Annotated in this window: 29 protein-coding genes, 1 tRNA gene and 1 pseudogene; 18 read left to right on the top strand and 13 right to left on the bottom strand. The window is 50.0% G+C overall.

Translation table 11 applies throughout. The features are described 5' to 3' along the window. The first annotated feature begins 218 nt into the window (after positions 1-218). Complete coding sequence (locus tag OEM52_01565) at positions 219-1,535, top strand: 4-hydroxybutyrate CoA-transferase (GenBank protein ID MDK9698825.1); 1,317 nt, start codon at positions 219-221, stop codon at positions 1,533-1,535. 370 nt (positions 1,536-1,905) lie between these two features. Further along, positions 1,906-3,183, top strand: coding sequence for a fumarylacetoacetase (gene fahA, locus OEM52_01560; protein ID MDK9698824.1), 1,278 nt, complete (start codon positions 1,906-1,908; stop codon positions 3,181-3,183). Positions 3,184-3,409: 226 nt separating this feature from the next. Here the strand turns inward: fahA and OEM52_01555 are convergent, their stop codons facing one another. Continuing rightward, complete coding sequence (locus OEM52_01555) at positions 3,410-5,119, bottom strand: carboxypeptidase regulatory-like domain-containing protein (GenBank protein MDK9698823.1); 1,710 nt, start codon at positions 5,117-5,119, stop codon at positions 3,410-3,412. Positions 5,120-5,587: 468 nt separating this feature from the next. On the opposite strand from OEM52_01555, the gene OEM52_01550 reads away from it, so the two are divergent. From OEM52_01550 to groL, 6 genes are all read left to right on the top strand, one after another. Next, positions 5,588-6,028: an Hsp20/alpha crystallin family protein gene (locus OEM52_01550; protein MDK9698822.1), complete on the top strand. Its 441-nt coding sequence runs from the start codon at positions 5,588-5,590 to the stop codon at positions 6,026-6,028. A gap of 99 nt (positions 6,029-6,127) precedes the next feature. Then, complete coding sequence (locus tag OEM52_01545) at positions 6,128-6,637, top strand: hypothetical protein (protein MDK9698821.1); 510 nt, start codon at positions 6,128-6,130, stop codon at positions 6,635-6,637. Between the two features lie 126 nt (positions 6,638-6,763). After that, the gene (locus OEM52_01540) at positions 6,764-7,078 is read left to right on the top strand and encodes a hypothetical protein (GenBank protein MDK9698820.1); all 315 of its coding nucleotides are present in this window, start codon (positions 6,764-6,766) and stop codon (positions 7,076-7,078) included. 15 nt (positions 7,079-7,093) lie between these two features. Beyond that, positions 7,094-8,743 carry a hypothetical protein gene (locus OEM52_01535; protein ID MDK9698819.1) on the top strand — a complete coding sequence of 550 codons (1,650 nt, stop codon included), beginning with the start codon at positions 7,094-7,096 and terminating at the stop codon, positions 8,741-8,743. Between the two features lie 93 nt (positions 8,744-8,836). Continuing rightward, a complete protein-coding gene (locus tag OEM52_01530) occupies positions 8,837-9,139 on the top strand; it encodes a co-chaperone GroES (GenBank protein MDK9698818.1) in 303 nt (100 codons plus the stop codon). 135 nt (positions 9,140-9,274) lie between these two features. Next, complete coding sequence (gene groL, locus OEM52_01525; GenBank protein MDK9698817.1) at positions 9,275-10,909, top strand: chaperonin GroEL; 1,635 nt, start codon at positions 9,275-9,277, stop codon at positions 10,907-10,909. A gap of 219 nt (positions 10,910-11,128) precedes the next feature. On the opposite strand, the gene hisS is transcribed toward groL, so the two are convergent. The 10 genes and pseudogenes from hisS to OEM52_01475 all read right to left on the bottom strand — a co-directional run bounded on the left by hisS (position 11,129) and on the right by OEM52_01475 (position 21,981). Continuing rightward, a complete protein-coding gene (hisS, locus tag OEM52_01520; GenBank protein ID MDK9698816.1) occupies positions 11,129-12,634 on the bottom strand; it encodes a histidine--tRNA ligase in 1,506 nt (501 codons plus the stop codon). Positions 12,635-12,739: 105 nt separating this feature from the next. Continuing rightward, positions 12,740-12,813, bottom strand: a tRNA-His gene (locus OEM52_01515). Between the two features lie 164 nt (positions 12,814-12,977). Further along, positions 12,978-13,751, bottom strand: coding sequence for a hypothetical protein (locus OEM52_01510; GenBank protein ID MDK9698815.1), 774 nt, complete (start codon positions 13,749-13,751; stop codon positions 12,978-12,980). A gap of 54 nt (positions 13,752-13,805) precedes the next feature. Then, positions 13,806-14,966 carry a hypothetical protein gene (locus OEM52_01505; protein ID MDK9698814.1) on the bottom strand — a complete coding sequence of 387 codons (1,161 nt, stop codon included), beginning with the start codon at positions 14,964-14,966 and terminating at the stop codon, positions 13,806-13,808. Next, positions 14,963-16,747 carry a HAMP domain-containing histidine kinase gene (locus OEM52_01500; protein MDK9698813.1) on the bottom strand — a complete coding sequence of 595 codons (1,785 nt, stop codon included), beginning with the start codon at positions 16,745-16,747 and terminating at the stop codon, positions 14,963-14,965. The genes OEM52_01505 and OEM52_01500 overlap by 4 nt, the downstream gene beginning before the upstream one ends. A 48-nt stretch (positions 16,748-16,795) precedes the next feature. Then, positions 16,796-17,488: a hypothetical protein gene (locus OEM52_01495; GenBank protein ID MDK9698812.1), complete on the bottom strand. Its 693-nt coding sequence runs from the start codon at positions 17,486-17,488 to the stop codon at positions 16,796-16,798. Positions 17,489-17,643: 155 nt separating this feature from the next. Continuing rightward, the gene (gene pstA / locus OEM52_01490) at positions 17,644-18,540 is read right to left on the bottom strand and encodes a phosphate ABC transporter permease PstA (GenBank protein MDK9698811.1); all 897 of its coding nucleotides are present in this window, start codon (positions 18,538-18,540) and stop codon (positions 17,644-17,646) included. Next, positions 18,540-19,607: pseudogene (gene pstC / locus OEM52_01485) on the bottom strand (phosphate ABC transporter permease subunit PstC). The gene pstA and the pseudogene pstC overlap by 1 nt, the downstream one beginning before the upstream one ends. A 135-nt stretch (positions 19,608-19,742) precedes the next feature. After that, entirely contained in the window at positions 19,743-20,570 is an 828-nt protein-coding gene (locus OEM52_01480; GenBank protein MDK9698810.1) for a phosphate ABC transporter substrate-binding protein, read from the bottom strand. A 97-nt stretch (positions 20,571-20,667) separates the two neighbouring features. Continuing rightward, positions 20,668-21,981 (bottom strand): OprO/OprP family phosphate-selective porin, encoded by a 1,314-nt coding sequence (locus tag OEM52_01475; protein MDK9698809.1) that lies wholly within the window; start codon positions 21,979-21,981, stop codon positions 20,668-20,670. Positions 21,982-22,723: 742 nt separating this feature from the next. Here OEM52_01475 and OEM52_01470 point away from each other — a divergent pair. The 5 genes from OEM52_01470 to OEM52_01450 all read left to right on the top strand — a co-directional run bounded on the left by OEM52_01470 (position 22,724) and on the right by OEM52_01450 (position 30,516). After that, entirely contained in the window at positions 22,724-24,229 is a 1,506-nt protein-coding gene (locus OEM52_01470; protein MDK9698808.1) for a multiheme c-type cytochrome, read from the top strand. 112 nt (positions 24,230-24,341) lie between these two features. Continuing rightward, positions 24,342-28,082 (top strand): hypothetical protein, encoded by a 3,741-nt coding sequence (locus OEM52_01465; protein ID MDK9698807.1) that lies wholly within the window; start codon positions 24,342-24,344, stop codon positions 28,080-28,082. 304 nt (positions 28,083-28,386) lie between these two features. Beyond that, positions 28,387-28,695 carry an EthD family reductase gene (locus OEM52_01460; protein MDK9698806.1) on the top strand — a complete coding sequence of 103 codons (309 nt, stop codon included), beginning with the start codon at positions 28,387-28,389 and terminating at the stop codon, positions 28,693-28,695. Beyond that, positions 28,692-29,657, top strand: coding sequence for an enoyl-CoA hydratase/isomerase family protein (locus tag OEM52_01455; GenBank protein ID MDK9698805.1), 966 nt, complete (start codon positions 28,692-28,694; stop codon positions 29,655-29,657). Before OEM52_01460 ends, OEM52_01455 begins: the two co-directional genes overlap by 4 nt. An 85-nt stretch (positions 29,658-29,742) precedes the next feature. After that, entirely contained in the window at positions 29,743-30,516 is a 774-nt protein-coding gene (locus tag OEM52_01450; GenBank protein MDK9698804.1) for an enoyl-CoA hydratase-related protein, read from the top strand. A 119-nt stretch (positions 30,517-30,635) separates the two neighbouring features. Here the strand turns inward: OEM52_01450 and OEM52_01445 are convergent, their stop codons facing one another. Further along, the gene (locus OEM52_01445) at positions 30,636-31,481 is read right to left on the bottom strand and encodes a TrmB family transcriptional regulator (GenBank protein MDK9698803.1); all 846 of its coding nucleotides are present in this window, start codon (positions 31,479-31,481) and stop codon (positions 30,636-30,638) included. Positions 31,482-31,720: 239 nt separating this feature from the next. Between OEM52_01445 and OEM52_01440 the strand changes: the two genes are divergently transcribed. Then, positions 31,721-35,281: a T9SS type A sorting domain-containing protein gene (locus OEM52_01440; GenBank protein ID MDK9698802.1), complete on the top strand. Its 3,561-nt coding sequence runs from the start codon at positions 31,721-31,723 to the stop codon at positions 35,279-35,281. Positions 35,282-35,468: 187 nt separating this feature from the next. Here OEM52_01440 and OEM52_01435 read toward each other — a convergent pair whose 3' ends face one another. Next, positions 35,469-35,780: a DUF3467 domain-containing protein gene (locus OEM52_01435; GenBank protein ID MDK9698801.1), complete on the bottom strand. Its 312-nt coding sequence runs from the start codon at positions 35,778-35,780 to the stop codon at positions 35,469-35,471. A gap of 158 nt (positions 35,781-35,938) precedes the next feature. Between OEM52_01435 and polA the strand changes: the two genes are divergently transcribed. From polA to OEM52_01415, 4 genes are all read left to right on the top strand, one after another. Further along, entirely contained in the window at positions 35,939-38,728 is a 2,790-nt protein-coding gene (gene polA, locus OEM52_01430; GenBank protein ID MDK9698800.1) for a DNA polymerase I, read from the top strand. Between the two features lie 208 nt (positions 38,729-38,936). Further along, entirely contained in the window at positions 38,937-39,311 is a 375-nt protein-coding gene (locus OEM52_01425) for a hypothetical protein (protein ID MDK9698799.1), read from the top strand. Between the two features lie 95 nt (positions 39,312-39,406). Continuing rightward, the gene (locus tag OEM52_01420) at positions 39,407-40,900 is read left to right on the top strand and encodes a T9SS type A sorting domain-containing protein (GenBank protein ID MDK9698798.1); all 1,494 of its coding nucleotides are present in this window, start codon (positions 39,407-39,409) and stop codon (positions 40,898-40,900) included. Positions 40,901-41,062: 162 nt separating this feature from the next. Further along, on the top strand, positions 41,063-42,677 hold a 1,615-nt coding region (locus OEM52_01415), incomplete at its 3' end, for a TonB-dependent receptor (GenBank protein ID MDK9698797.1).

Here is a 42,677-nt window from a genome sequence, read left to right as displayed (position 1 = left end):
GGTCTGATTTTAGTTATTACCAATCATCCTATTTTAGTTTTTTTGTGCCGTTTTATTTGATAAGCGTACTCTATGAGTTATTTTCTTACAAGTTGGGATTACGGAATTTATCATCCTTTTTGCTCTTTGTTGCGCGAAAACCAGAAATCTGATTGATTTCGATGGAATGTTTATACCACAAGTCTACGAACAACCGACACCCTTCATAGGAAACAGACATGCGCTGGCTCGAAGCATACAACAAGAAAAAGCAGACCGCCGAAGAAGCGGTGCAACTCATCAAAAGCGGTAACCGCGTTTACCTCCATCCCGGCTGTGCCGTCCCCGAAGTATTGGTGAATGCAATGGTTGCCCGGAAAGATGAGCTGTTCGACGTTGAAGTCGTTCACATCCTCAACATGGGACAGGCGCGGTACGCCGCCCCGGAGATGGAAGGACACTTCCGCCACAATGCCCTCTTCATTGGAACCAATGTCCGGCAGGCGGTAAATGAAGGGCGGGCTGATTGGACACCGGTCTTTCTTTCCGAGATTCCGGAATTGTTTCGTAATGGTATTCTACCAATCGATGTTGCGATGGTGCAACTCTCGCCGCCCGATGAACACGGCTTCTGTTCGTATGGATTAGGGGTTGAGACCACCAAATCGGCGGCAGAGCACGCGAAGATTGTCATTGCCCAGATTAATCCCCGGATGCCGCGAGCGCTGGGTGACTGCTTTATCCATATCAACAAACTGACGGCGATTGTCGAAGTCGATGTTCCCCTTTTCGAGCTGCCACAGTTTCAACCCGATCCGAATAACGCAGAGTTTCGCATTGCACAGCAGGTAGGGGAACATATCTCAACGTTGATTGAAGACGGCGCGACGCTGCAAATGGGCATCGGCATGATTCCCGACGCCGTACTCAATTTCTTGGGTAGTAAGCGAGACCTCGGTATTCATACGGAGATGTTCTCCGATGGCGTTGTGGAACTGGTCGAGCGCGGTATTATCAACAATGAAAAGAAAACATTGCACCGGGGTAAAATTGTTGCCAGTTTCGTGTTAGGAAGTAAACGAACCTACGATTTCCTCGACAACAATCCGCTTTGTGAATTCCACCCATCGGATTATGTGAATGATGTTTTTATCGTGTCGCAGAATGAGAAGATGACGGCGATTAATTCAGCAGTCGAAGTCGATCTCACCGGGCAGGTGTGTTCGGATAGTATCGGTTTCCGGCTCTTCAGCGGGTTTGGCGGACAAGTCGATTTTATTCGCGGGGCGGCCCGCTCCAAGCGTGGTAAACCGATTATCGCCCTACCGTCGATGACGGATAATGGAAAATTCTCGCGGATCTGCTCGCATCTGAAAGAAGGGGCCGGTGTCGTTACAAGCCGTGCCGACGTCCATTATGTCGTCACCGAGTATGGTATCGCCTCGCTCCACGGTAAAACGCTTCGGGAACGAGCACGTGCATTAATTAACATTGCCCACCCCAACTATCGCGAAGAATTGGAACGCTTCGCCTTCGGGAAGAAGTGGATAAAGTAGCAGAAAGTAGGTGTTAGGTTTTGGGTGTTAGGTGTTAGGTAAGGGCGCACAATTGTGCGCCCTTTCTTATTGGTTAACGGAGTTACAGTGTGCACATATCAATTTTCTCGTATTATCTTCTCGAATGGGTACCTGCAATTCTCCAGAATTGCGTAATTTTTTACAGGTCTGGAGACCTGTCGGTACCCAATAATTGTTACGGGCTTGGAAGCCCGTATCCACTAACTGTAGAGGCGCAAACGCTTGCGCCCGGTTTATTGTTGCGGATCGAAGCATTTCGACCCCTACGAAACAGGCGGGGATGCCTGTCGCTACCTATCACAGGTCTGGAGACCTGTCGGTACCCAAAAGAAAGAATTGAAAGAGAATCATGAATACCACCGATCCGACATTAAAATCGTTTCTTCCGGTTGCACCGGATTCCGATTTCCCGATTCAGAACCTCCCGTACGGCGTTGCCCGGAAAGCCGGATGCTGCGACGATGAGCGGTTTGTCGTCTCGATTGTCGGCGATACGGTGATCAATCTCGCCCGCTTGGAAGAGTACGGCTATTTCGATACGCCTGAATTGCTGGGGAAAACGATCTTCGCGCAACCGACGCTCAACGAATTCATGGCTTGCGGAAAAGCAGCGTGGCAAGAGGCGCGTGATACCTTGAGCCGGCTGCTGCGTGACGACTGCCCCACCCTCCGCGACAATCCCGATTTACGCGAAGCGGTGCTCTATCGGCTCGACGAAGTCGAAATGATGCTCCCAGTCGACATTGGCGATTACACCGACTTCTACTCCTCGCGCGAACATGCGACGAATGTCGGCATTATGTTCCGGGGCAAGGAAAACGCGTTGATGCCGAATTGGCTCCACCTGCCGGTTGGCTACCACGGGCGGGCGAGTTCGATTGTGGTGAGTGGGGAACCCATCGCTCGTCCACAAGGACAAACAAAAGGGGCGAATGATTCTATGCCGCAATTTGGGCCGACCAAACAACTCGATTTTGAATTGGAAATGGGATTTTTTATCGGGACGGGTAACAAGCTCGGCGAACCAATTCCTACTACGGAAGCGGAAGAAAAAATCTTCGGTTTTGTATTGGTGAACGATTGGAGTGCGCGAGACATTCAGGCGTGGGAGTATGTGCCACTTGGACCATTCCTTGCCAAGAATTTTGCGACGTCGATTTCCCCGTGGGTGGTGACGATGGAGGCGCTGGCGCCGTTCCGTTGTGAGGGGCCTCAGCAAGACCCGGAACCGTTACCGTATCTCCGCACCAATGGCAATTCCACCTTCGATATCACACTGGATGTATTGCTCCAGACTGCAACGATGAATGCCCCGGAGAAAATCGCGCAATCGAATTATAAACATCTCTATTGGAACGTCGCGCAACACATCGCGCACCATACGATTACCGGTTGCAACCTCCGCCCCGGCGATTTGCTTGCGTCCGGCACAATCAGCGGTCCGACGCCCGATGCGCGGGGTAGTATGTTGGAATTATCGTGGCGTGGCACTGAACCGTTAACGCTATCGAATGGCGAGCAACGGAGCTTTCTCCAGGATGGCGACACTCTTGCGATTCGCGGCTACTGCCAAGGGCAATCTTACCGGATTGGATTCGGGGAAGTGGTAGGGAAAGTAGTCGGGTAGAAACTCGTGTGAAAGGGCGTACCCTGTGTTTGCTCAATCCAAATTTTTATCGAAGTCAGTGCAAAGTTGTTGCTTTTATAGGCCTATTCACTATGAATTGAAAGCCGCCCTAACGATTCACATCACCAAACAGCCGGACATTTCTGCCCGGCTGTTGTGTTGTATGGATGGGTTGCGTGTCGCGCGTAACAATGTTGTGCGCTGTTACGCGACTCGCGATTGTACGTTAGTACTTCTTCGCCATTAGTAACGGTTGCTTGCCGTCGGGACCAGTCGGGGCTGCGGACTGCAGCGTATTGTGAACGGTGATTGCGCCAGTCGCACCATCGATATCACAGATGTACCAGTAACGCATACCAGATGATGGCGTCGTTGGAATAGTGAATTGTTGCAATAATCCACCATCGCCATAAATCATCGCAACTGCTCCACTGGCAGTAATGTCGGGCGAACCAGAGTAATTATGGATGTAATACTGATAGGTGCCGGTCAGGAATTGATAAATCGTAATCGTTTCCGGACCTTCGCCGCTGGTATCGTCGACATCGAGCCGAGCAAACGGCGATGCCGTAGAGTCGCCATGACTCCCGTAGTACACCGGCGTACTCACGCCTGGGACGCGCAGATAGCTATCGAGATCGCGCGGCGTGGTTGCCCACCGTAACACCAATCGCATCTGACCACTGCCTCCGGTGATTTCCGGCGAGAGCGTGAAGTTTTGCGTGTAGGTTTGTCCGGTGACTACCCGGATCAAGGTGGCATTGCTGCCATAGTAGCCGGTCTTTGCCGCACTGATGGCGCGGGTTCCCGCACTAACCGTTAAGGTGTATTGACCGCTTGCATTGGTAGTGGTCTGTTGACCGTTTTCGGCAGCGACGGTGGCACCGCTTATCGCATCACCAGAAACTGCATCGCGCACTTCACCAGTGACCGTACCTGGCCCGGCATTGGTTGGCGCTAAGAAGAAATTCTGGGTAATTGTCTGATTGGCGGTAATGAATACGGCGGCATAACTATCGAGATACCCGGTCTTCGTGATGGTGAAGAAACGCATTCCCGTCGTCAGTCCGGTAATCGTATAATCGCCATTCGCATCGGTCGTGGCAGCGCTTCCGCCATCGGGAGTAATTGTCACGCCAGATAGCGCCGTCGAATCATTTGAATTGAAAACCCGTCCAGTGATACTGCCCGTAGTGACGGTACCGCCGGTAAACGTCAACATCATCGGCGATATCACACCCGGAGCGATTTGTACGGTACGAGTTTCGGTAATGCCATTGTAGGTACCGGAGACCGTATAAGTGCCGTTCGTCAAACTCGAGAAATAGAAGAAACCGTAGGCATTGGTCGTATCGCGAACGGCGGTCGAATTCGGCAAAGCGGCGGTAATCGGGACATTCCCCAATGTCGCTCGTGCCGGATTGACACAGATCCCGGCAATCACACCCATCGATAAACCCTGCTTCCCATACAATTCCCAATTGAGATAAGAGGCATTCGCTTCGCTGGGCATTCCAACCACCAACACTTCATTGGTGTAATAAGTTGTTAGGTACACGGAATCGCCGACACTCATATCAGAACCAGTCGCAACGGTGTCCAAGTAGATTACCAATGTGCTGGGCGCGATCCAACGCGCATGTCCGGCATCGGCATAAGTGATACCGTTATCAACGCTGGAGTGGCGCCAAGTCGCATCGGAGCGAATAATCAATTGTCCATTATCGGAAGAAAGTCCCCCGGTATAGGCACTGGCGCCGATTTGGGTGGCGTCCAATTTCGCGAGCCAAGTACCGACCAACTCAGTGGGGAATCCCCCGGCGTTATTGTTGTTGTTGTTCTCTTCGGAATCACCATCGCAACCGACAACGAATGCCAAAGCTGCGATTGTCATTGCAGTGAGAAGAAATTTCCGGAAAAGACTGGCAGCGCTCATCGCTTATCCTTTCAGATGTAGAAGAATGCTTCGAACTCTCTTGTAGAGTTCGGGAAGTAGATAGTGAAAGATACGAACTTGGCAATTGATGCGAAAGGAGTTGTATCACATTATCACGTTGTTGTCGCCGACATTTTCCCAATCCTCTGAGTAACCAGTCAATCGTAGTACTTTGACTACTGACACTCTATGCCACAATGACATGCAAAATAAAGACAAAATGGCATGAAATAATGACAATCTGGCAATCGATACAACAGTTTGCGAGTTTATAGCTCCGATTCGGTTTGGAGAATACCTTGAAAACTCATACTTTAGCAGTCTGGCACGGCGATTGCTAATTCCTCCGGTGGGTCGCCACCGCCCTCAGTACCGATCCTGTTTCGGTGACGATCCCAATGGGTTCCTAAAAATATGCATGGGTGTCCATCAACCTAAGCGATCGGTGTTACACAAGGAGGAATGAAAATGACATTAGTTCGTTGGTTACCACGCCGTGATATGCTATCGGTGCAGCAGGAAATGAATCGTCTCTTTAACAACTTCTTTGGCGAGAGCCCGGCGGAAGACGTGGAAGCATTGTGGTCGCCCCGGATCGACGTCGTGGAAGACAAAGAGAATTATCGCGTACGGCTCGATTTGCCCGGCATCCGAAAAGAAGAAATCAAGATCACGCTGCGGGAAAATGTCTTGACCGTCAGCGGCGAGCGTACCGAAGAGGCGAAACAGGACGGCGATACCTATCACGTATTGGAACGCCGGTTCGGAAAATTCAGCCGGTCGTTAACGTTGCCGAGTAACGTCGATGCGAGCAAGATTGCTGCGAAGATGACCGATGGCGTATTGACGGTAACGTTGCCGAAAGCGGAAGAAGCGAAACCACGCGAAATCACCATCCAGACGAATTAAGAACAACGGCGGTAGGGGTGTGCATTCTGTGTGCGCCCCTGACTGCAATGACTATCGCAACCGTAGGGGCGTATTGCAATACGCCCATGGGAGCTTGTAATGGAACGACGATCCATTAGATTGCCCAATTACAACTACCAAGCTGGAACATTCTTTGTCACGATTTGTACATTTGAGCGACGAGAAACTTTTGGGGAAATACGAGATGCCGTTTTTTATCCAAATAGTATCGGAAAAATTGTTGAGCAAGAATGGTTGATTACTCTTTCCATGTGGAAAGAAATGGTGGCAGGAGCACATGTCGTTATGCCCAATCATTTTCACGCAGTTTTTGGAATCATGAGAGACACGACCGGTGAGCCCAATCGTCATTTCAAATCGCCAAAGGAAACGGTAGGCAGTATAGTTAGAGGGTTTAAAGGCGCAGTCACTCGAAAAGCAGCAATTAAAACGAATCGAGAAATAGATCAAATTTGGCAACGTAACTATTACGAACATGTCATTCGAAACGAAAAAGAGTATCGCGACACACTTATTTACATCGAGACAAATCCATTGAAATGGGAGTTTGATAATCATAACCCTGTTCGAAGTAGGATTGATGGGTAGCCCTTTTAATGTTTTGGGCGTATTGCAATACGCCCCTACGTTTGGTAAATGTTTGCGTTTTGGGCGTATTGCAATACGCCCCTACACCGGTTCTCGAGCGGTCGTTCAGATTAGGAAATAACGAAGATGCCGACGTACGTCTATGAATGCGAAACCGATCCTTCGCATACTTACGAAAAAATGCAGCGCTTCAGCGATGCGACGGATACCGTTTGTCCCACTTGCGGCGGTCCCGTACACCGGGTGATTACCGGTGGTGTCGGTCTCATCTTCAATGGTAAAGGATTCTACCAGACCGACTACAAAGGCGGCAATCCCAGTTTGAACGGTACAACCAAACCGGCAAAAGCGGAAGCGAAATCCGAGGCGTCGTCCGAGACGAGTTCCACCGACAGTAAACCAACCGGCGGTTGCGGCGCCGGCTGTTCGTGCCACCACTAACCAAGTGAGATTGCTATGACCGCGCTACCCAAGTGGGGATTTTTTATTGTTGGATTACTGTTGACAGGCATGACATCTATGCCTGTTTTTGCTGCTTCGAGTGAATACAAAAACGTCGCCTTCGATGTACAACTGGTTCCAGGAATCGGAATCGGCCCGATGCTTGCCCGTGGCGATAAACTATCGCACGACTATGCGCTACACATCATCGCTGGCAGCTCTGATCGGACGCGCGCTATCGAACTCGCAACGCTTTGGAATTGGGTACGGGAAGATGTGAAAGAAAAGCGTTCGAGTAACCGTTGGTTTCATATTGGTCCGATCCAAATCGCCGGGGCATTGAATGGTGTCGGCAATACGATGAATGGCACGCAACTCACGCTCGGGGCAAATGTTGTTGGCAGTACTGCGAATGGAATCCAAATCGCCGGTTTAGGAAACATGGTGCGTGGCTCGGTGAATGGAATTCAGTTGGGCGGATTGGCGAATATCTCCGGCGATGAAGTCAATGGCATTCAACTTAGCGGTCTGGCAAATGTAACTCGGCGCGACGTGAACGGTATTCAATTGAGCGGTCTTGGTAACATCTCTGGCGGCGAAGTCAGCGGTATTCAACTCAGTGGATTGGCAAATGTGGCGAATGGTTCGGTGAGCGGCGTTCAATTTTCCGGCGCACTTAGCGTCGTTAATGGCAGTACTTCCGGCGTGATCATGACTGGCGGCGCAACGCTTGCGCGAAGAGATATTTCCGGCGTGATTTTAAGCGGTGTTGCCAATGTTGCCGGAAATAGTGTCGAAGGGCTTCCTTTTACCGGCGGTTTCAATATTGTCCGCGATAATGTCGAAGGGCTGGGAGTTGCCGGGATTGCCAACATTGCCGGAGGTGATGTCGAAGGGTTATTAGGCGCTGGTGTGGTGAATGTTGCTCGCGACGATATGGAAGGTTTGCTCGTCACGTCCGGTTTTAATGTTGCTACGAAAATGGAAGGCCTCGCCGTTGCAGGAGTGGGCAATGTCACCCGCGACGATGCCGAGGGGCTTCATACAGCGGGCTTGTTTAACTACGCTCATAGCGATTTCGATGGGTTGCAAATCGCCGGACTATTGAACTATGCGAAGCACTTGAACGGCGGACAAATCGGTCTCGTGAATTATTCGCTCGATGCCGATGAACTACTGATTGGCGCAGTAAGCTATTCGCAACGGTTCGGTTTGCGATACGAAGCGATGATCGACGAAGCGCAATTCGCTACGGTGAATTTGCATTCCGGCAATAAGAAATGGTACAACCGACTCATCGTCGGCAGCCGCCTTGGCAACGATCAAGCGACGCTCCTCGGCGCTGGTTTCGGACGACGTTACCGATATGAAATAATCGATTGGGAATTCGGCGCATCGGTGAGCGCAGTGAATCTCGATAGTGATTTTCCACTCGGCAATTCTGATGGCATGCTATACAAATCGACGCTCACCGGAACGATCAAAGTGAGTGATAATATCGCAGTTGTGTTAGGACCATCACTCAATTTCTGGTTATCAAAAGCAAGCGATGGTTCTGAATTCGGTGGTTGGCCGATTTGGGAACGGAAGTCGTATTCGCAGTACCGGAATGTGTGGGTTGGCGGCGTATTTGGAATAAGATTTTTTCAGAACGGTTTTGAATAGTTTTTCAAATGTAGGGGCGTATTGCAATACGCCCAATGGAAGTAAACGGGTAGCAATACCCAAACGCTAATAACCAAACGGAGGAATGAAAGAATGGCAAACGTACCGCTGCAACCGATGGACGAGCGCGTGCTTGTGAAGCCCATCGAGCAGGAAGAAAAGAAGTTCGGCAGCATCATCATCCCGGACACCGTCAAAGAGAAGCCGACGATGGCAGTCGTCGTCGCCTTGGGATTCGATGTCGAAAAGGAAAATGAGAAGAAAGCGAAGCTTTCCGACATCGTCAAGATTGGCGACAAAGTACTGCACTCGAAGTACGGCGGAACCGAAATCGAATGGGAAGGCGAGAAGTATCTGATCCTTTCCCGAACCGACATTCTGGCACTTGTCAAGTAATATTTCCTGTCATTGCGAGGAGTTCGCCGCGTGCGAACGACGAAGCAATCGCAGAAAGCAAATGGGATCGCCACGGCGCAAAGCGCCTCGCGATGACACCCTACCGAAAATTGAAATTTAGGAGAAAATACTGCTATGGCAGCGAAAATTATTACCTATGAATTAGAAGCGCGGTCGGCGCTCAAGCGCGGTGTTGATGCGCTTGCAAACGCAGTGAAGACCACCCTCGGACCCCGCGGCCGTAATGTCGTGATCGAGAAGAAATTCGGCGCTCCGACCGTCACCAAAGACGGCGTCACGGTAGCGAAGGAAGTCGAACTCGAAGACGGTCTTGAGAATATGGGCGCGCAGATGGTGCGTGAAGTCGCCTCGAAGACCAGCGACGTCGCCGGCGACGGTACCACTACCGCCACCGTACTTGCCCAGCAAATCTATGCCGAAGGTTTGAAAGCAGTCACCGCCGGAATGAATCCGGTTGACCTCAAACGCGGTATTGACGATGCAGTCAAGGAAGTGGTTGCCGAACTGAAGAAGATGTCGAAGCCGGTCGGCGGCAAGAAGGAAATCGCCCAAGTCGGTACGATTTCCGCGAATAACGACGAAGAAATTGGCGAATTGATTGCCGATGCGATGGACAAAGTCGGTAAAGACGGCGTCATCACGGTGGAAGAAGCCAAGGGTATCGATACGACGCTCGATGTCGTCGAAGGAATGCAGTTCGATCGTGGTTACATCTCCCCGTACTTCGTAACGAATCCGGATGAGATGGAAGCGGCACTCGAAGACCCGATGATCCTCATCTACGACAAGAAGATTTCCAATATGAAAGACCTCCTCCCGGTATTGGAGAAGGTTGCCCAGCAAGGCCGTGCGCTTATCATCATCTCCGAAGACGTCGAAGGGGAAGCGCTTGCCACGTTAGTCGTTAATAAGCTCCGCGGTACCCTCCGTGTCGCCGCAATCAAGGCACCGGGTTTTGGCGACCGCCGCAAGGCAATGCTCGAAGATATCGCCGTATTGACCGGCGGTCGGGTGATTAGCGAAGAAGCCGGCTTCAAGCTGGAAAATGCGCTGTTGACCGACCTTGGCAAGGCGAAGAAAGTTGTCATCGACAAGGACAATACGACCATTATCGAAGGCGCTGGCAAGACCATCGACATCCAAGCGCGCATCGAAAATATCCGCAAGCAGATCGAGAAGAGCACCAGCGACTACGACAAAGAGAAGTTGCAGGAACGCGTCGCGAAGTTGTCCGGCGGTGTTGCCGTATTGAAGATTGGCGCTGCGACCGAAGTCGAAATGAAGGAAAAGAAGGCCCGCGTCGAAGATGCGCTCCATGCGACCCGTGCCGCAGTGGAAGAAGGCATTGTCCCCGGCGGTGGTGTGGCGTTACTGCGCGCGGCGACTGCGATCAAGATCGAAGGCGCCAATGTCGACATCAAACAGGGCAAGAAAATTCTCGTCCGTTCGTTGGAAGAGCCAATTCGCCAAATCGTTCAGAATGCCGGTCTCGAAGGTTCGGTTATTGTGAATAAGGTGAATGAAGGCAAGGGCGCGTATGGTTACAATGCTCGCACGATGGTCTACGAAGACCTCATCGCGGCTGGCGTGATTGACCCGACCAAGGTTGCCCGCGTCGCCTTGGAAAATGCCGCTTCGGTTGCCGGCTTAATGCTGATGACGGAAGCCGTGATTGCCGAGAAGAAGGATAAGAATCCGCCGGCAATGCCCCAAATGCCCGGTGGCGGTATGGGCGGCATGGACTACTAACTTCGCGAACATCCGTTCCGAACAACAGACAGGCGGGCAGCAATGCCCGCCTGTCTTTGCGTAGTAGGGACAGATGCCCCTGTCTGTCCAATGAAAAATGTTGCACACCACCAGTTAGGGCGATCGGGGTGTTGTCCTTAGAATCTCGTTGAATGAATGGTGTCGTCGGGCGGGCATGGCAACCCGCCCCTACACCTGTGTATTTGTGTGATTATACCCCTACTGCAACGCTTCCTTCAAAAATGCGACTAACTCTTCCCGCTTCACAGTCGATTGTGCAGGACGGTCGCGGCGCCACTCTTCCCTGCCGGCGATTTGTTCCGAGAGTTCTTTCCCTAACCATAAATCTTTGATTTGCACTTCCCCCGCTGCAAATTCATTCTCCCCGGCGATTAGCGCAAACGGGATATTGCAATGATCGGCATACTTGAGTTGTTTGCCGATATTGCCGTTGCCGGTAAACAGCTCCGCATTGATCCCGGCTTCGCGCAACTCCTTCGCAATCTTCGCATATTCCGCACCGGATTTTTTATCCATTACTGTTACGAGTACTTGCGCGGTCGAGCTGCGGTTGGGAACTTTCCCGAGTAGTTTCAAAGCGGCAAGCAATCGGTCAACGCCGACGCTGGCGCCGGTCGCGGCAACCTTTTGACCGGTGAAGCGTTCGATTAAACTGTCGTAACGACCGCCACCGAACACCGTTCCAAATTGTTTTTCCTCACCCTTTTCGTCGAAGATGGGAAATGTGAGTACCGCTTCAAACACCGGGCCGGTGTAGTACGCCAACCCGCGGACAATCGTCGGATCGTAAATCACCTGCGATTCGTCGATACCGAGCGCCGAGAGGATCCCATCTATTTCACGGAGTTCGGCGACCCCTTCGAGTCCGATCTTCGATTCACCGACGATTTTCTCCCATTGGTCGCACACGGCAAGCCGGGTTGCACCTTGCGTATTCAAGTATGCTTCGATGACAGCAATCGCTTCGTCGGATAGTTGACAGCCGGGAGTAAAGTCGCCCGACTGGTCGCGCCGCCCACCGCTGAGCAGTTGCTTAACGCCGGGTATGCCAATCTTATCGAGTTTATCGATACTGCGGAGAATGTCGGCGGCGGTGATTGTTTTCGTGACTTCTTCCCCATTCGACCCTTTGTACGTCACATCCTTCGTGTATTCGAGCAGCCCCGCCGATTCCAGTACGCCCGAAAGGATTTTCCGGTCGTTTACTTTCACGAGGTATTGTCCTCGCTCGATTCCCAACGCCTCCAATGTCTCGGCGATGATCATACAGACTTCGGCATCCGCCATCATCGAGGACGCGCCGACCGTATCGAAATCGAATTGGTAGAATTCACGGAACCGTCCCGGTCCCGGTTTCTCGAAACGATACACCGGCCCCACCTGATAGCGGCGGAATGGCCGCGGCAACTCCGGGTACTGTGCCACTACCCGCGAGAGCGGTGCGGTTAAATCGTATCGCAAAGCAATCCAGTCCTGATCCTCATTGCGAAAAGAGAAGATACCGCCATCCGGTTGATCGGCTTCCGGCAGGAACTTCCCCAACACGTCGACGTACTCGATGGCGGGTGTCTCGAGCGGAGCGAAACCGTAGCGCTCATAGACCGTACGGATACGGTCGATCATCCAATTCCGCATCTGCAGATCAGCGGCAAAAATATCGCGAAACCCTTTGTACAACCGGGGTACGGTACGATTCGCTTTCATGGTCGTTCCTGTCTCATTTTTGGAAATAGCAACGCCCGCGTTCTCCAGAGAAGTGCTACGCGGGCGTCATAAACAAATGGATGCTTCGCGTCAAGGACGCTTTTGTACAGCCGAATGGACTCGAACCATTGACCTCCTGATCCACAGTCAGGCGCTCTAACCAACTGAGCTACGGCTGCATAGTGCGGAGAGCAATATAGAGGCTCCCCAAGGGAAAGTCAATTTTGGGGAATAGAGGATATAGGACCATTGCGCTTCGATTCTCACGAATACCGGTGAAGCAACACACAAAATGAGATGAGGTGAACAAATCTCTTATTGCATTTGATTGATACTAATTCGTCTAAAACGTCCTAATCATTTTCAGATAATAGGCTATAAAGGTATCGTTATATTTTGCAACACGATAACGAGACGCAGTTCCATAGGGGGTTTCATTGTATGGGTAACGTACAGATACCGGAAAGGTCAGAAAGCCAAGTTCAAATCCCAAGGGATTAATATCTATGTTCTTCTTCCCAAAATAACCTAGTCCTAATCCAAGAGTAATGCCATTGGGATTGGTAGTTAGTTTATTTTCTCCACTCGTGAAATAGGAGGGGTAGCCAAGCGTACCTTTCCAAAATATGGTCTTTTGCTCTGACTCAATCAGGTAATACCGATAGTTAACCGTAAAGAGGATCTGATATCTTACTAAATGAATAGGTGGTGGCTTAACATCCCCCCAGTAGGGATCCCATTTACTATCTTGATTGTAATGAATCGAAAACATCATACCGGGAACCACACTCATCTTTCGGGTAAAGCGGTACTCGACACCGATGGAGAATTCAGGTTGCCAGATTTGAGCATCCTCTTGAAAGTGAGCAGCACGAAAGTATTCATTCGTTGCTTTTTTTAATCCATCGTTTACCGATATTCCGAATCCCCACACTCCACGAATCGCTATCCTCTCTCGTTGAGTTTGCATCGGTTCATTTTTTTTAAGTTCAATCACAGGAACTTGATTTGTATTGCTGACCGACTGCGAGGGTAATACAACTTGCGCATTGGAACGGTCACTTACGATCAATCCGAGACCGAACATTACAAGTATTGTTGTTTTGACTATTCTCATAGTTACGACCTAAGTGTAAGTCAAATAGGTGAAAGTGGTGGTAAAATAGACACCCTAAAACGCGAACATCCACTGCAGTGCCAAGAAGTGGATTGGGTGGTATTCGTGGCTTTCGTCGAAGTAGGTGCCTTGATAATCGAGCCGGATAACCCCTTCCCGAATCACCCGCCATGCCAGCGCGGTTTCGATCCGATTGAAGTTATAGGTCCAGGGTTCTTTTACACTATCGTCGTTCACCGATTCCGCGATATCGCTAAATTGCATCCGGTCTAATCGCAATCCCCAATAATAACCCGGATAGAAATTCCAACGCGACTCGAGATAACCACCGGTCGCAGTGATCGTCCCTTCTTTAATAAACGGGGTCTGCCACGCGCAATGCATCGCCTCGCCGAACCACTGCCAATGGCCATAGCCCGCCTCGAAAAACGCGTTCCCGACGTTCTGGTAGTATTCCAACGGCTTCTTCGGATACTTCACTTTCGCATCGGGACGAATCCACGACGAATTGGCAGAGGAGAACCCGAATCGCAATGCCGGCGATGTGCGAAATGCAATGCGAGCAATCTTCTGATAACCAAGATTGGTCGTCGATAGCGGATTCGAGGTGGAACCGGTCGTTACCGCGAGCGAGGCATCCCACCAACCGCACTGATCGATGAAAAATTCCGATCCGAAATTCCAACAAGCGTCGTATGCGACCGGAATTCCATAACCGTAATTGACCGAGCTGCCCCGGACATGAATCGAATCGTTGTTAAAACTCCCGCTCGAATTCAAGGTCGTTTTGTAATGCCAAATTGCCGGTACCCCGATCACCGGATTTTGATTGAAGTAAGTCGAACGAGTCGAGTAATTTCCCAATGCCGAAGGAATGAACCCGGTACGAATCCCCACTGGACCGATGGCGCGCCGCAAAGTCAGGTATGCGCCGAAAATGTGAGGGTCGGACTCGGAATCCCACAGAAATTCAACATTCACTTTCTTCGTCGAATCGAATTGCTTCACCATGAAAACGCGAATACGCGCTTCACTAAACGGATCGTCGCCGCGATAATTTGAATTCAACCGATTATTCCGCTCCAACGCCCGCCAATTCAAGGTGACATCGCCGGCGGTGGTAAGCCCCTCTCCTCCCAGTATCCCGTAATCGGCAGCCAAAGCGGATGTGCCAACGAGAAAACAAAATATCGCCAACAACAGCCATCGCTTCATACCGTCTCCTCCTTCGGCAATTCATACGGGATTTTCAAATAAAAGGTCGTGCCAGAACCGACGGCGCTCTCTACGGTAATCGTTCCACCATGTTCCGTAACGACTTTTTGCGCTACCGCCAATCCCAAACCGGTGCCGTCTTTCTTGCCGAAAGTAACGAAGGGGTCGAACAAATGCTCTTTAACTTTATCAGGAATACCAGGGCCATCGTCATGAATTGCAAACGTTACCGAGCCGTTTTCCCGCTTCGCCGATAGTTCGACCCGCCCCCCATCCGGCAGCACCTGCACCGCGTTGCGGATAATATTCTCGAATCCGCGCTGCAGTTTCTTCTCATCGATGAAGAGCTCACCTTCCCAATCGAGTTTCGTTTGGATACAGATTTGACGAGTACGGCATTCTCGCTCGAATGGTGCTTTAATCTCTTCGATAAACCGCCATAAGGGAATCCACTGTTTTTGTAGTTTCCGGTCGCCGCGGGCAAAATCGAGCAATTCGTTGATCATCGAGAGCATCCGGTCGATTTGCTTCATGACCGCGTCGCGATGCTCCTTGCGAAACTCGTCGGGAACGCCCGGCAGCGCCAATAAATCGATGTACCCATAAATTGCTGTGATCGGCTGTTTAAAATCGTGAATGATTCCCGAAGCCATTTGTCCGATAGTTGAAAGCCGCTCCCCGCGAATCAAATCCGACCGAGCGGCTAACAACGACAGACGCATCTCATCGAGCGCTTTCCCCAATGCGCCGATTTCATCGTTGCTCTGCGTTGCAATCGGTGTCTCCAAATTTCCTCTTCCTAAGGATGCCGAGGAAACGACCAATTGTTCAATCGGGCGGGTAATCTGTTTCGTGATAAAAAAAGAGGCGATAATCGAGATCAGAATTGCCAACACACCCACCAGAATAATCGCTTGTTGAATCCGGTAAAGCTGGAGGTACTCCGGTTGCAACGATTTATAGACAACGCCGGTCGCCAATTGTGCTCCCGCAACATCGTTTAGCCGAAACAATGCACCGGCATGCGGTTCTTTCCCCAAGGGAAACGTTACGAAAGCAGCTACCGTGGAATCGCTATGGTTGGTCACCGGAATTTGCGGAATCCGGTTCATTTGACACAACGGTTTTTTCGCTATTTCTTTAATCGCCGTCAGTACCATTTCGTTTAAATTATCGGTTTGCGATGAAAGTACCTGCCGCTCATTTAAAAACACCAACTCTAAATCGGTGAGTTCGCTGAACCGGTTGGCGAAACCACGGTCGAACCGATGTCCAATCAAGAGTATCGCTATGACAGCATTCCCGCTACGGACTGGTGCGACGGCGATGTGATACAATTTTTCGTTCCGCAGCCAGATATCGCCCGAATCGTAACCATGCATCGCATCGCGGATTGCCGGCTCGCGAGCCAGTGTGTCACCCCATGCTAACGGGGTTTCCCCTCGCGCCCGCACAACCCCGTCAGGCGTCAGCAGCCAGAATAAATCGTAGTCGTAATTCAATGCGGTTTCGGTTACGGAACGGAGGATGGTCGGTTGGTCTCCGGTAGCGATACTACCCCGGAGGCGAGGGTCTTGCGATACATTAACCGCTTGCCCGATCAGCGATTGAATCTCGAATTGCTGAAACCGGTTGACTTTGTAATGTTCCCATTCAAACTCTGCTCGAATTTGTTGAATTGTCGACGACCGGAATCGGTAGCTAACCACTGCGATGGAGACTACTACAATAAACACGACGAATCCCGTCATTGTCAGAAACAATCGCGTTCGAAACTTCATACTCTGTTGTATGTTCCTCGCTAAGCCGGTTTAGTATCCGAAAAAGTTTTACGGCAAATCAAATTGCAATCGTACTTCGACTGTGCCAGTCTCCGGGACTTTTACACTCGTTCCGGTTTTCGGATACAATTCGTGCCAGCCACATATCGTATAAGTACCCGCCGGTACATCGGATAATTCGAACTCACCCGCCTCGTTGGCAGTCGTATGGAATTTATTGGGAACCACCAAAATTACACCACTCATCGTTGGATGAATATCGCAATAGATACGGATGTCACCCGCCTTTTCAAATCGAACTTCCTTGGAAACCCCATTGGGATAACGTCCTAAATCGAATTTCTTTGCCGCCGACAGCGAGAAGAGATTGTGGAATACATCGTCGGAATTGGGAAATCGTACTGTCGTACCTGCAACAATCGTCAACAGGTGAGGAACAATCGAGTAGTTTTTTTGATCCATCACCGGCTGGATAGCTGGCGGATTGCCCCGTGTCAAACCGGGTGACTCTTCCAGATACACGATAATTGTATTCGCGGATTTGATGTTCACTGATGTTGTTCGGCTGCGGGCGAATGGGCTGATTGGACGAAAGCCGCTACGTTCCGACGGCAAACTTGCAGTGCCGCGGATTTCTCCACCATACGCCGCCAATGGTGGAAGTAACAATCCGGCAACTGCTATGAGTAAGACTCTCAACAAGGAGAGTTTGATCTGATTAAGTATGTAATGAATAGACAACCGTTCACTCATTTTTGTGTAACAAAAATTGGACACACGACTAAGAATGATACAATATAGTACGTTTCAAGAAAACAATGCGGTAAAATACCAATAAAATAAAAAAAACGGGTGTGTCAGTACACCCGCTTCCAAATCTAACAATTTTATTCTTATTACTTTAGCACTTTACGCATCCGGTAACGGAGAAATATTGCCGAAAAATTCAAGGTAAAGGTTAACAAGAGCAACACCAGCGTTGTTGCGAATTGTAACCCCTTCGTCGCTTCGACATCGGTCGATTGCGTCGTCATAATGTAGATATGATATCCCAATTCCATGAATTGATCGGAAAGTGAATCGGGTAGATCAGGTAAGAAGTAGGCAGCTCCCGTAAACAGAATCGGTGCAACTTCCCCGGCGCCACGGCTCACGGCAAGAATGCCCCCGGTTAGAATACCGGTCATCGAATTGGGCAACACTACTTTGTAGATCGTTTGCCACTTCGTCGCACCCAACGCCATGCTTGCTTCACGCAATTCACGCGGTACCGTTTTAATTGCTTCTTCAACCGAAACGATTACTACCGGGAGAGTTAACAACGCCATCGTCATACTTGCCCACAGGATGTTCGGTTGTCCCCAATGGAGTTCCTTCCCACCCAACAAAAACTTGTCGATGCCACCTCCGACAAATTGAATGAAGAAACCTAACCCGAACAACCCGAATACAATCGCCGGCACTCCCGACAAGGTATTTACTGAGAAGCGTACCAAACGCGAATACAACGAGTCCTGTTTCGCATACTCGGCAAGATAAATCGCGGTAATCGTTCCAATTGGAACGCCCGCAATCGACATAATCACTACGAGTAAAAATGTTCCAACAATCGCCGGAAAAATTCCACCTTCCGTCATCCCGACTTTGGGAACCGCGGTAAGAAATTCCCACGTCATTACATCCCAACCGCCTACCGCGATTCTCAGCATGATTGCAATGACAACCACTACAATTGCGAAGGCACAAATCGCTCCCGCGATTATTATCGACTTTCCGAGGAAATGGTTGTTCATCATGACACACCCCGGAATTTCTCAAGCAACTTGTGGCGGACATAAAACTCGGCAATCGCATTTAAGACAAAAGTGAATATAAAAAGCAGCGATCCAATGAGAAACAGCACCGTGTAGTGGGTGTCGCCGAACACCACTTCCGCCATCTCCGCGCCAATCGTCGCCGACATCGTCCGCACCGGCTCGGCGGGGTTAAAGGAAATCAATGCGGCATTTCCCGTTGCCATTAGGACAATCATCGTTTCACCGAAGGCACGTCCAAATCCCAATATCAACGCTGCTAAAACTCCCGGAATCGCTGCCGGCAATACGACAAACAGCACTGTCTGCCACTTGGTTGCTCCCATTGCGAGACTTGCTTCCGATAGCGAATTTGGCACCGCCGCAAGTGAATCCTCGGCGATGGTGAAAACAATCGGTATCACCGCCAGCGACAAAGCGAGGCCGCCGACAAAGGCATTTAGCCGGTATTGATATCCGAACGTTGCCTGAATCATCGAAGCGAGAACAACCAACGCGAAGAATCCAATAACAACAGAGGGAAATCCAGCGAGAATCTCAATGGCTGGTTTCAGCAATTCCTTCACCCACCGCGACGCAAATGCAGAGGTATACATCGCCGCCAATATCCCAATCGGTCCGGCAATCAAAATCGCGATTAACGTTACCTTGAAACTTCCAACGAAGAGCGGTATTAATCCATACTTCGGATGTTCCGATACTGGCTGCCAGTCTTTTCCCGTTAAGTTCTTGAATGAGGCAACCCCTTCGTAACCGCCTGTTTCCAACGATGGCGTCGCTTGATTTGCGGTTGCAATCGTATCCGATTCATCGCTGCCGTAGCTCTCTGATTGTTCCACGATTTGATTCACATTCGTAGCGGTTGCTTTAGCAAAAAATATCGGCTACGCTTCGCGGAAGACGAATGCGAAGATAAGAAAGATGATGAGCAAGCAGAAAAAACCGATTCCCTTTACAATCCGTTCGGCAATAAAATCGCCCCAGCGGATTTTTTTGTTCGTCAAATCCGCGGGTACATCCAAGATTGTCGTTCGATTATTTGGCATTCGATTCCTTTGTGTTTCCTAAGGAACGAAGGAAATGTTAAGAATCTGTTAAACAACCGACGCGGCAACCTCCGCTCCGTTCCGTCAAACATCGGGAGTTGCCGCGCGATTTCGATCAATCGTGTGCGATGGGGACTACTTCACCGGGAAGTAACCGACTTTGGTTACGATCGATTGTCCTTCCGGGCTTAAAATCCAGTCAATGTAGTCTTTCAACGCGCCGGTCGGCTTGTTGCGTAAGTACATGTAAAGAAAACGGGAGATCGGGTATGCACCCGACTTGATGTTTTCTTCGGTCGGTTCATAAGCGATGCCTGAAGCGTCCTTCTTAACGGCACAGTACTTAATGCCCTTGCCGTAAGCAGCGCCACCAAAGCCGATACCATTCTTATCCTTCGATACGGCATTCACGACCGCCGCGGTGCCTGGCAACGATTGTACCGATGGTGCGAAGTCCGCGCCGCCTAATACGTTGTCCTTGAAGTATACATAAGTACCGGAGTTGTTTTCACGACCGTACAGAATGATTTTCGCATCGGGACCACCGACTTGTTTCCAGTTGGTAATCACTTTGGTGTAGATCTGCTTGATTTGCTCAATCGACAACTCACGCACGGGATTCGATTCGTGCAAGTACACCGAAAGCCCATCTTTCGCAACTTTCACTTCAACACCGAGCGAACTATAGCGCTGCTTCATTTTTTCGCGCTCACTTGGCTTAAGCGGACGAGACGCATTGGCAATGTCGGTAGTACCATTGATCAACGCCGAGATACCGGTTCCCGATCCGCCACCCGTTACCTGGACGGAAAGGTCGGAATGAGTTCCCATGTAGATTTCTGCCCATCGTTGAGCAAGGATCACCATGGTATCCGAGCCCTTTACTGTGATGACGGATTTCGATTGCGCGTGTACTACAATCGCGATTAGCAGTGTTGCTGCTATGACGAAATTTTTTTTCATTCGAGTTTCTCTCCTCTTGCTACACTGTGTAAGGGCAATTTTCCAAAAATGGTTCCCTTACGACTGACGGAATCCAACTGCTAACTGCAACACTTAATTAAAACTTATACTGTAAGCGAATAGTGAAGACGTTGTCTTTCACATCTTCGGTATAGGCAGCAAGCGATCCGGATGCGGCACTATTCACCGTTTCATTCGTGACCATATCATAATAGAAGACAAACTTCACATTACCATCCCAATGGTAAATCCAACCAAGACCTAACGTGGAATACTGGATGTCGGCTGCGGTTAATCCAGCCCCCGAAGCGCCGATGTCACTACCTTCCACTTCGGTATTCGGATCGAAGTCGTCATACTTCAGTACAAATTGATTCTTGAGACCAATGTTCTGTACGTAGTTGAAGTAGTAACCGGAAACCTTCCGCTTATATAGCGGTGTATTGGCAGTAGTACCATTGTAAAAACCGTTGGAGGAGGAGGTAGACGGTTGATCGCCCGAGATGTATTCGAGTCGAGCCGACATGCCACCCAATACCGGTAAATCGGCGTAGTACTGCGCATCGATGCCGATGTAAGTGCGATCATGGTATTGCATCGCATTGGTTCCAGTCGAGTCGACTTTGAACTTCTTGTCGCTTAACTCATAAACAAACTTCGAATTGTTGCGAACCTTACCCATGTAGAACGATACGCCACCATCCAGCTGCATGTTCTTCTCGATGAAGGGGAACATCACACCAACACGGCCAATTAGGTCTTTGTTGTTATCGTTTTCGTTCGCGGTAACACCCATGCCGTTAAACACGCCAAGTTTCGCGTTAAGGAAGCTCAAAGGACCACTCTCTGAGGAGTATGCAATCTGAGCGCCAATGTCGCGCTCGCCCGGGAACAATACTTGGAACATCCGCGACCGTTCCGGGGTTTCTCGTGAACTGGAGGAATAGGATATTTCAAAACCAAAGGGACGATCAAATCCACCAGCCTTCAGTTCAAAGTTCTTTGTCCACGGCTCTCTTATACTGAGGTACGCATCTTTGATGCCAACGCCGCCCTGAGTGACATCCAACTGGACGACATACTGCGTCAACTTATTGTCGTAGTTGATCTTGAAACGGCCGCGACGTACAGCAAAACGCTGGTGTACACCGGCGGGGAAGTTACCGCCCGCATAGGAGCCGATGCCGTCGCCGTCGGAAACTTGGTACTGCGATTGGATGTAACCGGAAATTTTAATTTTTGCTAATGCATCGAGTGTCGTCTTCATCTCGAGCATCGTCTCATTCATCCCTTCAACTTGCCCTTTCACTTCGGCAAGTTGCTCTGTTGTCTCAGTTAGTGTCGTTTCTGCCAGCGCCATTGTAAAAATGCCAAACATCGCGACAAGAAAAAACGATATCCGAAGTTTCATTACTTATCTCCCTTGCGTTGCACTTTGCCGATTTCACGGGTCTCGAGCTGGCGGTGGTTGCTCGCCAACGTCAAACAAGGATACAAATACTGCATTAACGGAATGTGAATGAATTGTTAAACATCTGTTAAGATGCTGGAAGAAGCCTACGAGTAGCTTTTTAGCGGGTGTTAATACATACTAAGGAACCATGAAGTAGATTATTTCAAAGCGAATCTTAACGCTCAGTATTTATGTGTTTATATTAGTAATATTATTCTAACGAGTACCACAACAAGTTAAGGAAACGAATGATTCGGGAGATTAAGGATGTTATCTTCGTAGTCATAATTCGTGATGTTTGAATGAGTTCTACTCTGGGAGCGATAACGCGCAGTAGATACTGGAAAAAGGTTTTATGAGGTGTTGTTATATGTTCTATATAAATAAAAAGATATATCACATTTGAAACCATTGAAACATTATCATTATAACAGGTTATTTCAGGAACCGGATTTTGCAAAACCAAGGAATCGCAATGCCTTGACATTACCCGCGTCTTCGATGTAATTTACACGCAATCGGTGCGAACAGCATCTCAGATTCTTCCCGATTTACTACCAGATTAAATTATTTCAAAACAAAACAACGGTTCTTTCCGAGAGGAGCTACGCGTTACAATTCTCGTGTTTGCATCCTCGGTTTTGGGGGCTCCGATGACACTACAACAATCTCTCCGTCTTTCCGCAAGAAAGGAAATCTCATGAAATCCACAACTGTTTGGATTCTTCTCTTTACCATCGTTGCAGCGTTACTGTTAGTTGGCTGCGAAGGTAAAGAAGGTAAACAAGGTCCTGCCGGCCCCGCCGGTCAAAATGGCAACAATGGGCAAAGTGCATTTACTACAACCTATGTCGGCGACGATGCCACGACCTGTAATAGCTGCCATGCGACTACTGTTGCATCTTGGAAGACAACAGGTCACTACTGGGCATACGACAGTCTTGATGCCGCCAGCAAAGCCAAACCATACTGTCTGCAGTGCCATACCACAGGTTACGACTCACCGGCAAACTTCGCCGATACGTCGATTGTTACCCGTGGTCCCGATCGCTACGGTTTCGACGATTACTGGCCGGCGCAAACCGCCCACGACAGTATGCGGTTAACCGCGCTCAAGAACGTCCAGTGCGAAGCCTGCCACGGCCCGCATAACGACGTCGTTTACAACCGTTCGCATACTCCGGAACTTTCGCTTATGACCCGTAAAGTCGGCGGCGAGTACAGCTCACTATGTGTGAAGTGCCATGATACGCAGCTCGCCGAGTATGATAGCTCAGGCCATGCCCATCCGATGCAAGTCGAAACCCCGGAAGATTTCTATGATGAATTCGTCCGTGCGACATGGTCGACCAACCCGGTTGGCAGTTTAAACAATTGCTGGGAATGCCATACGTCCGAAGGCTTCATCAAAGCGAACGATCCCGATTGGGCAGCGATGGCAATGCCAGCTCGCGGCAATGTCGATGGCGTAGGCTGCGTGACTTGCCACGATCCGCACTCGAACGGTTCGGGCACGGCACAATTACGTAACATTTCCGACGAAGTTACCACCTATTTCAATGCGGCGACCAACACCCCACAACGTACTTTCACCGGCTACGGTGCTTCGCAAACCTGTGTTCAGTGCCACAAGGATCGGCGTGACAGTTCATCCGTCCGCGGTCAAATTGTCAATGGTAACACTCGCTTCGGACCGCACGGCTCCCCACAAATGGATATGTTTGTTGGTGGTGGTGCTTATGAAATTCCCGACAGCTCGTTGCCGGGTCGCACCTATAACCGTACCCACGTCCACCAGACGGCAGCCAATGCCAGTGGCCGCAAAGCATGCGTTATGTGTCACATGAATCTGACAGCCGAATCGCCGCAACATCACCTGCACAACTTCAAACCGGAAGTTGCCGCATGTACCGGTTGCCACGGTGGCGCGACTTCGTTTGCTTCCATCGTCGGTTCGCTCAATGCTGGTCGTAACCAACTCGATACGTTGGCTGCGCAACTGGAACGTATCTTAACCAACAATGGAGCGATTTCCCTTGACTCGCTCGGTTCGCCGCGTAATGGTCAATCGACCCAAAAATCCCGTAAAGCCGCTTGGGCGCTTCGCTACTATCAGAACGATAAGAGCCATGGTGCGCACAACCCGGCCTATGCCAAGGACTTGTTAACGAATGCATTGAACTACTTGGATTCGACTAATCCGTAAGCAATATCAACCACTGCAGTACCAAATCAAGGACGGGCAGCGTTTAGCTGCCCGTTCATTTTTTGTGAATGAGTAAAGCGGTATACTGCACTACGGTTTCGTATTTTGTCAGGTGCGACAACTACTCTTCATTCTCTTACTCCTCCCCTTACTCGCAATAGCAATCGAGCGGGATGCTCTCGCACCGGTGGAACGGGCACTGGTACGCGGAGTTGGGAAAGCGATGACAGCCGGGGAATTGTACAATCTCCGCCGCGCTTCCTTTGCCCTTCCGCAACTCCCGGAAACTCCCCCGACTGTGTACTTCCAGTCGCAATCCCGCCAAGCGGAAATTGCGTTCCTTATCCAATCCGATGATGCGATGACCCGTGCCCTGCAAACCGCGATTATCAATACAGCAACTTACCGCAATCCTCACAATGCCGCGAAACTTGCCCGAGCAGCATTGGTATTGGCGACCGGCGGCATTGGCTTTCGCGATTCGGTTTTGCTGTCGCAGAGTTGGGCGCTGTTACTGGCATTGCCTAAACCGCCCGCGAGCGGCGGATTTGCCCGGAATGATGCGAGTGGCGCATGGGGAGATTTGCTGGAAGGTTCGGAAGCCTTAGCGGATGCTGCGATGGCATTTACACTTTTGCGGAATTCCAGGCCGGAATCCGAACAGCATGTGATCGTACAGACACTAACACTCGCCGCGATTCGTTTGCGTAATGGTATTGAATTTATCGGTCCGAATAATCACGCGCTATCGACTGGCGCCAATCTCGCCTCGGCATTGTTATTGTTGCCGCCGACGGATTTTCCCGGTGGAAAACGTACCCGCATCGAACTATGGCGGATTGCCGAGCGCTATCTCCAAATCGGGTTAGCACAGATCGGACCTGATGGTGTCTATCGCGAAGGTCCGGGCTATGCACAGACCGTATTGCGCCATCTCACCCGATTATCAAATCTGCTGTATATGAGCATGGGCGAAAATCTTTTAAAGCACCCCTTGCTCCATAAACTCGCCGTAACAACCGCCGAACTTTCGCGGAACAACGGTTCACCGCTGCCGCTGGACGACACTTTTCCGATCAGTGGCAATCTGTGGCGGCAGGTGGCGCGATTACTACCACAGGAACCGCTCATCGCACAGTTTGCAACGCTCTCGCCAAGTGGAACCGCCTCGGTGGAAGGGCTGTTCGATGCCGCTTGGTTTGCTCCCCGCGCAACCCAACACCGACCGGGACAATCGACGTGCGCACGCATCTATCGTGATGGCGGCGCGGCAATCATTCGCAACAAAACCGATGTACCGATAGTGACGGTCTTGAGCGGCGAGCCGCGCAATCGTTGGACCGGACGGCACGAACAAATCGATCCGGGAAATCTCTTGTGTGAGGTTGGTTCGCAGATGCGGATCACTTCGGGGGGGTATGGGCCGCAAGGGGTGTACGACGCCGACCGCCGGTATTGGATGTCGAGCGAAGCGCAGAGTGCCTTTCTCGTCGATGGCGAGCCATTGCATGAGTTTTATGATAGTGATGATAACGAGAATTCTCCGGTTTGGGACGGCGCACTGTGGGATCAAACGAACCTTATCGCAAAAACTACATGGAAACAGGATGGGGTATGGCTTTCGCGAACGATGCTCAGTCTTGGCAACACAATCGCTATCATCGACCGGATCGATTCTACCGATCAAGAATTCGCCAACCCATACAAAGTCGAGATTCAATTCATGTTGTCGGGGGAAGTGTTGTCGCCGGAAGTAGGTGAGTGGAGTATCACTGCACAGAACGGGGAGAATCCCTTGCGAATGGTCACGCTTCCCGCTGCTATCGGAACACTGAGAAAAGGCTTTGCGACCCTCGGATCGAATTCTTCGGAGGAAACAACTCAGTTACGATTACCGCTCGAGCGACTACGAGTAACGCTGCTTTTTCCCGGCAGTGCTGCGAAGATTCCGATAGCAAAATCACGTTTTACCGATATAGAAAAGGTGCAATGGCGGGATGCCGAGAACCGCGAATGGTTACTGAATCATCGGCATCGTTTATCGAGTATCGACGGTGATAACAACACTTTTGCCAGTGTGACAATAAAGGGAACTCTCAATGACAGAGAACTTTTGTACCATTGCATAGAACATCAGGAAAATAATCGAAAAATGATGGAAGGATTGCAGTTGTCGGATGCCTTCGGCAGCGCACGGTATAGTAAAGATCCAACGATATTCGATACATCCAAAGAATGCAAAAATCCAGTACGTGAATTCCCAATTTCCTATCGCGGGGTACCGATAGACACTATACCGGTTTCTCGCGTACAACGATCTTTGCACGGCTGGTATGTTTTCGGTTCTCCACGCTATCACTTGCAGGAAGCGACCATCCCAACGCCCCCTTCGCAGCTATCGACCCTCTATACTTCCAACAGCAGCGAGACCATTGCTGAACAAATCGCGACGTGGGAGCCCAACCGTAGGGCAGCACTGGAAGCGGAAATCGCCGATTCGATTCTAAGCGGATCGGCGCAGGGGTTGGATTCGCTGGGCTTACGAAAATCGGCTGCGCTTGCCATGGCGGCAATCGATGCGACAACCGACGGTTTTGCACCCGGCGTATTTCGGGTACCATTCGATGCCGATGAGTCTTGGCAGAACAACGACAATGAGAAAAATCGATTACGATTGCGGGGAAAATGGGGAAGCGGTTTATCCGTAGAAAAGTTTGCTTGGGAACACACGGACATTTATGGCGGTTGGTCGGTAGAGCGCTCAGCACCTCATCATCAAACCGAACGTTACCAAACGGAGTATTGGTATCGGAATTATCTTTGGACGCTTGACCATAGCGATGGGTATTCCTCTGGTCTGGGATTCGCACAATCTTATCACTACTCGACTTTTGATCACCGTCTCACCCGCGATAATAGCGACCGTTACACCTTTCAATCGCTGGGTGTTGGTGAGTTTGGCATCTACCAAGTAACCACCGCTCCGACCGTACGTTCCGTCACTTTTTGGAATTCTGCAAAACCATTTGTAGGTGGTATATGGGTGAGTGGCACATTTTTTCAAACGAATCCCACTAACACGAAATGGCGTTCGCGTGGACAAGGAATGTTCGAATGGGGCTCAGTGCTCAAAGGAATGAACCTCCGAGCTTCGTTTGATAACCGGTATGGAAAGTGGAATCAATTCGAGGGGGATTGGATAAGTAGCAGTTTTCAATCGATTCAGTTCGTGTGCACACAAACCGCTCATACCTCCGGTTTGGTTGACGGAAATGTTTGGGGTAAACCAATTTGGGTGTACAGCGACTCAAGCAATTCACAAGCCCGGGAACGAGCGCGGATTATTACGCGAGCGGAAGAGCAACGCGGGGCGTGGGTCGCCTTTGCCAAACTGCCGCTCTTGCTCTGGCGCACACAGCACCGTAACGCAACCATCGCCGCCTATACCGAACGCGAACGGAAGCGGGTAACCGGACTCGAATGGCGTGAAATTATTTTACCTTTCACCTTTACCCTCCGCAGTGCCGCTTCGACCACCAGACTCGAACAAGGCGCGGTTTTGCTGGGTTACTGGTCACCGCGCTTCGCCATCGAAGGGACGGGCGAGTACGCCTCCGACGAGTGGTCAACCGGATTCACAACCTCCCTCCCGACAACCATTCCACTCGGTGAGTTTCGCTTTGCGATTACTCGCACTGAAACCACCTCACCGATTACCGAAATTCTAACAACCGGTTCGATAGAGTGGAATCGTTTCGATCAAGGCAATACATCGCTACAACAACGCATCGACTACACTATCAGTTCTACCGGCGACAAAACCGCCGAAGGGGGCATCTCTTTGCGGTGGTAATTCTTGTATTGGGTGGTTAAGGGCTCCAAGTAGTGGTGGTTACGGGCTTCCAAGCCCGTTTGTAGGGGCAGCTGGCAGCCGCCCTCTTCTTTGCGGGAGCCCGCCGGACTCCCCTACGATACAGATCTGGAGACCTGTCCGTACCCATCACACCCATTACCCAACATCCTTTACCTTACACCTTACACCATTCACCTTTCACCCTACACCCATCCTTTCCACCCCACGTCCCCTGTCCCCCCAGTTTCGCTTGCTGTTCACCAGACTTGCGATTACCTTCCTTCGTTTCCCAAGGAGAAATGAAATGTTCAAAATGATTGTGTTTTACCAGAAACCATCCGACGTCGAAGCATTCCTGACTCGCTACAAAAACGGTCACATCCAGACCTTGCAAGCGTTGCCGGGGATGACCTCGTTTTCGCTCAACATCGTCGATAAATCGATTATCGGCGAAGCGCCGGTGTGGGCGTATGCGGAAGTCTGTTTTCCCACGCTTGAGGCGATGAAAGCGGCAATGAAGTCACCGGAGATGATGATGTGCGGACAGGATGCAATGCAATTTGCCGCGAGCATCATGACCGTTACCACCGGACATGAGGAGGCGTTGTCGTGACCCGTCGTTATGTCGGAAAGTCGCCGGAGGAGTTAGGTTTCGAGAACCTCATCTATACCAAAGTCGATGGTGTTGCAACCGTAATGATCAATCGGCCGAAGGTGTTCAATGCGTTGAATTGGCAGACGTTGCGCGAACTTGCCGCCGCCTTTGAGGATGTTAGTTGGGACGATACGATTGGGGTGATGGTGTTAACCGGAGCCGGAGAGAAGGCGTTCTGCACCGGCGCCGATCTCGACGAACAGACCAACGAATTTCTCGAACGACCGCGCGACTACTGGAAGTGGATGGGCGCATTCATCGAAGCGCATGAGCGACTCAAGAACATCGGGAAACCGACGATTGCGCGATTGAACGGCATTGTTGTCGGCGGCGGCAATGAATTTAACATCGCCTGCGATTTCGCCGTGGCAGCCGACGATGTGTACATCCGCCAAGTCGGGCCCGCACGTGGGAGTGTTCCAGCGGGCGGCGCAACCCAATGGCTGCCGCTGATTATTGGCGACCGTCGCGCCCGCGAGATGCTCCTGTTATGTGAAGAACTCGATGCCAAGAAAGCGCACGAATGGGGTCTCATCAACGAAGTGGTTCCCCGGGAAGAACTCGATACCGCCGTCGATATAATGGCGAAAAAGCTGTTGCGGCGGTTGCCGAATGTCACCCGTTACACGAAGACGCAATTGAATTTCTGGCGCGATCTCTCGTGGGGACTTACGGTGCAACATGCCCGCGATTGGCTTGGCGTTCATACCGCCTATCCGGAAATTTACGAAGGGATGCGCGCGTTTCAGGAGAAGCGACAACCGAACTACCGAGCTGTCCGGGGGCAATGGGAAAACGACGATTCTCCCGAATATCTCTGGGGTGCGCCGACTGTGGTTTGTTCCGTATGTAAGATGACTTGCCCCTCCCGTTCCAACTATTGTCCCCATTGTGGACATAAATTGGGTGATAGGGAATAGGGGATAGAGATGTAGGGGCACTATTCATTGCGCCCGTCTTTTTGGTAATCGGGTTCGATCAATCGAACTTCTACTTGGTGAATCCATGGCTTTACAATTTCTCATTGTAACGATGCATGACACAGTCGCCCTCGTCCAACTGAATCGACCGAAGGTGTTGAATGCGCTCTCGCTGCAAGTAATGGACGAGTTGGTCACGACCTTCGAGACGCTTGATCGGGATGAGAATGTCCGTTGCATCGTCTTGACCGGAGATGACCGCGCCTTTGCCGCCGGCGCCGATATCGAGGATATGGCGACTGCGACGCCGATCGATATGCAAACCCGCGACCAATTCGCCAAATGGGATCGTATCCGCCGCAACAAGAAACCGATCATCGCCGCCGTAAACGGTTTTGCATTGGGCGGTGGTTGCGAATTAGCGATGCTCTGCGACCTCATCATCTGCGGCGAGAATGCTAAATTCGGACAACCGGAAATTTCGCTTGGTGTGATGCCGGGTGCAGGTGGTACCCAACGTTTGACCCGGGCGGTGGGGAAAGCGCTCGCAATGCAGATGGTACTGACTGGACGGATGATAACGGCACAGGAAGCTTATAACGCCGGACTTGTAGTGAAAGTCGTCCCCCCTGAATTCACGGTAAAGGAAGCGCTTGCCATCGCAAAAGAAATCGCAGCAAAACCACCGCTTGCCGTACAGCTCGCGAAAGAATCGATCAATGCCGTGTATGAAACAACGCTACAAGAAGGACTCCTGCTCGAGCGGAAGAATTTCTATCTCTTGTTCGCAACACAAGATCAAAAAGAGGGGATGTCCGCATTCCTCGAGAAACGCAAACCCAAGTGGAGTGGGAAGTAATTTTTTCAAAAGCTAAAAATAGATAGAACTCTCGAATTACATCAAATTACTATTGATACATAAAAAAGGGCGGATGCCATCCGCCCCTTCACTTTTACTAAGACGTTAACAAAAATAAATCATTCCCACCCAAACATCTTCTCCATGCGGTGTGCGCCAATCGGTTTTGTCGACCAGAATGATTTCAACCACTGCCGATAGATTTTTTGCATTTGGGCGTTATCGGCGCCGTCGAACATAGACTCGATCAAGAGCGATAACAGAAATTCCGAACTCATTGTGTATTGTTGGACATACGAGAGCACCGGACTACCGCTGTAGATTGCTTGGTACACTTTTTCGCACTTTTCCGAAAGCAGCGCCACGAGATACTCATTCGCATCGGCAGTCACTAAGATCCATTGCCGCGACGGCCAATCCTGTACCAACCGCTCGTTCCGGAATACGACCGTTTTCGTTACCTTGAGTTTGACCGGTTCATATAACAGCGCAGCCACCTTGACCCCGCGCTCATGCGCCTTTTCCAACGCGTCACGCAACACCAGCAGCGGGAGTGGAAAGACATCGACGTTAATGCGATCCTGCGCAGCGTTAATCATCGCAATCGCCCGCTCATACACCTGCTCGACTGTAGTAAGATGATAAATCCGGTCGTCCCAATCCGATACCGGTACTTTCCGTAACTGCGTTTCCGCTTCGCTGCAGCGTTGTTGGAACGACCGCTTCAATTGCTCTAACAATTCCTCGTAGGGTACAGCGCGGCAGAGTTTGGAATCCCCTTTATCGAGAAACACCGCACTCTTCCGCACTAAAGCGTCGACTGCGCGATAGACGTACGGTGCCGGTTTTCCCAATTGTTTGGCGATAGCATAGCCAGTCTGGGGAGAAGTCTCCAGTAAACAGACATAGACCTCCGCCTCCATTTGGGTGAAGCCTAACTCGATGAGTGCCGATAACGCCGACATTTCTTCTTCTCCTATCCTTTCAGCGCTGATGATAAAACTTGGTTGAGAAAGTAATGCAATTCGTAAAACAGTTCCACTTTGCTACGAAAGTGATGACAGTCACGGTGCAATTCTCCAATTCTCATTTTTTTTGGGGATTTCCCTTGACATGAATTTTAACAAGTTGTATACTCTGGTAGCATTACTACCTGATAATAGTAATATAATGCTTTTTCTTCACTCTTGCTATCGGAGGTATCGTGAAACGAAACATCCAGACGTTAACGCTAAGCATCGCGTTAGCTATACTCCTTCTTGTCGCAAACAGCGGACAAACTGCCGTCATTTTTACCGAGAACTGCGGGCAATGGGATGCACGGGTTCTTTACTACGCTACTGGCAACGGGTTACAGTGGTGGTTTGAACGGGACGGTGTCACTGTGCAGGCGACCGAGTCAATCGCAAACCGGGATCGGGTAAGTGTCGTGGACATGTCACGTAACCCGATCACAAACAAGGCGCATGCCTACCGCATTTCGTTTGAGGCATCCTCTCCTCAGAAATCGGCCGGGAAGTCGGTGATTGTTGATGATCGCGTTGGTTGGAACAACAACTACTTTTTGGGCGATGATGCCAAGAAGTGGGCTACCAATGTTCCGAACTATCGCAGCCTCACCTACCCGGATGTTTGGCCCGGAGTGGACATTCGTTACCACGAACAAGATGGAAACCTGAAGTACGACATCGTTGTTGCACCCAATGCCGACCCATCGCAAGTTCGTTTTCGTTATCAAGGATTGAATGCGCTCACGATTGACCAACAACGAAATGAATTGGTCTTGAACACCAGTGTAAAAAGTCTGCGAGAGTCGATTCCCGGCTGTTGGCAAGGTAGTGGTGTGAGTAAACGCTCCCTTCGGGCAAGCTTTGTTCTACTGGAAGAATATGTTGTGGGTTTATCTTTGCCGGATGGGTATGACCACTCGAAGCAATTAGTTATTGATCCATTCGTTTTTAGCACTGCCGTTGGTGACCCGAATGTATTCGAAGTCGTGCATGATGCCGAAGCCGTTGGCAATAGCGCAATTATGTCCGGCTACACTTCCTCATCGACCTTTCCGGTTACACTCGGAAGTTATGACATATTTTCTAATGGTGGGGTAGATGTCTTTGTCACGAAATTGAGTGGCACCGGTAGTTCGTTGGTCTATAGCACTTACATCGGTGGTGCTGGCGCAGATTACGCCTATGGGATGTGTGATGACAACACCGGGGGAGTATTTGTAACCGGTTCCACTTGGATTCCCGGACAAGTCAATAACTTTCCCACCACTCCAGGTGTTTATCAGCGAGACCCACATGTCAGCTATGACGTCTTCGTATTGCATCTGAATTCTTGGGGAAATGGCCTAATCTTCAGCACATATCTTGGTGCGGATAATCTGGAAGAAGGATGGGACGTTGAGACGGACGGATATGGCGGCGTGATGGTGTTTGCAACGACCAATGATAATGCCTTTCCGACGACACCCAATGCTTATCAACCGTGGCGTCCGAACAATTGGTACAACTTCTTTTCCTATCTCACGAATGATGGTGCAACACTATCATACAGTACTTTCTTTTCCGTTGCCGCCAGTGAAATCGTTTATCATGGGAATGATGTTGCATCACTCATCGGCGGAGTCGATGACGTCTATACAGTAGCTACAACGGCCGGTGCCTACCAGACAACCCAGAACCCAGCCAATATTAACGATGGTTATGTAACGAAGTTTAATCTATCTACCGGACAAGTTATTGCCAGCACGTACTTCGGCTTTAGCGGTATGGACGATTTCTCCGATGCTATCGCAACTGGAAATGGTTCCATCACTTTGGTAGGTGGTACAACAAGTCTTGACGTTCCGGTTACCGGAAATGCCTATCAAACTGCCCGCAGTGGTAGTGGCGATGGCTTGATCGTGCGACTGAGTGAGGACCTCACTACTATTGAATACTGTTCTTACTTCGGTTGTTCCGGTTCCAGTGACAACATTCAAAGAGTAGCACCTGATGGTGTTGGCGGGTTACTGATTGGGGGCGTTACCTACGGTACAGGATTGCCGGTTACTCCCAATGCCGTCCAAACATCACTATCCGGACAAGCCGATTTATTCGCAGCAAGATTCAATAGCAATAACCAATTGCTCTATAGTACTTATCTCGGCAGTAGTCAGTGGGACTCCGATGTTCAACTGGTTGCTCCCTATAACCCATCGGGAATGTTGTTGGCTGGAAACAACGATTATGCCGATTTCCCCACCACACCTGATGCCTACGATCCCACGTTTTCGGGGACGAATAACGATATTTACGTCACGGTACTGGATTACCGTTATGCTCAGATTGAAGTTACGATGGGTGAGATGCCGGTCGGGGTAGGTAGTGGCAAGAGCATGGGTAACATAGCTATCGGCTCTACCATCGATCAAACCTTCATCATTACGAATACTGGTGATATGCAATCTTCGTTGACGGATTTCGAGATTTATGGCTCCGACTCGACGCTGTTCTCATTTCTTGGGGATGTTCCGACACAAGTATTAGCAAACGGAGATACAGCACAGTTCACCATCAGGTTTCAGGCTGATTCGATGGGTGTTCAAATCACAAACATCCGGTTTACTAATCAGGATGCGCTCCGGACGCCATATTACTTTACGCTCACGGCAAATGTCATGGAAGCATGGAGCAATGGCGCTACCGCAAGTTCAACCAATCCTAATGGCGATAATAGTGGGGTCGAGTTTACCCCGACTTTTCCACCGGACCCGAACACCGGCGGTGAACCTCCAGTTGAATTAGCATTTCCCAATCAGGCCCCGGCACGGCATAATCCCGGAAGTGTTACCGCATCCTATACTACGGAACGCCCGTTAGAAGTCCATGCTGTCCAATTCCCGGTCGAGAACACGATCTCCCGATTTTGGACGATTGAAGCATCCGATAACAATTTTGTCAATGCTACACTTATCCTTCGGTTTACTGCCGCCGATCTCCCAGTGGGCATTGCCGATCCGGTTCATGCCTCACCACCGCTGATAGCAGGATATACCACCGATGGCGGGGTGACTTGGGTACTCGCTGCTGGAACCGTCACCGAAGTCGCCCCGGTACCGAGTGGCATCTATGAAATGACGATCACCGGACTGAACCACTTTTCGATTTGGGCATTAGGAAATTCCGGCGTCCTTCCGGTGGAACTCTCTTCTTTCACAGCAGCCGGGTCGGATCGCAGTGTGGTTCTCTCGTGGCAGGTGGAAAGCGAATTGAACAACGGTTTCTATCGCGTCTACCGTTCGACTGACCGGAACGTCATCGGCGAACTGGTTACTATGCTTCCCGGACGCGGCACTTCACCGGAGCCGTATCGCTACACCTGGACCGACTCCCGGGTAACGAATGATGTGACCTATTACTACCGGTTAGCCGATGTAAACCTCGATGGAAACGAACATATCAATCCAATAATCGCCAGTGCGACTCCTTCGCCCCATGCGATTGGAATTGTCCCGCTGAAGTATGCACTGATGCAGAATTATCCGAATCCATTTAATGCAAGCACGGAGATTCGGTTTGCCATCCGCGACGCCGGTTATGTGCGGCTCGCGTTGTACGATGTCCAAGGGAAAGAGGTGGCGCGGTTGGTCGACCGGCAGTTAGCTGCGAATACGTATCGCATGGTATATCATGCATCGCAACTTTCTTCCGGGATATACTTCCTCCGGCTTGATACCCAAAAATTCACAACAACGAGAAAAGTGATGTTCGTAAAGTAGTTCGCTCTCCTCTCTCGAAAAGAAATGAGCGGTGTGCCTTCGGTGCACCGCTCGTTTCATGTTGCGAGTTATGCAAAATAAATAGGGGCGTATGCTTTACGCCCCTACAACTTTTCATGAGTGGTTAACCCGAGTTGGTGGTTACGGGATTCCAATCCCGTACCATTGGATTTGATACAATTGAGTTTTATTTAAAACCGAATTGACGGTCACCTTGCGCACCACCGGCTTGGATCGTTCCGAATTGTTCTTCATACCGCTTGATGTTCTCTTCGAGGGCATTCAGTAACGCTTTCGCATGAGGCGGAGCCAAAATAATCCGCGACTGCACTTTCGCTTTCGGTAGACCCGGCAGCAGGCGGGTGAAATCCAACACAAATTCTGCATTCGAGTGAGTAATCAACACCAAATTGGAATAAATTCCCTCGCCGATTTTCTCGTCGAGTTCGATGGTTACTTGCTGTCCCGGCGCTTGCGGGGGGGTAACTCCATTGCTCATGGTTTTATCTCCTGGTTTAGTCGGGCAACTCGCGAACGAATCCCCTACTTTCATGAATTTTGACGAATTGTTAATAACAAATCGGAGATAACGTACCGCGAAACTATCTTCCAAGCAAATTTCCGCGTACCTTTCTAACAAATCTAACCGGGAAAACGATGCCGAAACTTCTTGTAATCGATGCGATGGCGGGACTCTACCGCAGTTACTTTGCGATGGCGCGAATGCCGCTCACAACGCCGCGAGGGATGAATGTCGCCGCGCTGTATGGCTTCGTCAATACCCTCTTCGCATTAATCGAGCGCGAGCAGCCCGACCTCTTAGTCGTATGCACCGATACCCCGGAACCGACTTTTCGCCACGAAGCCTATGGAGAATATAAAGCGACCCGCGACGAGATGCCGGAAGATTTGCAGACCCAAGTACCGCTCTTGTATCAATTGCTGGAGACGATGCGCATCAAAGTATTGCAAGCGCCCGGCTTCGAAGCCGACGACTTAATGGCAACCCTCGCCACCCGCGCCGCCAAGGAAGGATTCGAGCCGATTATCGTCTCCGCCGATAAAGACCTTGCGCAATTATTACAATTCGAGAAAATTCGCATTCTCTCCCCTTCGCGTACCACCGCCGGGCAATGGAACGAAATCACCGCCGCCTCGGTGCAGGAGAAATATGGGATACCCCCGGAACGACTCGGCGATTGGCTCGCAATGGTCGGCGACACCAGCGATAACGTGCCCGGCATTCCAAAAATCGGCGATAAATCCGCCACTGAGTTACTGAAAACGTTTGGTTCACTCGATAACATTCTGTCCGATGTCGAGAAAATCGAGAAAAAGTCGTGGCGGGAGACTATTGCCGCAAATAGCGAACAAGCAAAACTGTCGCGTTTTTTGGTTGAGTTACGATTCGATGCGCCGGTGCCCGACGATATTTCTGCGCTAACATTCGGGCCATTCGCCGGCAGCGATTTGCAACAACTCCTGAATGAATTGGGGTTCCGTGCACTCCTCAAAAAAGTCGTGGCAGCGACCTCCAGCGATGCAACTGCCGAAGAACGCCATTACGAAACGGTGAATACAGTCGCTCAGTTGGAGGCGATGATACAGGAGTTGGATTCCGCCGATTTTGCCGCACTCGATACCGAAACAACCGGACTCGATCCCAATCAAGCAAATCTAGTTGGGATTTCTATCAGTATTCGCCCGCAACACGCTTGGTTTGTCCATCTCCCATCGTTTGAAGGGTTCTCTTCGGAGCAAACCGAGGAGAACGCAACCATCGTGGAAGGGTCGTTGTTTGGCGAATTATCCTCGCGAAGAAAATTGCCGGCACAATCGTTCGTAATCGAGCAGTTGAGGCCTTGGCTCGAGAATCCCGCGAAACGGAAATGCGGACAGAATTTCAAATACGATGCGCTAATTTTCTATCATTGCGGCGTCGAGGTGGCGGGCTGGAGCGATGATCCGATGCTGATGAGTTATTTACTCGATCCGAATTCGCGTTCTCACGGCATCGATTTATTGTCGCAGAAATATCTCAATCTCCCCAAAATTCCGACCGAAGCGCTCATCGGCAGCGGAAAAAATCAACGTTCGATGGTTGATGTTCCAATCGAGAAAATTACCGAATATGCCGGTGAAGACGCCGACTACACCCGGCGGTTGGCAATTTTGCTGCGGGAACGGTTGGAAGAAGAAAAGTTGACGCACCTCCAAGATGAGATCGAACTGCCGCTTGCGAAAGTACTCTACCGGATCGAGCGTACCGGCATCCGGATCGATCCCCATGTTCTCGCGCAATTGTCCCACACTTTCGCCTCGGAGCAAATGAAACTCGAGGCGGAAGTGCATCGGCTGGTGGGTCACCCATTCAATCTCGGCAGTCCGGCACAGCTCGCTAAGATTCTCTTTGAAGAATTAAAATTGAAACCGGTGCGTAAAACGAAAACCGGCTATTCGACCGATGAAGATGTATTGCAGAAATTAACCCATCAGGACCCCTCGATTCCAATTCCCGGACTGGTCCTGCGTTACCGGATGCTGTCGAAATTGCGCGGTACCTACGTCGATGCGCTGCCGAAACTGATCAATCCAACAACCGGTCGCGTCCACACCAGTTTCAATCAAGCAGTCGCCTCGACCGGACGGCTTTCCAGCACCGATCCCAACTTGCAGAATATTCCGATTCGCAGCGAAGAGGGGGCGCTCATCCGCACGGCGTTTGTTGCCGGACACGACGGTTGGAAAATTCTTTCGGCGGATTACAGTCAAATCGAATTGCGGCTGATGGCGCACCTTTCCGGTGATGAGACTTTGCGGGAAGCGTTCAAACTTGGGTTGGATATTCACGCGGCAACGGCGGCAAAAGTATTTGGCATTCCACTGAGCGAAGTGACCCGCGAACAACGGAGCGTCGCAAAAGGGGTGAATTTCGGTATCATCTATGGGCAAACCGATTTTGGTTTATCGGAAGCGCTCAGTATTCCAATGGATGAGGCAAAATCCTTCCGTAAAAATTATTTCGCAACGTACCCTGGCGTGCGGGCTTACATGGATTCTACGGTCGATTTTGCCCGCGAACATGGTTATGTCGCCACTCTCTATGGTCGGAAACGTCCGATCCCCGAAATCCATGCCGACAACCGGGCGACCCGAGAATTTGCCGAACGGATTGCCATCAATACTCCGATTCAGGGAACTGCTGCCGATGTGTTAAAAATTGCGATGATCAATGTCGATGCAAAATTGGAAAAGTTGCGTCTCGAGAAACATTTCCAAGCGAAAATGCTGCTTACTGTCCACGACGAATTGGTATTTGAAACGCCGCCGGAGGAACTGGACGAACTATCCGAATTGGTGAAACGGGAAATGGAACAGGCAGTCGCGCTCGATGTTCCGTTGGTTGCCGACTTAGGGGTAGGGAACAATTGGTTGGAGGCGCATTAGTTTCGGATTTGTCACAATTCGCTTGACACCCGAACAAAGTTGAGGGATATTACTGGGTACCAATGAGCTTCAGTCATGCCTAATAATTCGTAATTATTTGTTTACAGGTAAGTTGAGCAAAACAGTCATTTATCCTTGCCTTTGCTGTTTTTTTTTTTTGTATCCTTCTCCTGATGGAAATGTTTCCATCGCAAACCAGGAGGTGGTTATGAAGAAGTACCGAGTAATTCTTTTGTCAAGCCTCGCAGTTGTTATTTTTGTAGGCGTGGCGTGGGCATGGACGACAATCTGTGAGCAGTTCATGGATCAATATGGTGTTACCTGCAACGACAACGAGCAGGTTTCTGCCAATTCAAATTATCGAGCCACTCTTGATATGGTTCACACCCAATCGGGAGCAACAGTACATTGCAAAGTGATAAAAGATGGGGTGTCGGTTAAAGATTTCACTTTGAAGACTGGGTCAACCTCCGACGAAACATATTATTTTATGTTTCCTACCACTGGAACATACACATTACAATCGACTAACATTAGCAATCCAACCAATTTGGATGCAATGGTTCATTGGCAAGTCGAGTAGTCTTTCGGTTACTTCGGCTGTTCTGAGAATGGGTGCGTATGAATGGCATATTCTCAATAATATTAATCATTTTCCTTTGTATCGACACGCAGGCTATGATTCGGCGCGTTCCAGAGGAGTACGCATCAATTCTAACAGCCATATCGGCAGCGAATCCGGAAGACACCGTACTATTGGCTCCGAATGATTATCAAACTGGTGTAGTAATCCCGATACATGTTACAATCGCCTCACGATGGATATTCTCTTCCGATTCCAATGATATTTTGAATACAACTTGGCGCGTGGAAAACAACCGGATTCGTGCAGACCATTGTCGTATTACTTTTTCCGGATTGCGTTTTCTTCCTCCAACAACGCCGTATTTTACTGCAGGAGTATTCACCGGTATAGGGTCAGAAGTTCATTTGAACCATTGCTTGGTTGAAGGTGAGTTTGGAAGTACTAACAACTTCTTCGGTGGGTTGTTTCTGGATGCGAACACATTCTACGCAAGCGATTGTCAATTCATCTTTGCTGATACTTCAGGACATTTGCCACTGCTTCGAAGTGATAGTTGTACAACCACGTTCGAAAGATGTTACATGAGCGGTAGAACAACGAGCGGAATCGCGCTTGTAGCAGTTGGGGATGGGTTGTTAACAATCAATAATTGTGTCGCATCGGTGTTTGGTGAAGTGTTCTTTTTTGGCGGTGAATTTTCGATCAACAGAAGCAATTTTAAACATTTTGGTACCCGTGGATTATTCGTCGGTTACAACGGAACAGGGGGAACACAACTCATTCGTGATGTCACTTTTGATTCTTGCCAAGCAACTACGAATTACGGGATTATCCGCGTAACACAAAACACCGACACGGTAATTATCGCTCAGTCAATTTTTCGATATTGTTTCAATGCACAAACCTCCATCATTGAAGCGAATAGTACTCTGAAACTTGATCGATGCCTCTTTTCCGATAATATTCTTACTTGCATTGCAGCGAATGATATATTGATTGACTCATGTCGATTCATCGCAAATCGCGGTAGCGTTTTTCAACGATTTTCTGCAAGTTCATTGGAACATGTTTTTATAACAAACTCCGATTTTATCGGGAATAGTATTCAGTTTACTACTCGCCCCGATCACGTCCCTGAGTTTAGTTCAATCATAGCTCCGAATTGTTATTGGGGCGATCCGACGGGACCGAATCATCCACTGAATCCCGGTGGATTAGGTCAAACCTTACCAGCGTTTGTCAATCCTTTCCCATTCCGGACAACACCGGTATTCCCCGATGTCGCCGCACCGGATCCAATTACTCAAAACGGTGTGATTTTACCGCAACCGTTCCAATTTTCCCTGTATCCGAACCCAACCAATGGGAGTACTACAATTCGCTTCTCCCTACCGCCAACATCGCCGGTAACGGGTGTACTCTTTGATCGTACCGGACGACAAGTTTCGACCTTCTCACTGGATGATGCCAACCGCAGAAATGGTATCTATCCCCTATCCCTTGTGAATACTCCCTCCGGTATATACTTCGTCCGGTTATCGACAGTTAACACCTCAACAACCCAATCGTTGTTGCTTGTTAAGTAATAACAAATTCTTCATTTTGACTCTTCTTTTGCTTTCTTGTATCTTTTCGCCGGTGCAACCAATCGACAATGTGGTGGCACTAATGATTGGTTGCGGAATATTTCACATTAGTAATAATGTCGCAACTTCTGTTAAATACGAATCTTATGAGATCGGATCCCCATGCGAAACATCCCCTGCAATCTGAAAAGGCACACTTGCCTTCTAACCTGGTTCTTTCTAATACTCTTTGGTGCGACAGTACAAGCCGCTACCATCCGTGGCTTTGTCCGCGATCATTCTTCCCGTGAGACCATACCCGGCGCTTCGGTGCAAATTGCTAATACCAACATCGGCACCCCGGCAAATCTCGATGGCTTTTACATCTTGAGTAACCTCTCGGCTGGCAACTACACCCTGCGGTTTAGCGCAATGGGTTATGCTGTGCTCACTAAACCAGTGACCCTTGATGCCAATGCAGTGAAAACCCTCGATGTCGAGTTAGCGGTTACCGGTGTCCAACAAAAGGAAATCGAAGTCATCGGCGAACGGGAAGAGAACGACGAAGGCCGACAAACCGCAAAAGTTTCCTCAGTCGTTATCGAATCGCAGCGCATAAAAAATATCCCGGCGCTTGCCGGAGAAGTCGATATTCTACGGATGATTCAAGCAATCCCCGGTGTGAAATCGACGTCGGATATTTCCACCGGCTTAAATGTTCGCGGTGGCAATTCCGCGATGTGTTTGATTCAGATGGATCAAAGCGCAGTGTACAATCCATCGCACATGTTCGGCATTTTCTCTACATTCAATGGCGACGCCGTCAAGCATCTACAACTGATGAAGGGCGGTTTCTCGGCGGAGTACGGCGGTCGTGCCGGCAGTATCCTCGAAGTCGTCACGAAAGAAGGCAACCGGAATGAAACCAAGGGCAACGTTTCGTTAGGTATCGTCTCCTCCCGTGCCTTGATTGAAGGCCCGTTACCCGGTAAGCAAGGTTCCTATGCATTGTCGGGACGACGTACCTATTTCGATTTCATTCTTGACCCATTGCGGAAAAATGAGGATTTCAAAGACCTTCCCGATTACTACTTCTACGATGCGAATGGCAAATTGAATTGGGACTTTAATGAAAAGACGACACTGACGGTTGCCGGTTACACCGGACTCGACGATATGACAGTAGAGGCAGGCGACGACGATAGTCGTTTCAAGATTAGTACCCAATGGGGCAATCGCACCTTCGCCAGCCGCCTCCGTCATGTAGTGAGTACCGATGCATTTGTCACGTTCGGGTACACGTACAGCCGCTATGCAAGCGACTTCAGTATCTACAACGAAGGCCGACAGATGATGGCATTCACGAATCAATTTCACGACCAGATGTTGCGAACCGATGGCGAATACCACGGCATATCGAATCATACCTTTCGTACTGGTATCGAAGCGCACCGCTTCTCCGTTGTCGTGAAGAGTATGAACGAAAAGACAACGCAAGCGGATATTAACGGACATTCATGGAACATCGCTCATTATCTGCAAGACAATTGGAAACTGGCACCCAAATTGGAAATGAAATACGGTCTCCGCTGGTATTGGCACGAGATGGGGAAATGGACGAAGTTCGACCCCCGGTTAGCGTTTGTGTACCACTACAATCCGATGACCCGTTTCAAGCTCGCGGGCGGTCGTTACCATCAATGGATTGAACTCATCAATGGCGATGCGAGCGGCGCTTCGTTTGAAATCTGGGTTCCCAACGACGGCAGTATCTCGCCAATGTACTCCGATCAAACTG

Source organism: bacterium (genome assembly GCA_030247525.1).
Lineage (GTDB): Bacteria > Electryoneota > JAOADG01 > JAOADG01 > JAOADG01 > JAOTSC01.
The sequence above is the reverse complement of the archived record's forward strand: the minus strand, read 5'-3'. Positions and strand labels throughout refer to the sequence as shown.

Bases quoted from the DNA above. Each gene is read 5' to 3' on its own strand.
- OEM52_01565 (MDK9698825.1), top strand. From the start codon at position 219: ATGCGCTGGCTCGAAGCATACAACAAGAAAAAGCAGACCGCCGAAGAA.
- fahA (MDK9698824.1), top strand. From the start codon at position 1,906: ATGAATACCACCGATCCGACATTAAAATCGTTTCTTCCGGTTGCACCG.
- OEM52_01555 (MDK9698823.1), bottom strand. From the start codon at position 5,119: ATGAGCGCTGCCAGTCTTTTCCGGAAATTTCTTCTCACTGCAATGACA.
- OEM52_01550 (MDK9698822.1), top strand. From the start codon at position 5,588: ATGACATTAGTTCGTTGGTTACCACGCCGTGATATGCTATCGGTGCAG.
- OEM52_01545 (MDK9698821.1), top strand. From the start codon at position 6,128: ATGGAACGACGATCCATTAGATTGCCCAATTACAACTACCAAGCTGGA.
- OEM52_01540 (MDK9698820.1), top strand. From the start codon at position 6,764: ATGCCGACGTACGTCTATGAATGCGAAACCGATCCTTCGCATACTTAC.
- OEM52_01535 (MDK9698819.1), top strand. From the start codon at position 7,094: ATGACCGCGCTACCCAAGTGGGGATTTTTTATTGTTGGATTACTGTTG.
- OEM52_01530 (MDK9698818.1), top strand. From the start codon at position 8,837: ATGGCAAACGTACCGCTGCAACCGATGGACGAGCGCGTGCTTGTGAAG.
- groL (MDK9698817.1), top strand. From the start codon at position 9,275: ATGGCAGCGAAAATTATTACCTATGAATTAGAAGCGCGGTCGGCGCTC.
- hisS (MDK9698816.1), bottom strand. From the start codon at position 12,634: ATGAAAGCGAATCGTACCGTACCCCGGTTGTACAAAGGGTTTCGCGAT.
- OEM52_01510 (MDK9698815.1), bottom strand. From the start codon at position 13,751: ATGAGAATAGTCAAAACAACAATACTTGTAATGTTCGGTCTCGGATTG.
- OEM52_01505 (MDK9698814.1), bottom strand. From the start codon at position 14,966: ATGAAGCGATGGCTGTTGTTGGCGATATTTTGTTTTCTCGTTGGCACA.
- OEM52_01500 (MDK9698813.1), bottom strand. From the start codon at position 16,747: ATGAAGTTTCGAACGCGATTGTTTCTGACAATGACGGGATTCGTCGTG.
- pstA (MDK9698811.1), bottom strand. From the start codon at position 18,540: ATGAACAACCATTTCCTCGGAAAGTCGATAATAATCGCGGGAGCGATT.
- OEM52_01480 (MDK9698810.1), bottom strand. From the start codon at position 20,570: ATGAAAAAAAATTTCGTCATAGCAGCAACACTGCTAATCGCGATTGTA.
- OEM52_01475 (MDK9698809.1), bottom strand. From the start codon at position 21,981: ATGAAACTTCGGATATCGTTTTTTCTTGTCGCGATGTTTGGCATTTTT.
- OEM52_01470 (MDK9698808.1), top strand. From the start codon at position 22,724: ATGAAATCCACAACTGTTTGGATTCTTCTCTTTACCATCGTTGCAGCG.
- OEM52_01460 (MDK9698806.1), top strand. From the start codon at position 28,387: ATGTTCAAAATGATTGTGTTTTACCAGAAACCATCCGACGTCGAAGCA.
- OEM52_01450 (MDK9698804.1), top strand. From the start codon at position 29,743: ATGGCTTTACAATTTCTCATTGTAACGATGCATGACACAGTCGCCCTC.
- OEM52_01445 (MDK9698803.1), bottom strand. From the start codon at position 31,481: ATGTCGGCGTTATCGGCACTCATCGAGTTAGGCTTCACCCAAATGGAG.
- OEM52_01435 (MDK9698801.1), bottom strand. From the start codon at position 35,780: ATGAGCAATGGAGTTACCCCCCCGCAAGCGCCGGGACAGCAAGTAACC.
- polA (MDK9698800.1), top strand. From the start codon at position 35,939: ATGCCGAAACTTCTTGTAATCGATGCGATGGCGGGACTCTACCGCAGT.
- OEM52_01425 (MDK9698799.1), top strand. From the start codon at position 38,937: ATGAAGAAGTACCGAGTAATTCTTTTGTCAAGCCTCGCAGTTGTTATT.
- OEM52_01420 (MDK9698798.1), top strand. From the start codon at position 39,407: ATGATTCGGCGCGTTCCAGAGGAGTACGCATCAATTCTAACAGCCATA.